The sequence below is a fragment of the Streptomyces albicerus genome (genome assembly GCF_008905045.1).
In the GTDB taxonomy this organism is placed as follows: Bacteria; Actinomycetota; Actinomycetes; order Streptomycetales; family Streptomycetaceae; genus Streptomyces; species Streptomyces albicerus.
Window position 1 is genome coordinate 1 of sequence record NZ_VWMY01000081.1, and the last position, 42,572, is coordinate 42,572.

Consider the following 42,572-nt stretch of genomic DNA (forward strand, 5'->3'; position numbering starts at 1 on the left):
AGCTGCCTCGCGGGTTGACCGCGGCCGAGCTGGCCGGCGGCTTCGGGCGTCCGGACGCATGGCCGTTGTCGAGCCAGCTCGAGCAGGGATTCCTCCGTCGTGTCCAGGCGCTTCCGGCCGAGACGCAACGCCTGCTGTTCATTGCGGCCGCCGAGCCGGTGGGCGACGTGACGTTGTTGAGGCGTGCGGCCGAGCTGCTGGGGATCGACGTCTACGCCGCCGCGTCACGCTCCGACGCGGCGGAGCTGATCACACTCGGTACCCGGGTGCGGTTCCGGCACCCGCTGGTGCGCTCGGCGGCCTATCGCGCGGCAGGCCCGAAAGACCGTCGCGAGGTGCACCAGGCGCTGGCGGACGCGACCGATGCTCAGCTCGATCCCGATCGCCGGGCCTGGCATCTGGCGCACGCGACCTCGGACCATGACGAAACGGTGGCTGCCGAGCTGGAGCGTTCGGCGGGCCGGGCGCAGGCGCGCGGCGGGATTGCGGCGGCGGCGGCGTTCCTCGATCAAGCTGCCGAGCTGACGCCCGATCCCGCCCGCCGTGCGCAGCGCGCAGTGGATGCCGCACAGGCGAAGCTCCGCGCCGGTGCGTTCGAGCCGGCGGCTGCTCTCCTCGCCGCGGCGGAGGCCGGACCCCTCGACGAGCTCGGGCTCGCGCGGATCGATGTGCTGCAGGCCCAGATCGCGTTCGCGCAGGGCCACGGCAGTGAGGCTCCTCCGCTGCTGCTCGCCGCCGCTCACCGGCTCGAGCAGTTCGACGTGGCGCTCGCTCGTGATACCTACTTGGAAGCGGTCTCGGCGGTGATATTCGCCGGCCGCCTGGCGCGCGGCCCAGGGTGGCGGGAAGTGGGCGGGGCGGCGCGCGGGGCGCCGCCGCAGCAGCAGCTGCTGCGCGCGCCCGACATGCTGCTGGATGCCCTTGCCGTGCGTCTCACCGACGGCTACGCGGTCTCGACGCCGATGATCGAGCGAGTCCTCGGGGTGTTCTGTGATGAGGACGTCTCCGTCCAGGACTCGCTGCGCTGGCTCCTGCTTGCGGGGATCATCGCGGCGGATCTATGGGACCACGAGCGCTGGCACATAGTCGCCGCCCGTCACGTGGCGATCGCCCGTGAGGCCGGCGCGCTCAGCGAGCTCCCCCTTGCGCTCGACTCCTCCGCCGTCGTGCACGCCTTCGCCGGCGAGCTGGCGGCGGCGTCGTCGCTGATCGAGGAGGTAAGAACGGTGAGTGCGGCGATCGGGAGCAACCAGCCGCCCTTCGGTGCGCTCGCATTGGCTGCCGTTCGGGGTCACGAGCGCGAGGCACGCACGCTGATCGACGCCACGATCAGCGAGTCCGTGCCGCGTGGCCAGGGACTCGGAGTTACCGTCGCGCACTACCACCACGCGGTGCTCTGCAACGGCCTCGCCCAATACGACGACGCTCTGGCCGCGGCCCGAGCGGCAGCCGCCCACCAGTGGGAGTTCGGAGCGCCGCGCTGGGGCCTGGCCGAGCTGATCGAGGCGGCCGTACGCAGCGGCTCACCCGAGCTGGCGCCCGACGCGCTCCAGCAGCTCTCGGAGACGACACAAGCCAGCGGCACCGACTGGGCACTGGGCATGGAAGCGCGCTCGCGGGCGCTCCTGAGCGAGGGCGACGCCGCGGAGCGGCTCTACCGGGAGGCGATCGAGCGGCTCGCCCGGACCCGGGTCCGCGTGGAGCTGGCCCGCGCACAGCTCTTGTACGGCGAGTGGCTGCGCCGCGAGAACCGCCGCGTCGACGCCCGTGCCCAACTGGGCATCGCACACGAGATGTTCAGCCAGATCGGGGCCGAGGCGTTCGCCGAACGCGCGCGAAGCGAGCTGCACGCCACGGGAGCGACAGTCCGGAAACGGACCGTCGCGACGCGTACGGCTCTCACTGCTCAGGAGGCGCAGATCGCTCGTCTCGCCGGTGAAGGGCTCACCAATCCCGAGATCGGCGCCCGGTTGTTCATCAGCCGGCACACGGTCGAGTGGCACCTTCGCAAGGTGTTCTCGAAGCTCGGCGTTGCCTCCCGCAAGGAGATCCGCACCATGCTGCTCCAAGGCGAGGCGACGTCAGCCTAGGCCGGGGCCGTGGGGGATGGTCGGAGAGTGCGCTGCGCAGTTGTCTGCGGGAGGTGTTGCCGAGTTCGGCAACACCTCCCGCAGGACAAGGAGGGCGCACAGAAGGTGGTGGCGTGCTTCGTGTTCAGGCGGAGCCTGGTGAGTGCGCGTCCGCCAGCTCGGCGGCGGTCTCCAGGCCGGTCGGGCCGGCCCCGACCACGGTCACCGGAGCCGTCGCGGGCGCCGCATCCAGCGCCGACCGCAGTCGTTCCGCCCCCTCGAGGTCCGACACCCAGTAGGCGAACTCTGCCGCTCCGGGCACGCCGGGATCGGCGGCGCCGCTGCCCACCGCGTAGACGAGGTAGTCGTAGGAGACCGTGCCACCGCCCGCCAGCGACACCTGGCGCTCGGCAGCGTCGATCCGGGTCGCGGTGTCGACCACCAGCGGGACGTTCCCGCCCATGACCTTCCCGAAGTCCTCGGTCGCGTCATCGGAGCCGGTCACGCGCTGGTGCAGGCGGATCCGCTCGACGAACTCGGGACGCGGATTGACCACGGTCACCGACACGCCATCACGCCGCGCCAGGCTGTTGGCCGCCGTCACGCCCCCGTACCCCCCGCCGATCACGACTACCTCGACGTTCCCGTTCATCATGTCTCCCTGGTGTCTCTGGACTCAGCCAAGGGACACCGGCCGCGCATCCGGTGTAACAGCCCGCGGATGAGACGTAGCGCACATCGGACGCGGCGAAAACGCCGCCCCTTCCACCTGCGACGGCTGCGAGCCCGCGACGGGCGGGCGCAGGTCAGCGTGATCGGGGCCATGAGCGCACCGCTCGGCGGGGACCGCCGCATGAGTACCTCACGCCCGGGGCGGACACCGGCGGCGTATCTGGCCTGTCCTGCTGCTGACCGGCGGGCTGTCGCTCCCTCGCGTGTAGGCGTGAGGGAGCAGCCGAGACTCCTTCCTTATCGGCTCCGGGGTCTGGTCACTGGTGGCCGGGCACCGTCAGGTTGTCTACCAGCTGCGCCAGGGCCGACTTCGGGACGGGTCCGCTCAATCCGCCGTTCGTCCGCCCCTGGGGCGGGCTCGAGTCTGTGAAACCTGAGCCTGTGGTGTCGTTGACACCCTGGAAGATGCCAAAGTCAACGGGCCCGTCGTCTGCTGAGGCGGGGATGGCGGCCGCGAGGAGAGCCGCACCGGCAAGCGCGGCGGAAGCGATCATCTTCATGCCTGAACCAACGATGAGACTGGCGTCAGGATGCTCCGTTATGCGCCTTTGATGGAGCGTTGGGGCTGGTCCGACGCCTCACTAGCCGTTCGTGGCACCAGCCCTGCCTGCGGGGCCGCCTCTCGGGAGGAGCACCGTGAACTACCGCCCCTCCCGAGCACGAAGCGCGGCCCGCCGACAGATCGCGCGAGCGACCGCCCTTCCATGAAAACCGGAGAGCCAGGGTTCCCCAGGGGTGGGCGGTTTCGTCCAGCGCAAGTGGCGTTGGCTCGGCGTCGGGGCGGCCACGGCACACCCGACTCGGTGGAAGTGCACACCGTGACACGCGAGTTCACGATTGTGCTTCAGCTCGACCCTGCGCGGAGCCCGGCCTCGGCTGCCGCCTGGTCGCCAACGACGGTGTGGGCGGAGGCGGCCTTGTCATGAGGCGCTGACGGCCGGTGCCGCGCAACCGCTCGTCCCGGACTTGGCGGGCGTCAGTCGGACCTGGGAGGCCCGGAGCTTGAGTGGCTCGCGGGTCGTCCGGTCCCACAAGACCGCGGTTCCACCAGCCACGCCGAAGGACAGGTAGGGACGTTCGGGCGACAGGCGCGGCCCTTCGCCGGACAAGCGAGCGAGCGGCACTGCGGGCTCGACGCACGTCCACTCCGATTCGACGCCGAAGTAGGACGGCGGGTCGTCTCCGCGCTCGGCAGCCTCAGTAGTCCTGTTCACCGCCGTCCGCGCCGAATCGAGGGCCTGCAGGGTGACCACGCCGAGCATCAGCAGAAAGAAGCAGGCGTTCAGGGCTACGTTCAACCGCTCGCCGGGTGCCGCGTAGGAGTGGTGCCGGTGCCGTGCAATCCCCCACCAGGCAGGGACGACCAGCACGGGACTGAGAAGTGCGAGCAGTTTCACGGCTGCCAGCACCTGCCAGACCGTGGGCACCTCGATGTCGTCCGGTGAAAGGGACAAACCGTCTGCGTAGAGGGCGTGGAGCACGGATCCGGCGGCCAGAAACGAGGACAAGGCCAGGGTCACCACCAGAGGGACCGCCCAGGCGACCCACTCGCCCCAACTCCACTGCCGTACGAGGAGCCACAGACCCGACAGCACCCCGATCACAAGTGCCGTCATGAGTATCTGACGTCGCGTCCAGCCGCGTCCCTCGTCGTCGAGGAGGCCGAGACCGGAAGCGGCGAAGAACGCCATGAGCAGGAGAACGGCCACGACGCCGACCCGTCTGCCCTCCTGTGCCAGCCGCGTTCCCGCACGTACGCCGCCCGCTGCCCCGAGAGCGGCCACCGCTGCCCAGAACCACCAGGCGAAACCGGATCGACCGGCGGCGAAGACCAGCGCCACGGCTGTCAGCAGGGACCACGAAACCGCGTGGAACAAACGACGTTCGGTCTCCTCCTCAGGCCAGTACTTCACCGTGCCGCGCCAGCGACCGTCGAGGGGCCGGACTCCCGCTCCGGCGACATGAGGGGTGTGTGTCCTTGCCAGCCGAAGAGCCTGGCGCGGCTGTCCCGACACGACGCCGCCCGCGTCGTACCATCCGCAGCGCAGGGCCAGGCGCGAGACAGTACGACGCCAGGAGTGCTGTGGACGGGCGCGACGCCGCGCGCTGTCGACGACCCGCCACTGCGAGAACATCTCGCGATCGCGCAGGATGGGCTCCGCGAAGCGAACGTACGCTTCGAGCCTGGCGCCGCGCATGGCCTTGCGCACCCTGGTCGCCGCCCCCCGGTCGCATGCCTTGGCGGCACCGAACAAGCGAACCTCGATCTCGTACACGCGCGCTTCGGGGTCAGAATCCAACGCCGCCCCTCGGGGCTGCTCCCCGCCTGAGGAGAAGCCGCGCACCGGCCAGCCGTGCTCATCGAAACACCGCTGCGCCTCCTCCCAGTCGTCGGGCCCGCCGTGGACCTCGACGAGAGCCCGGACCCTTTGGTCGTAACGCGCTTGCGGCATGCGGGGCTGACTCCTCCTGTGCGGCTTGGTTCTGCACGTCGGCTTGCGCCGGTCGTACCGGGGCAGGGCGGCCATGCACTCGGTCTGCGTGCGTCGGGTCGTGGGCAGCCACGTCTGCCCGCCCCCTGGAGCCGCAAGTTGTCACGGGCGGCTCGGTTTCCGTCCGGCGGGAGCGTACGTCAGGGCCCCGACCGCTGGGCCTATTCTCGCCACGGAATCAACTAGCCTATTGCGGCGTGCAGTTGACTAACGGTCGGCGGCTGGATTCACGCCCTGGACGACATACGTCATGTGCTGCGCATGGGCCTTCTCGTCCCAGGTGCCGTGGTTGCCCGCGGTCTCCTCCCCTTCGGCTCGGCGGCACAACCAGCGCTCGCCCGCGCTCGCCTCTCGTCCCCGGAAGTCCGAGAGGCCGGTGAGGAGCCGGGCCGCGGCGCGGTTGGCCATGTCGTGCCTCTTACCGAAGGGGATCTTCACCAAGTGGTACGAGCGCTCCGTCGTGTATCGCAACAGCCCCCACGGGCTGGCGCCTTCGGTTGCCGGACGGGTCACGTAGGAGGCCGGTTGGGTGCTGTAGTCGCCGTATCGCAGCCACGGCAGGTAGGAGCGTCCGCTGTGATGGATTTCGTGCCAGGCGTCCCAGTCCGACCGTGGTTCCTCGTGCACGGTCCCCTGCCAGAGGTCAGTGGGCGGCTCGGGAAAACCGCCGGCCAGGACCGTGATCGTGCGCCACGGAGTGAGCGGAACCAGTGCGTCCAGGGCTCGTAGCGCCTCCTTAGCGGCGTCCGATCGGTCGGGCAGAACAGTCCCGAGGTCCACGAACAGGTCGGCTGACGCGTGGTCGGGGAGACGGTCCAGCAGTGCAGCGACGTCCGTGGTCGTCCGGTCGTACCACTCGCCGGGGAGCGGCACCCGCACTCCCATGCCTTCCTCGAGCCGACGGGCCACGGTGAGGGCAAGCGACTGCTGAGCCTCGGGCCGCTCGGGACCGGTGACCGGGAGCAGGTTGCGGTGGTCCCACCACTCGGGAGCCAGTGCCTCGGTCAGGGCCGCGGCTTCGTCGCTGTCGGCGTAGGGAGCGTCCAGCCAGGCGGAGCCGTGTCCCTGGGCTGCAGTGACATACCTGGTGTCACGGTCGATCCGGTCAGCCAGCGGTTTGGACAGCATGCCGGGATGGGGGTGCAGCGTCCACAGCGGTGCTACCCGGCTGCGTTGCTTCGGTTCCAGTGCGCGATAGGCCGCTGCCGCATGCTGCCTGGCCGGCAGCACGGGAACGTACAGCGGTACGGACATGGCGGCCCCCCTCGGCACTGCCCCGCGCTCGTTGCCCTCCTTTCAGGGTGAAAGCCGCAAGGAAGCCCGCAAAGGGCGCCAATCAGCCAATGATTGTACGTAGCAACTGAGTTCACGATGCACTGAGGCGGTGGAGTGGAGTGATGGTCGCGTTGTGGTCCTCTCGAAGAGGCATCCGGACCGGCGGAGGACCCGTCCCGTCACGGGCTGTCAGACCTGCGCTATGCGGTTGATCCGCACCACACGACAGCGACCGCTGTGACGGGAGCGCTTCGGAACGGACCTCGGTTGACGAGGAAATCCGTACCTTGCCCCGCGCCCCTTGCCGGCATCGGACGCGCAGATCTGGGCCAGGACGGGATGCCGTGTCTTCCTCTGGCACACTTCCCGCAGCCGTACGAGGGGGGAACATATGAGTGAGCAGGATGTCGACGCACGGGTCGAAGAGCTGACCCGGGGGTTGCGACGGATGGCCGCGGGGCTGCTGGAGACGGCGGCCGAGCATCCGGATGCCGTACGGGCGCGGGAGTTGTCGGCGGCGGCCCGGGTGCTGACGAACGACGTGCTGGCACGCCTGGACGCGGAAGCCGTCGGGGATTCCCCGGCGCACCGCAGCGAGCCCGGGGTGCAGGACGCCGTACCGCTGGCGAAGAGCGCGGTCTCCGAGTCCGGGACGGCGCTCGACGAGTTGGTGGAGCTGTATCTGCCGGACTACGCGCGGCGCCTGGACAGGGACCCGGTGATGTACGACCCGGACCTGCCCTACGAGCGGTGGAACTCCCTGCACCGGGTCCGGTACGGGCGCGGCAATCCTTTCGAGAACGCGCCGCTGTGGAACGACGCCGTGCCCAGCCGGGGGAAGGCGGTGGTGCGCGCCCTGACCTCCAAGGCGGAGGTGCTGCGCCGCCTGCATCACAGCTACGTGATCCGGCGGGACCTGGACAGCCCAGAGGGAGAGCTGGCGGTTCAGGTGCTGGAGGGATGCAAAGCGATCCGTCGCTGCCGCGCGATCGACGACGGCGGCTTCGTCGACGCGTCGGATCTGGCGCTGAAGCTGGACGCCCTACAGTGGCGCGCCCTGGTGATCGCCGCCGGGCGCGGCGAGTACGCCCGTGCCCAACTCCTCACCCAGCTGCGACAGCTGGAGGTGCTGGCCGCCGCCGTCCTGGAGCTGGACACGGCATTCCGGCAGCGCAACAGCAGCCCCTCCCTGGGTGCCCGGATCGCCGGGGCCGCGCATGGTGTGAAGGCGGTGCTCCAGCACTGGCCGCCGAAGGTCGAGGCAGCCGCTGCAGAATCAGGTCGTACGGCGCTGTAACGCCCGGAACAGCAGCACCTTCCGCCCCGCAGCGACGTCAGGTGAAAGCGGCCGCCGGAAGCTCTGCCTCCGTTTCCTCCCAGGGGAGGTGGATGTCGATCTCGCCCTCCAGGAACCGCAGGAACGCGACATCGCCCGGCTCGTCACCGTTGTGCACGAAGCCGAGCGCCACCTCGGCCGCGGTGCCGGTCGTCAGGTGCGGCAGGCCTGGCTCGAAGGACGTCACCGCATCGCCGCGGCAGGCATAGTCGACGCGGCTGAACCCCTTTGCGTTGCGATGCACGCAAAACGCCCGTCCCCGCTCGGACAGCGCCGCGAGGTACGTGCCTGTCCGGCAGTGGAATTCCTCCAGCGCATACGCCCAGCCCGCCACCGAGCCCGCTCGGACGATGGTGTCCGGCGGGGCGGGCAGAAAGCCGGCGCTTGTCAGCTGGGCAACCGCCGTTTCGTCTTCCCAGTCCAGGAAGTCGAGGTCATTGATGTGGTCCTCCTCATCCCTCGGCAGCAGCTCGTACGCTGCGGAGCGGTTGAGCGGGACGATGTGGCGCTCCTCGGCGCCGACGCGGCGTAGCAGCTCGTACGGCGAGAGGCCCTTGCTGAGGGTTAGCGTGAAACTGGTGGTGTTGGCAGCGGCTATCCAGCGCAGCCCGTTCTCCGCAGGTCCCCGGTTCATCAAGTCGCCCTCCCCGCACGGTGGCCGCCGCGATGACGGCCCCTGCGAGCAGAATCTGACGCTCAGTACTGACACCCACGTGCGGTAGGACAGCCGGAGTCCAGAGGCGGTTGGGCAACTGCGGAACCTGCGAAGGCTGTGCCGGCCGTACGGACGCACTCACCTCCTACTCAACGGCGCAAGCAACAAGTCACTCGATACAGAAAGCCCGCCTTTCCGGAGATGGTGACCGGGGCCGCGCAGCTGCCGGACGCGACCGCGCTGGACGGCGTTATGTGACCTGTCGGGTTGTCTCAACCATCTGGACTCGCATGTTGATAAGTCGTGTACGCGCAGGGAGTCCGCACTGTCGGTCGCATCAGTAGATGATTCACAGCCGACCGAGAACTGGTAGTGCCCCTAAATTCTCGCCGGCCGTGACGTCGTTCCTGGCGGACGCAGCGATGGCACCGGGCAGCGCACAGTCGACCTGGTCACTAGTGCGGGAAGCGGCGGGGTGGGCGAGTGACTATGGATTCACGGAACTCGGCAATCCGCGAATGGACTTGGCGCATCAGGTGGGTGTCCTCGATCCGATCCAGGCAGAGGCAGCGGGCTGCCAGGCCCGGGAGGTCGAAGGCGAAGTACAGGGACATCAGCGGGTTCACGAACAACTCGCTGCCCCGGGTGCGGTCGGTGAACCGGACATCGCCGAACGAGCCGCGCACGGCTGCCGCGATTGAACCGTTCACGATGCTGGGGTACTCCGGGGTGTGGTCCTGAGCGTGCGTCACCGCGTCAAGGTAGAGAGCGCCCTCACGGGTGGCGCGCGGTATCGAGAACGCACCGAGGTACGCGCCGTCGCGCTCCAGCGCGGCGATATTCTCCAATACCTGCATGTGGTTCACGCCGTGATACGCGTCTACATCGAAGCCGACTGACACGACGAGCCGCGTAGGTATGCCGTCCAGTGCGGCCAGCGCCGCCACGCTCGTCAGGTCCTCCTCTGGAGTGCCGAGCCCGGCTTCATCGCCGCGCATCAGAATGTCCGTACCGCCGTCGACCAGCCCCACAGCGTCGACGCAGTGCAGCTCGATCAGTGCTTGGTAGGCGGCTCGCAGCGGGCGCACCCCGGTCTGGGGGAAGGCGTACACGGTGAACGGGTAGCCGTGCCGGCGCAGCCACTGAGCGAGGGTCCGCTCCGGGAAGTACCTCTGGTGCAAAGCGGAGTCGGGAGTGACGGCGGCCAGGTCGGGGGCGACCCAGTCATCGATCGGGAGACCGGCGAGTGCGCTGAAGGAGAGGTTCGCGAGATATACCTGCTTGCCCTGATGCAGGAGGGAGAGAGCCAACGGCAGGCCGGAGCCCCGGCCCCGGGCGCTCCCGAGTTCTCGACGCGACGACGAAGCCACGGAGTGACCGGAATCAAGACCTTCGGCCTTCGCCGCCCGGAGTCAACCTGCTGCAGTCATGCCCCTGACTGGCGCCCGCTCATGAGACGTCTGTAGCAGTTCGCATAAACGGCGAGTTGATCGTGTGGGAGGAGGATCGGCTCGCCTTCGAGCGGCTGCAGAACCGGCTGCAGCCGCGCGACGCTGGGCGGCCCGGGCTGCTGCCGAGCGGCCGGTCCGCTTCGTCGCCCCGGGACCTGCGGAGGCCGGCCACGCTCAGCACCGCGCTGATCGCGAGGGCCACCACGGCCGACAACAGGGCGGCGCGCAGTCCGGACAGGAAGTGGTCCGATGTGGCCTCGCCGACGAGCAGGCCCATCACCGCGACCCCGACAAGTCCGCCCAGCTGGCGCGAGGCGTTGAGGACCCCGGAGGCGATGCCGGCATTGGCCGGGTCCACCGAGCCGAGCATGGCGTTCGTCATGGCCGGGACGACCAGGCCGATGCCGAAACCGGCGACGACGAACTGGGCGGTCATCTGCGCGTACGCCCCGGAGTCGACCACCGGCACGGTAGCGAGGTAGCCAACCGCGGCCAGGGTGTTGCCGGTGATCAGCACGGTCCGGGCGCCGTAGCGCTTGACGAGCGGGCCGCACGCCAGGTTCGCGATCATGATGGCGGCCGTCATCGGCAGGAACGCGAGTCCGGCGACGATGGGCGAGTACTCCCAGACCTGCTGGAAGAAGAGGCTGAAGACGAAGATCAGGCCGTAGAAGGAGAAGTTGAGAAGCACGCCGATGAGGGACGTGGAGCTGAACGCCTTCCGGGCGAACAGGTGCAGCGGCAGCATCGGGTCACCGCTACGGCGCTCCACCGCGACGAAGGCGACGAGCGCGACCAGGAAGACGGCCAGGCAGGTGAGGACGACAGCTGAGGTCCAGCCCTGCGCGTTGGCCTCCACGACCGCTCCGGTGAGCGCGCCCAGACCGACCACGGCGAGCACCTGACCCGGCAGGTCCAGCGAGCGGCGGACCGAGGCGTCGCGGGCGGGGGCGGGCCGGGCGTAGGCCCGGACGAGCAGGATGCCGACGGCGGCGATCGGGACGTTGATGTAAAAGATCGAGCGCCAGCCGAGCGAGTCCACCAGGATGCCGCCCACGACCGGGCCGAGTGCGAGCGCGAGTCCGCCGGCCGCGGCCCAGAGGCTTACGGCGCGGGTGCGCTCCGCCGGGTCGGGGAAGTTGGTGTTCACGATCGACAGGGACGACGGCACGATCATCGCCGCGCCGACGCCCTGGACGACGCGGGCCGCGATCAGAGTGACCAGCGAGGGGGCGGCGCCGCAGGCCAGCGACGTCACGGCGAAGAGCGCGAACCCCAGGACGAAGATCTGCTTGGGGTCGTACCGGTCGCCCATGGCACCGGCGGTCAGAAGGAAGGCGGCGAAGGTGAGCGTGTAGCCGTTGATCACCCACTCCAGGCCGGACAGATTGCCGCCGAAGTCCGCGGCGAGGGCCTTGGTGGCGACGTTCACGACGCTGACGTCCAGGATGACGACCACGAAGCCGAGGCAGGCCGCGAAGAGCGTCAGTCCAGGCCGGGCCTTGTGGGCTTGGGTTTGTGGCACGGGTCTTCCTTCCTTCGTGCCGGAGGATGGTGGGGGGATGGGAGCGGGGCCATGCGCCGCCGACTCCGGTAGAGTGTCCGTCTGTGAGCGAACAGTCTGAGTGTACGCAGATCATCGAACACCCTGCAATCCGTGTACGCCACACTCGTCACGGACCAAGCGAGTCGGGACGGAGCAACCAGCCATGACGGCACCGAGTCGGCAGCCGACGGCAGTCACGAGCCACCGCACGCCTCCGGTCCACACGCATCCTGGTGAGGTACCGCTGGAGACGGCACTGCTCGCCCTCGCCGACCCGGTCCGGCAGACCCTCGTGCGCGAGCTCGCCGGGGCCGGCGACTGGGAGCGGTCGTGCGGAAGCTTCGACGTGCCGGTCACCAAGGCGACTCTCAGCCGCCATTTCGCGGTGCTGCGCGAGGCCGGGCTCTTGGAGCAGCGCGATGCCGGGCCCAAGCGGCTCAACCGGCTGCGGCGCGCCGAGTTCGACGAGCGCTTTCCCGGTCTGCTCGACCTGGTCCTGCGACACGGCGGCTGAGAGGTCCATGGCTATACCTCCTGGACCTCGCCCTGGCGCACCGCGTCCGGGCGTACCGCCCGGTCGTGCAGCGCCTTCGCCACGCCCCGCACCGTGTCCCGGTCGGTGCTCGGGGTGCCGAAGGCGAGCGCCGTCGCGAATACCCCGCCAAGGGTGCCGAGATGGAGGACGACGCCGTAGTTGGCGCCGGTCCGGTTGACCACGGTCCGGTAGCCGGTGACCCGGTCCGCGTGCGGGCCGAGGGCCGGATCGACAACCCCGACGTTGGTGATGCAGATCCCGGGGGCCGACCCGGCGGCCGCAGTCTCCTCGACCGCCCGGCGGATCGCCGCGTGTTCCCGGACCGGCGGGCGCCACGCTGCGTCCGCCCGCTCCAGCGCCGCCGCGTAGTCGCGCGCGTGGCCGGACAGGTCGCCCCGGTCGAGCCGCAAGGGCAGGTTCAGTACGTTGATGAAGCAGCCCACGTCCGGCAGCGCGGCGCCCTGCGCGTACCGCCGCCGCAGTGACACGGCCGTGTACAAGGTGACCTCCGAACGGCCCGTGGCCTCGGCGAACGACTCGGCCAGCGCCACCGCGAAGAACTGGTTGACCGTCAGTCCATGGCTCTTGCACCAGGACTTGAGGGCCAGGCTCTCCTGCTGGGTGAGCGCCAGCGGGACGAAGTCCGCACGTCGCTCGCGCCACGGCCGATGAGCGGCGAACAGCAGCGGCTCGGGCCGCGCCACAGGCCGGCGGAGCGGGATGCCCGGCCGCTCGGGCGGCCGATAGGTCAACTCGTCGCCGTTGGGCGCCACGCTCCGCACGTTGTACGGACTCACTCCGTCTGCCGGGGCGAACAGCGCGTCCAGCAGGGCGCGGACGACGGCTCCGGTGGAATGGCCGTCCGAGATCGCGTGGTTGCGGGTGAAGTAGAGGTGCGCCGCCTCGGCGCCCGGGTCGCGGACGAGGTGCAGTCGCCAAAGCGGTCCGCCGGTCGCCAGGACGTCGTTGAGTTCCCGGCACAGTACGGCGTCGGGCGAGTCCGGTGCGGTGAGCAGGCTTTGCCGTATCTGCCCGGCCCGGGGCCCGGGCCCTGGGGTTCGTGGGGACAGCAGGGGTGACGAAACCGGATCTGGACACCGGGCGCGCGGCGATCACCGCCGCAGCCCCCGCCATAGCCGATGCAATTGGCGGTGACGTTGCCGTCTTCGCCTCAGACCAACCCCGCTCGAACCGGGCCTCGACAACTTCGTCTCCCGATTCCCCGGCAGGAGTTGAAAGAGGACAACTGATCTGGCTCAGCGCCCGACTTGTCGCGTACGTCGCCTCGACGGCCTCGGGATACGCCTGGGTCTTCTCAAGACAGCTCGGTGTTGCGGGACATGAGATTGTTGACGCCTGCGCAAGTCTTCACTTCGTCCTAGCGATGAGTGCTGGAAGACCACGGTGCGCCAGGACGTTGCCTCCAGGTATGAAGATCAGCGAAGCTTCCAGAACCAGCGGCGTAAGTGCGCGATCGTTACGGCACTACGAGGATGAGGGGTTGATCGTCCCCGGTCGTTGCAGCAATGGGTTCCGCGACTACTGCCCGTCCACTATCGACCGGGTGCTCGTCATCCGCTCGCTGCTGGAGTCCGGGCTGCCCGTGCGGTTGATCAGGGAAGTTCTGCCCAACCTCACTGACGGACCTGATGTCGGCACGGATGTGGTGGGCGCGGAGTTCCTGCATGAGGTGCAGAGCTATCGCGATCGGCTCGCGGCACGTATTGCCGTTCTCAGCGATCAGCAGGCGGCGCTCGATACCTACCTACGAGAGGCCCGTCGCACTGGCTGTTGACCGCCACTTGACCTTGACGTAAGTGTGAAACTTTTACGTTTCGTGCATGGAGATCAACGAGCAGCAGCACAGCGCTGAGCAGACGGTACGAGCACTGGTCCAGCGGTCACATCAGGGACCGGAGGACCTGACCCTCACGACCGATCGGCGCTGCCCCACTCCGGGGCCCGGCGAGTACCTGATCCGCGTGGGCGCCGCCGGAGTCAACTTCGCTGACGTCATGCAGACCCGTGGAACTTACGGAGCAGGCCCCCAGGCGCCCTATGTGGCGGGCTTCGAAGCCGCCGGCGAGATCGTGGGCATCGGCTCGGACATCGAGAGCCCGCTTGAGCTCGGCACCCACGTCATCGGAGCTGGCCCGGGCGCCTTCGCGCAGTACATGACGATGCTGGCCCCGGATGTACTCCCTGTGCCTTCTGGTTGGAGCGACGCCGCAGCCCTCGGTCTGGTGCTGAACTGGGCCACCGCCTTGGCGGCACTGAGGCCGTTGGGCGAGATCAAGACGGGTGAGGTGGTGCTCGTTCATGCTGCGGCCGGAGGCGTGGGGCAAGCCGCCGTCCGCCTCGCTCGCCACTACGGTGCACGCGTGATCGCCACGGCGTCACCGGCCAAGCATGACACCGTCAAAGGGCTCGGCGCCGACGACGTTCTGGACAGCGCACGCCCCGATCTGGCTGACGAGATCACCCGCCTGACCGGCGGGGTCGACCTGGTCCTGGAATCGGTGGGACAGGCCACGTTCGAGGTCAGCCTGTCGGTCACCAAACCCTTCACCGGACGCGTCGTCGTGTTCGGTGCCGCTTCCGGCGACGCCACTGTGACCACGCACGACCTGGTCTTCACCCACCAGGTCCAAGTCAAGGGCCTGCACATCGGTGCGCTGGCGGCCGCAGCCCCGTCCCTTTTCCAGTCGTTGCTCATCGAGATCGAGGCGCTCATCGCCCACGGCGTGTACCCGCCCGGCACCCCTCAGGTGCACCCCCTGGCCGAAGGGCCGGCAGTGCTGCAGCAACTCGAAGCCGGCCAGACCTGCGGCAAGCACGCCCTCGATCCCTGGCGCTAGGAACGCCTGTGACTCACCGCCATGCCCCACTGTCCCCCGAGGGTCGGCTGCGCCTCGTCCCAAGAGCGCGCGGCTGATCACGAACGAAGCAGATGCGATACAGCCAAGGTCGGTGTCCCTATCTGGGGCACCCCTCATACTGCTGGCACGGGAGGTCGTACGACGATCAGAGTCGTCGTCGGCGCCAGGTTCCGTAGCGGGTGGGGACGCGCAATGGGGGAAGTTCGTTCACGTTGGCTGCACGCCAGGGGCTGGGGGCTCGTGGTCGCCGTGGCGGCGATCACCGCTGTATTTTCGGCGGTGGCGAAAATCTGGTCAGGGGTCGTCGCCTCTGGGCTGGTTGCCGGCGTTGGCATGGTTGTCAGCGTGCTGGTCAGCCGAGCCACCAGCAGACTCGACTTCGATGCCGCGCAGTCACGCCAGCTTGCCGATGAACTGTTCTTCCAGGATCAGGGCGGGCGGCGCGTCCGGGAGATCGCCGATCCTGTCCGCGTCGGCGTTTATGCCGCGGCACCCATCGAATCCGACGACCCGGCCCAGGACCGCACGCCCCCGTTCGTCCGCAGGGACCGTAGCCCGGACCTGGAAAGGGCGGTGCAACGTGGTGGCTTCGTCGTGGTGGTCGGCGAGTCCACAGCGGGCAAGTCCCGTGCTGCGTTCGAAGCCATGCGCGCGTGCCTGCCCGACCACGCCTTCATCCGCCCCCAGAGCCGAACGGGACTCCGCGCGGCGGTAGAAGTGGTCCAGCAAGAACGGCGCTGCGTCGTCTGGCTGGACGATCTCCAAAGGTATCTGGGCAGCGACGGGCTGACGGCCCAGCTGCTGGAAAGGCTCCTGGGCGACGGCACCCGGCACGTCGTGGTCCTGGCCACCATGCGGGCGCAGGAGCGAGTCCGCTACACCACCGACGGCATATCCGGCGATGTCGGGAGCGCCGATATGGCCGGGGAACAGCGGGAAGTTCTCGACCGTGCGACTGAGATCCGGATCGACCGGACCTGGACGCCTGCTGAAGTGGAGCGGGCACACCAGTGCGCCCGTGATCCGCGTATTGCGTCCGCTCTGGAGCATTGCGACCAGTTCGGCCTGGCCGAGTACATAGCGGCCGGCCCCAAGCTCTTTGCGCTCTGGCAGGACAGCTGGGCGCCCGGCACGCACCCGCGCGGAGCCGCCATCGTTGCCGCAGCTGTCGACGCCCGGCGGGCGGGAGTCTACGGAGGCTTGTCACCCGAAATCCTTCGGACCCTGCACGAGCACTACCTGCTCCAACGAGGCGGTGCGCGGCTGCGACCGGAGCCCTGGGAGGAGGCCATGACATGGGCCACGAGGGCCGCATACGCCACCAGTGGCCTGCTCGTGCCCGACGCCCCCGACCGCTACGTGGTCTTCGACTACCTTCCCGACGTCGTCGAAGCGGACCCCGACGCAGCACCCATACCCGATACGACTTGGCATGAGCTGATCGACCGAGCCGAGCCGGCAGAGGCCGCACACCTCGGATGGACCGCCTACGACTGGTACCAGCAATGGGATCCCGCACAGGCCGCATTCGCCGCAGCGGTCGACGGCGGATACGTCATGGCAGCGGCAGGCCTGGCCGCTTGCCTCGGTGGCGTGAGGGGCGACACGGCCGCTGCAATCCAAACACTTCGATCAGCCATCGCCGTCGCCCGAGCCAATCGAGAAGGCATCGAGCCGGCGCAACTGATCCGGTTGACAGAGCAGTTGGCATTCTGGACCGGCCTCGCCGGCCGACACGCCAAGGCCCTTCAGATCGCCCGACAAGCGGCCGACGACAGCATTCCGCTGAGCCCCGTCGAGACACTGTCCCCGCGCATCGTCGTAGCCCGGTCGACAGGGCAGTCCGGGGACACGACACAGGCATTTCAGCTGGCACACGAGGCATTGGCCGACAGCGTCCGACTCCTCGGAGAGGACCATCCGACGACACTGTCCTGCCGATTCGAGGTGGCTCTCTGGACCGGGTACGACGGCGACGCCGTCGGTGCGGTACGGCTGTGGCAGGCCTTGGACGACCACCTCATCGGAAGGAACCTCGGCACACTGGAGCTGATCCTGGATGTGCGACGCAACCTCGCATACTGGACATTGATCGCGGGAGACCTTGAGCACGGCCTGCCCCTCATCGAGAACATCTCAGCCGACCATGCCCGTCTCCTCGGCGCCCACCATCTGCTCACACTGGCGGCGCGGACCGGTCTGGCACACGCGACCGGACAGGCCGGGCAACTGCGCCAAGCCCTCCAGATCGCCGAAGGCGTGATCACTGACAGACTCGACGGAACTCCCGATCTGCACCCGGTCACGCTCAACGCCCGCTTCGAGGTGGCCCTGTGGACCAGCGCATGCGGAGACCTTGACGGAGCGATAACCCAGTTCAACTCAGTGCTTACCCATGCCGCCGAGGCATTGGGCCCCGACCACGCCCTCGTTCTCGACTGCCGCAGCTGCCTCGCCGGATTGACCGATCAAGCCAACCACCCGGAACGGCCTTATCACGACTCGTGGATGAGGCTCTCCGAGTGGTGATTTCGAATACCCGGCCAGCTCACCAATAAGAGGTGTCACGGTCGATTACGCCAGCAGGGTCATCTTCCGAAGAACTCGTAAGGAGATCACGGTCGTTCAGGGATAGATGGCGAGGTCACGGTCTGTTGAAGTCGCCCGGAAGAACGGAAGCCGCACTCACCAAGGGAATGCGCCCTACCTCTGGAAGGAGACCATGAAATAGATCACCAGAGGCATGAGGACGAGGAGAACGATCGCAGCGAGGGCCTTCGCCCAGACCGCTGTCTTGCCGTGACCTTCAGTCGACATCATCGCTCCGGATGAAACGCCTAGGCGTAGACGGTTGCCGACGCCGCTGAGATGCTAGCTCTCGCTGCTGAGGCGCCGGGGGTTCCGAGCTCGCATTGGAACTTACTGCCTCCCGTGGAGCCTTGCGATCATGATTGAGACTTTCTTCAGCCGCCTCCAGCAGGCAAGGGAGCGGCAGCTGTTACCAGCTGATGTCGTTGTAGAGCACGTACAGGATGCCTTGGAGGCACAACCGGTCATCCACCGGCTGCGGGCCGGGAGCCCTCTGCGGCCACGATGGCAGCAAAGATTCGATCAATGCCCAGAGGTCATCATCCACGGTCCATGGCCGAACACTTACATTGAGAACCCGGGAATCACTGAGTTCTTTTCCGAGGACACGGGGCTGTCGCCCGATCTCGTGTGCTTCTATCCGCACGGCGACACGGTCGTCCTGGGCGACACCGCGATCGACGGCGACGGTGATCTGTCCGACAATGCGACCGCACCAAAGGGCCTCGTCGAGCGGTGCACTGCTGTCGAGCCGAGGTTGGCGGATGCCCGGCTCATCGAGCATCGGGTGGGCGCCCGGCCGACGCGTCCCGAGGTACGGGTCGAGGCCGACCACCGCGGGGGCGGCATCCCTGTGATTCACAACTACGGGCACGGTGGCGCCGGGGTGACCTTGTCGTGAGGCTGTGCACGGGAGACGGCGCGGTTGATCACCGACAGGCTTCGGTGATCAACACGCGTTGAGCCCCAGCGGCAGACGAGTCGGGCTGTACGCCGGGGACAGGTGCGCGGTGTGCGAAGACGGCCCCTAGCCTGCGCAGTCATTTTGCGTGACCAGGGACAGTGCACATCCTGTGCACACCAGCCAGAGCAAGGCTCGTCCCAGCGTGACCGCAACCCGTCCGCGCGGTGTTCATGAGCCGCTGCCGACGGAATGTGGCCGCCCGGGGCTGTATCCCTACCATGCGGCCCTCCGTATGGGTTCCAGTACCGGCTGAGGGTCTTGTTGCCAAGGGGGTGGAGTGCGGCCTACCCGGAGGAGGACGAGCCGCTGCTGTGTCGGATCGACGCGTACGCGCAGCCCGTGCTCAACCCGATCGAGCAGGTGCGGGGCTACCGCGAGTATCTGCTGTCGTTCAACCGGGCGTTGGACCGGATACCCAACTCGCTGGCCGGCGTGGCCTTCCTGCACAACGCGACCAAGTTCCAGATCGCGGGGCTGAGGAACGTCCAGGAGAACCAGTACGGCCGGATGTACACCGGGGAACAGCGCGGCGCCTCCCTGGGCTTCCTGCGCTCGCGGCTCGCCGCGAAGCCCGGCGCACAGGTGGCCGACGTACTGCTCGACGCCGAAGTACGTCCGGCGGGGCAGCGACCTCTGTGGATGGGGAAAGCGATAGGCCCGCGCGACGGACCCCAGCCGCCGCCATGAGTAACTCAGAGCGTGCAGCACTACAAACATTGTCAGGCTCGCGGGAAGGCCGGTCGACAGAGAGGCTCTGCCGGATGTCCTTCACCAAGGCTCGGCGGCCTGGCAGTGTCAGGTGCTGAGTGCGGTGCGCAGGGTGGTGGCCATCAGCTCTATGGCTTCCTTCCCTGCCGGTACCGGGCCGGTGTGCGTGAAGTAGTGGTCGACGCCCTCGAAGACGCGGTGGGTGACCGAGACGCCTGCGGCGTCCAGGGCCTTGGCGTAGGCGTCGCCCTCGTCGCGCAGGCGGTCGTTCTCTGCGGTGATGACCAGGGCGGGCGGCAGTCCGGCGAGGTCGTCGGCCAGCCCGGGCGAGACGAGGGGATGGGCGCGGTCGGCGGAGTTCGGGACATACGCGGCGGTGAAGACCCGCATGAGGTGCGGGGTGAGCAGCGGCTTGGCGATCGGGGAATGCTTGGTGGCGGGGTCGCCGACCTGGTCGAGCGGAGCGGAGTCGATGATCTGGAGCCGGGGCGTGAAGGTGCCGCGGTCGCGGGCGGTGCGGCAGACCGCGGCGGTCAGGCTGGCGCCGGCGCTGTGTCCGCCCACGGCGAGTCGCGAGCCGTCCCAGCCGTTGGCGGGGCCGTTCTCGGCGACCCACGCGGTGACGTCGTATGCCTGGGTGACGGGGGCGGGGAACGGCCGCTGCGGGGCGACGGCGTAGTCCACGTTGATCACGACGCAGCCGGCTGTGGCGGCTATGTAGCGGCAGATGTGGTCGTCCTGCTCGGGACGGGCGACGACGAAGCCGCCGCCGTGGAAGTTGACGTAGACGGGAGCGGGGGCGGGGGTGTCGGTGGTGGATGGCGGGCGATAGACGGTGCACGCCACCGGTCCGGCGCCGGTTTCCACCTGGAGGGATTCGGTGCGCTTCGGGATGTCGGTGAAGCGCAGGTCCTTGTGCACGCGGGACATCATGCCGCCGAGCAGCAACTGGATACCTCTGGCCTGGATTCCGGGACTGAATGGCATGGTCTGGTCCGCCCATCGCTGCAACGCTGCAACATTAAACAAACAGGATTCCTGATAATGAACGGTCATCCCGTGTCGCGCAACGGTGGGCGGCGCACTACTTCCGAACGGGAGTGCTGGGTGACGGCCAAGTCCGCAACGGCCGAGGCGTTCGGCGGCCGCGGATCTTGCCGCTACGCCGCCAGGGGGTCCTGCGCCGCACCACCGGCGCTGACGGGACAGTTCGCGACGGCATCCGTCCAGGCGCCGCCCGCTGGATCCAGCGGGCGGCGACGGTGGCCGCGTCATCGAGGAGCCTGCGGGGGCAGCGGACCGAGATGCGAACCGAACCTTGGCACGGTCGCAGCTGCAGTGGCACTCTCGGGTGGAGTTCCTCGAAGCCTCCGCACACCGGCCGGAGTGTCGCCCATCGGCGCCCACCGGCAGCCTCCTCGTCGGCCTGGGACGGGACCGCAGGTCAGCCTCCCGCCGCCGCGCTGTCCGCTGCCCCCGTCGGCTCAGACGGCCGGCAGCGCGTACAGCCGCTCGGCATGCATCACGGCCAGCCGCTTGCCCGCCGGGACCACGTACCACTTCTGGTTCTCACCGGTGTTGTCGTTGTACGTCCAGCGCAGCTTCCCGGCCGCCGTGTCGAAGGCGTGCACGCCGCCGTTCTTGTCGTGCTCGGTCGCGCCGTACAGCGTGCCGCCCACCTTGGCGAACTGCCACGCCTCCGCAGCCGAGCCCACCAGGTCCTTGTTGTGCCAGATCTCCTTGCCCGTTCCGGGGTTCACCGCCCACATGCCGTACGCGCTGTCGGAGGCGTAGAGCACCCCGTCCAGGACCTGCGGATCGTTGAACCAAGTGAACTTCTCATTCGCCAGCGACCAGCGTTCCGTGCCCGTGGCCAGCGCGAACGCCCGCAGCCGCTGCCCGTCCGGCACGATCAACAGGTCCTCGTGCACGGCGAAGCGGTAGTAGTTGGACCTGCCGATCTTCTTCGTCCAGAGCTGCCGACCCGTCGTCGTGTCGCGTACGGTCACGTTCTTCCGGAAATCGGTGTACGCGAGGCGCCCGCCGACGACCGCGGCGGTGATGCCGAACTCCTCGGTCCCCTTGTCACGCTGCTCACGCCAGGCGATCTTGCCGGAGGTGGTGTCGATCGCGGCGATCACGTTGGTCGGCGACGAGAGGTCCTCCTCCAGGATCCCGGCGAGGACGTAGACGTGGCGGTCGTCGGCCGCGATGGGGCGCGGCTGCTCGTACTCCTTGCCCAGGCGGCTGCGCCAGGTCTCCTTGCCCGTGGCCGGATCGAGGCCCACCACGTCGCCGTCGTACTCGGCGCTGGCGAGATAGAGCGTCCCGCCGCCGGTGATCAGTTTGGCGCCGGGAATGGTGACGCTCGGCCGTGACCACTTCTCCTTGCCGCTGACGACGTCACGCCCCACCAGCGGGTCACCCGACACCACGACTGTGTCGCCGAACACCGCGAGCGCGTGGATCCCGGCCAGGTTCTCGTTGGTTGTCTTCTTCTGCCACAGCGGCTTGGGCGCGGTGCCCGGCGGCGGGGTGGTGAAGGTGTCACCGCCCTTGTCGGTGCCACCGCCCTTACCTCCAGGGGGAGTTGTGCCGCCGCCCGACGCGCCCGTTTCCTCCTCGGGGGTGCACCCCCATGCGCCTGCCCCCAGCACGGCCAGGCCCAGGCCCGTCCCGGCCAGCCTGAACGCCTGCCTGCGTGACACCGCGTGCTCATCACGTCTACCCATGCCTGTTCCCCGTCTCCCCGTTTTCGCCCGGATGTCACCGACGCCCCTCGGACGTCTCGAGCCCGGTCAGGCTAGCCGTCGAATTTCGGCCAGTCGTCGGGCGGTACCCAACCGGGACACGTCCGTGAAACTCCTGTCACACAAGATCACCAACTCCTGGCACTGAGAAGGCGTCACATGGAGCCTGTCTCACCCTGGGCGGCAACTGCGTGGAGATGGCGGACGCGTTCCCCGGCTTCGTGCCCGTCCGTGACAGGAAGGTCCCGCACGGTCCTGCCGTGACCTTCAAGGCCGGCTCCTGGGCATCTTTCACAGGCAAGTTGAGGTCGGAATGGCGACCGTCCCCCATCCCGCAGACCACGCCCAACTCCCCGCGCCACCGCTCCACCACTCCACCACTCCACCCGCCGAACCCTCCTGTAGCCGCGCGCCCAGGACGAGGAGGACTCTGTGCCGGCCGGCCACCCGCCGCTGGGGCGCAGTGCGGTCACGTACCCACCGCGGGTTGATGGCCGTTCAGTGATTCCACGAACGGCGAGGCAGGATTGCCTATACGAATGAAGCTGTGTACTCATTGCGCCCACGCGGCAACCGACGGTCACTGACCGTGCGACTGTTGATCCATCTGCTGCCGGGCCTGGCGGTCGCGATCGGGGCCTTGCTGGGGTTGCTCACCTCTGACCGAGTAACACCGGCCATGGTCGTTCTCACAGCCCTGGTGATCGCGTGCGGATTCGCGGTACCTCCAGCCGTTGACTGGCTTCGTGACCGAGCAGCAAGGCAAGCCGCGCATGAGCAGACGCTGGCTCGAAGAGCTGATGCCGTGGCCGCACAGCGGGCCGAGCAGTTGCGCGGTCACTTCCACCCCAGAGGGCGTGGCGTTCTGCCTTCGGCCGTGCGAGGCGGCTCCTACTTCATCGGCCGCGTTCAGGTCCTGCGTGAGCTGGTCGACTGGATCAAGGACGATGGTCCCGACGCTACGCGGTCTCGTGTCGTGACCGGTGCCCCGGGATCCGGTAAGTCGGCCGTTCTCGGAAGGCTCGTGACTCTGGCCGACACCGACCTGCGCCATGAGGCGCTTGCCTCCGCGCCGGCGGGGACGCTGCCGCCGGTCGGTGCCATCACCATCGCCCTGCATGTGCGTGGCCGCACCGCGGACGAAGTGGCCGCCGAGATTTCGCAGGCCTTGAGCATCGACGAGGCGACGTGTGGTGGTCTGCTCGCGCATCTCCGCGAAGGCTTCCGGCCTCGGTCGACCGTGGTGGCTGTCGATGGGGTCGACGAGGCCGCCGACGCTCATCGGCTCATCGTCGACCTGCTCGAACCGCTCGCGACGGCGTCGGACAGGACGGGAATTCGGCTGCTCGTCGGCACTCGCCGAGGGGGCCAGGACGACCTGCTGCGTCTCTTCGGAGCTTCGGTCCTCGTACTCGACTTGGACGAGGCACGCCTGCTGGATCGGCGCGACCTTGCCGAGTACGTACGCCGCACATTGCTCGCCGGGCCGGACCCACAGGTCCGCACGCCCTACCGGGCTCGCCCCGAGCTGGCGGCGACAGTCGCCGGCGCCGTCGCCGCCCGTGCCGGCTCCAGTTTTCTGGTGGCCCAGCTCACGGCGCTGTCCTTGATGGCATCGAGCGAGACCGTCGACACCGGCGGCTCCGGGTGGGCACAGACGCTTCCCACCACGGTCGGTGCCGCCATGGAACGCTACCTCCGCGACGTTCGGCCGGGCGGACCATGGTTGCGTGACCTGCTGATGGCGCTGGCCTGGTCCCAGGGCGACGGCTTCGACGACCCGCGGACCTGGGCGGCCGCAGCCACCATGCTGGGCACCGACGCCTACTCGGAGCGCGACGTGACCCGGTTGCTCCTCGACACCACCGCACTTGATCTGCTCCACCGCACCGAACGGGGAGATCGCGTCGCCTTCCGGCTCTTCCACGAGGCGCTCGGCGAACACCTGCGTCAGCTCAGCACTCGACAGCGTCCACCGGCCGAGATCCATCGCCGGCTCACAGACGTCCTCCTCGAAAGGCTGTCATCGTCTCTCGTGAACGGGCCGGACTGGGCGCGCGCCGACGGATACACGCGTACGTATCTGCCCTTCCACGCGGGCGAGGGCCAAGTACTTGACCGGCTTCTGGGCGATACCGGCTTCCTGGCCGCAGTTGATCCGCCTCGCCTGCTGGCAGCCCTCCCAGCAGCACTCACCGAGTCGGGCCGACGAGTGGCCCGTGTCATTCAACGGGTTGGCCAGCAGCTGCTCGTGGCACCGTCGGACGAACGCGTCTGCTACCTCGAGATGGCGGCGCGCATGGCCGGCGACGAGCGCCTGGCTGGCGAACTGGCGGCTGCCGCTCCCGACCGCCCATGGTCGGTGCTCTGGGCCCACTGGGATGCCCTTGACGAGAGCCGGACGTTCGGTCACCACGAGGACTACGTCCTTGCCGTCACCGCTGTTGAAACCCAAAGGGGAGCCGTCGTGCTTTCGGCGAGCGCATGGGGCGTTCAGTCATGGCTCCTCGCCGATGGAGAACCCTTGGCGTCCGGCATACGCGAGCCGGACTCACCCGTCAGCGATATGACTGCCTTTGCACAGGATGACGGCGTCGTCATCGTGACTCTTCACGAAGACGGCCGACTGCTGCGCACGACGCCGGACGCGGCCGACCCCCACCGAACTCTCGCGCACGATCGTGCGACACACGGCGTTTGGGCTGTCTCAGTGGGAGATCAGGTCGCGGTGGCCGCCGTCAGCCGAGATCACGTGATCGAGGTTTTGTCCGCGCAGGACGGTCGCCTGCTGGATCTGCCGCGCGTCGTGATCGGTGACGAGGACCGTGTTCTCGCTGTGGGCAACGCGGGCTGTCGTGGCCTTGCCGTGGTGAGAAGTGCGGAGGGTGACATCACGACGTGGGACCTGCACGACGCGACCCCGCTCGAGGAACCGCTGCGTCCCGGCACGCAGTTGCCGAATTGGCGGGCGGACGTGCGTTTTTGGTCCGCGTCGATCGCGGAGCGCGAGGGCGCACCCGTGCTGCTTCTCGGGGCTTCGGATGGCCGGGTGGTGGCTTGGGATCCGATCCGTCGAGACTTCGTGGGTCATCCGCATCGCGGTCAGGCCGGGGTGTTCACTACGCTCATTGCAGGTCACAGCGGCGATCTGTGGTGTTGGGGCGACTGGAACGGCAATCTCTTCACGCGTGGACCCGACCGCGGCGAAGTGCTGCAACTGGCGGCTCACGACGGCGGGATACAGTCGCTTGCCCAGTGTGAACTGGACGGTGCTCCCCTTCTCATCACGGGGGGACGCGATGGCGCTGTACGTGTCTGGGACGCCCGGACGGCCAAGCAGGTGGCTTCCGCCAACGACTACCACAGCGTGGTCACGGGATCTGACGCCACGGGACGCGGCTTCGTCGCATCGATCAGGGCGGACGGCACCGCTCTGATCTTCGACGTAGACAACGGCCATGTGGTCACCGAGCTGAGGCCGTCGGCGGAGGAGCGCTACCGCAGCGCAGCCATGCTGCCGGGCGATCCAGGTTCCTTCGTCATCCTTGATACTCAAGGGCATGTCACGCTGCGGCAGTTCCCGGACAGCGAACCGTCGCACGATTTCCGGCTCACCACGGACGAGGAGTGGGGCCGCATGGTGGTGGTACACCACGGGCGGCCTCTCCTTCTCGTCACCGCGGCAAGTGGCCGGCTGAGCTTCGTCGACCTGGCCTCTGGTGAGCCGATTCGTCCACCGCTTACCTGCCACACCGGCAGGTTCGGCATAGCGCCACTCCCCGAGCAACGTGCCGGGGCAATCCGATTCATCACGTGGGACTGGGAATCCGTCGAAGCCCGGTTGTGGACAGTGACCAGCGATGAGGCGGGACACCAGCGCCTACCACTCGCAGCACATCCGGACACAAGCGAGCCGCTTCCCATCTCGGCTGTGTCCTTCGGACATTCGGGCGACGCGTCGGTCGCGGTCGCAGCCGCGGCTTTCTCTCGTTTGCTCGTCTGGAACACCGACGACGGTTCGCTGCTGGCCGATGCCCAACTCGAGAAAGCTCATCACATGGCATTGGCGGATGTGGACATGGCCCTGATCGGCGGGCAGCCACTCATTCTCACCGGCGGACACACCTGCTCCGTCGCACTGTGGTCCATGGAAACTCTGCGGGAACACCATCTGTGGGTCGGGTCGCCGCTGTGGCGCATCAGGTTCCTGCCCGGCAATCGAGCCCTCGTGGCCGGGTCGCGGGGCATCATGGCTCTCGAGCTCGGTTCCCGTCTGCTCAGCAGAGTGGAGAACCGCTGAGCGGCTCTCGTGGGTGGCCTCAAGCGGCTGCTGACGTGCTCAGGCCCCTCCGCCTTGTGATCGATCCGACCGGATCATCCGAAATCCTCCGCATCGAACAGGCTGGTCAAGGGTCTTCACGATCCAGCCGATGGTCTCGGAAGCCATCACCGCCGACCGTCACTGCAGCCACTCCTCGTACGGATGCGGCTCGTACCCGTCGCTGAAGATCCCCATCACGTGTCCGGTGTCGCTGCGGAGGAAGGCCTGCCGCTCCGGTACGTGGATCAGCCCACCGGTGACCGGGCTCTCCACATACACCGGGCTGGCCACGGCCTGCCACCCGAACAGGCTCCGTTTCACGTCCTCCACTGGGACGGGACCGGCGTAGTGGTTGGGCTCGGCACCCTGCAGATCGGCCCGGTAAAGCCAGGCCGTGCCGCGCTTGTCGGTGAAGCCGATCAGTGTGCCGGCGTTCAGCCACTTCAGAGATTCCTTTGACACGTCCTGTTCACCTTTCGGGATCGGCGGTGGTTCAGGTGCATGGAGTGACTGGGCGGTGGGGCATTCCAACGCCCCTGGTTGATCCGCTTGACCGCGCGACGGCGGAGCGCCGCCGCGTTTCCCGGACCAGGGAGACTGTGTCCGATGCCCGCCTGACAAGTGCGGAGCGTTGGTGTGACGCTGATGCGCATGGACTGGAGCTCAGCGTTGTCGACCTCCATCGGCGCGGCGATCGGCATCGTGGCCACGCTCATCGCGGACCGCAACCGCTGGCGTCGGGACTTGTCCAACCGGGCACTTGAGGTCCGCCGGGAGGCGTACACGGCGTTCATGACGGCCATGAATGAAGCCGGAGAAGCCATCCGAGCCGTCAGTCTCGGCGATCATCTGGGGGACGCGTCGCGGGATTCCGTGGTTCGAGAGGCGTTCCGATCTTCAGGGGTTCACGCCGCTCTCGAGCGTCTGCGACTCGTAGCTCCGCCAACCGTGGAAGCGGCCGCGTATGCAGCGTTCCGGTCCATGCGCCATCTGCGCGATCACTACGCCGCAGGCAGGGAGCCCGCCGAAGCTGAGGCACACTCCGTGCGCATGGAGCTTGAGGACAATTTTCGGACCGTGCGTGACCTGATGCGCAAGGACCTGGCCGCAGCGACTGATTAGGTCATGGCGGTGGGCTCTCACGTCCGGTGCTTCCCTCCGCGAGCGATCAAGTTCGAGGGGCCATCGGACCAGCGACGTCAAAACGGCGAGCTCACCGCTGCGGCCGACGCTGCGGGCTGTGTCCGGGACCCGTCCCCGCAGCCGCGGGAGATGATCTGGAACCCGTAGCCGCCGTCCTGGAGGGGAAGCACCATGGACCGCCCACTGCTGTGCTGGTACTGCCAGTCCAGAGACGCGGACCAAAGAGTGATTCACATGCTGAATCTCAGGCGCGACGAGCGGAACGTCTGGTTCGTCGTCGGTACCTACGAGCGATGGCAGACCGCCACCATCGGAATTCCCCGGTGCATCCCCTGCAAGCGGGCACACTGGATCCACCAGCTCCACAAGTGGACGTTATTCGGGGCCGGTTGTCTCGTAATCCCGCTCGCTGTCCTCACCCTCCTCGCGGCGCTGGATCACGACTCGTATGGGTTCCGCCTGCTCGTGCCGTACGTGATCCTGCCGATCGTGGCCGTGACGATCCTGGTGCGCATCCCCACCAGGCTGTATGTCCGCCGCCACCCACGCAACGAACCAGAGGAATACCCGCCGCTTGCAGAACTGATCAGACAGGGGTGGAGGATCACGTCCTAGTATCCTGAGTCGAAAGCCCCATCGGCGACGGCAGGCCCGCAACATGCGGTCGGCCGAGCGCACGCAGCGAGAGCCCACACACGGCGGGACCCTGCGTGAAGGTCAGGCCACGATTGCCACAGCGGGGTGTCCGTCGGAGAGAATGCCTGAACGATGACGTCGACGCCTTCCGGACCGGCACGGGCCGGGTATGCGCCCTTCGCCCACCTCACCGTGCCCAACGCCGCCCTGTACCGCCGGGTGATGGGCGCGTTCCTGGCCGCCAAGGAGCGCTTCGCGGTCCATCTGCGGCCCGAGGACGTGTTCGCGGTGCTGCCGCCGGAGCACCGGCCCGCCGACTTGGACGCGGTGGTCAAGGCGCTGGACAGTCTCGTCGAGTGGGGCAATCTGCGGGCGGATCCGGACACCTCCCGGGTCACCGCGGTCGAGGACTTCTACCGCAAACGCTTCATCTACCAGCTCACACAGGCGGGTGAGGCCGCCGAGCTGGCGCTGTCGACGTATGACGAGGCGCTGGGGCGGCGCGGTGCGCTGCAGGCGGTGGCCCTGCACGACATCGTCACCCAGCTGCGGGCCCTGTTGGTGATCGCCGCCGAGCAGGAGGGCGAGCCGGACGCGGCCAAAGCGCATCTGGCACTGTCCGCTCTCACGAGCCGGTTCGAGGCGCTGGCGGAGAACGCGCGGGCATTCATGGGCTCCCTGCAGCGCACCATTGACCTGCACGACGTGGAGGTCGAGGTGTTCCTCGCCTACAAAGATCGCCTGATCCAGTACCTGGAGCGGTTCATCCAGGACCTGATCACCCTGGGCGGGCGAATCGCCTTGCTCATCGGCGAGTTGGAGGAGCGGGGCCGGGTCGGTGTGCTGCTGCGGCTGGCGGCGGCCCGGGAGGCGGCCGATGCCGCCCCGGATGAGGTCCAGAGCGCCGAGGCGGGGGCGTATGAGCGGTGGGTGGGCAGGTGGTCGGGGCTGGCCGCCTGGTTCGTGTCGGCGGACGGCCGCGAGTCGCAGGCCCGCCTGCTGCGTGGGCGCGCTCTTGGGGCGATCCCGCAACTGCTGGCGGTTGTACGCCAGTTGAACGAGCGGCGGGCCGGGCGCTCGGACCGCTCGGCGGACTTTCGGACCCTGGCCCGTTGGTTCGCCGAGGCCCCCGACGACGCGGCGCGGCACCGGCTGTGGCGCGCCGCGTTCGGGCTGTATCCGGCACGTCACCTCACCGTCGACGCCGACACCGTCGACCGGCGCGCCGCCCACCCGGTGGCCGCCTCCACGCCGTGGGCCGAGGCCGAGCCGCTGCGCATCAGCCCGCAACTGCGCCGCACCGGCAGCTATGAACGGCGCGGCAAGACCCGTCGAGTACAGGACCGGTCCGAGCAGCGCAGGCGCCTGGCCGAGATCGCCGCCAAGCAGGCGGAGGAGATCGCGGCCGCCCGTGCCCGCCTCGCGACGGACGGCACCACGCGGCTGTCCGCGCTCGGCGAGCTCGACCCGCTCGCCTTCGGCCTCTTCCTTCAGCTGCTCGGCGACGCCCTGGCCACCTGGCGGCCCGGCATGACGGCCACCGTCGCGACCAGCAACGACGGCACGATGGAGATCCGGCTCACCGCCCTGGCGGACGGGACGACGGCCGAGATCCGCACCCCCGGCGGCACCTTCCGCGGACCCGATCACCTGGTCGAGATCACCGATCTCACCCGGACCGGTCAGATACGCACCGACGACACACCGACGGGAGGGGATCGATGACCACGCCCCTGGGCGAGGTGCTGGACAGCCGGCGCGCCGCCGAGTTCCACAAGGCCGCCCGCGCGCTGCTGAAGGAGCCGCTGCTGCTCGCGCACGGCCCATACGCCGAGGAGTTCCGGCTGGCGCGCCAGCACGCCGACGACCTGCGCGACTGGTTCGACCGCAACACCGGCTGGCCTCTGCGGGTGGACGCGGAGGCTGCGCGGCTGGGCAGGGCACCCGGCACCCTGGCCGACCCCACCCATCCGGCCCGTGAGGCCTCCCGCGCTCGCGCGCCGTTCACCCGCCGCCGCTATGTGCTGCTGTGCCTGGCGCTGGCCGCGCTGGAGCGGGGCGAGGCGCAGATCGCGCTCGGCCGGCTCGCCGAGCAGGTGGTCCTGGATGCCGCCGACCCCCATCTGGCCGCCGCTGGGATCGAGTTCACGCTGGAGCGGCGCGAGGAGCGGCTGGATCTAGCGGCAGTGGTACGGCTGCTCATGCGCTACGGAGTGCTGCGGCGGGTGGCCGGGGACGAGGACGCCTACGTCAGCGGGGCGGGCGATGTGCTCTACGACGTCCAGCGCCGCGTCCTGGCCGGACTGCTCGCCGCCCGCCGCGGCCCGTCGATGATCACCGCTGACGGCTTCGAGGACCGACTGGCCGAGCTGGCCGCCGAGAGCGCCCTGGACAGCGACGAACTACGCTTCCGCGCCATCCGCCAGCGGCTGACCCGGCGCCTGCTGGACGACCCGGTGCTGTACTACGCCGAGCTGACCGACGCAGAGCTCGCCTACCTCACCCGCCAGCGGGCCTTCATCACCGCACGGATCACCGAACTGACCGGCCTGGTCACGGAGGTGCGGGCCGAGGGCATCGCCATGGTCGACCCCCTGGACGACCTGACCGACGTACGGATGCCCGAGCAGGGCACCCACGGGCACGTCACCTTGCTGCTCGCCGAGCACCTCGCGGCCGCGAACGGCGCGGTCAGCCGCGGTGAACTGGAGCGCAGGGTGCGGGAACTGGCCGCCGAACACGGCGGCTTCTGGTCCAAGAGCGCCAAACAGCCGGGCGCGGAAGCGGAGTTGGTCGACCAGGCCCTGGCCAAGCTGACCGCGCTCGGCCTGGTCACCGCCGCACCCGGCGGCGTCGCCCCGCTGCCGGCGTTGGCCCGGTACGCGGTCGGCGAGACCGTCGTAAGGGAACCGGGAGTCCCTGCCCCCCGTACCTCTCAGCGAAAGGCGTGAGAGCTGTGACCGCCCTGCCCACTCCCGCACCTGGCCGGTGGCGGCCGCTGCGTATCGGCCTGGTCGACCTCTTCTACTACGACACCGAGGAGTTCTGGTTCCGGGACGGACGGCTGCTGCTGCGCGGCAACAACGGCACCGGCAAGTCCAAGGTCCTCGCCCTCACCCTGCCCTTCCTCCTGGACGGCGACCTGTCCGCGCGGCGCGTGGAGCCCGACGCCGACCCGGGCAAGCGCATGGAGTGGAACCTGCTGCTGGGCGGGCAGCACCCGCACCCCGAGCGGCTCGGCTACACCTGGATCGAGTTCGGCCGCCACGACGACGCCGCCGGACAGGACCGCTTCCTCACCCTGGCCTGCGGGCTGAAGGCGGTGGCGGGGCGGGGTATCGCCCGCCACTGGTACGCCGTCACCGACCAGCGGATCGGGCAGGAGCTCAGTCTGCTCGACACCACCGGCACCGCGCTGTCGCGGGACCGGCTCGCGGAAGCTCTCGCCGGGCGCGGCATGGTGTACGACACCGCCACCGCGTATCGCAGGGGCGTCGACGAGGCGCTGTTCGGGCTCGGTGAGCGGCGGTACGCGGCCTTGGTGGACCTGCTCATCCAGCTGCGCCAGCCGCAGCTGTCGAAGCGGCCCAACGAGGCAGCGCTGTCGCGTGCGCTGACCGAGGCGCTGCCGCCCATGGACCAGGCAGTGATCGCCGACGTGGCCGAGGCGTTCCGGTCTCTGGATGAGGAGAAGGAGGAGCTGCGGGCGGCCACCGAGGCCGAGCGGGCCGCCTCCGCCTTCCTGGACCACTACCGCCGCTACGCCCGCGTCGCCACCCGCCGCCGCGCCCGGCTCCCCCGCCACGAACACGCCCGCTACGAACAGCTCAACCGCGACCTCGTGCAGGCCGAGAGCGAGCGGTCGCAGGCCGAGGAGGACCGGGAGCGGATCGCCGGACGGCTCGCGGAGCTGGAGGAGAGCGCCGCACGGCTGAAGGCGCAGGAGGCTGCGCTGCGCGAGGGCCCGGAGATGCGCAGCGCCCGGGAGCTGGAGCAGGCGGCGGCCGATGCCCGTCGTACAGCATCTGATGTGGCTCGCACCGAGGCGGACCGGGAGCAGGCTGCCCAGGCACACACCCGCGCCCTGGGCCGCCTCGAGAGTGCCGGCAGGCGGCTTAGGGCAGCCGAGGAGCAGGTCGCGGACACGCTCGCCCGCGAGCGGGAGGCGGCTGCGGCCGCCCGCCTCGACGGCGAGCCGCGCACCGAGGGCGCACCGGAGGCTGAACTGCGCCGCGCGGCCGAGGAGTCGGTGGCGCGCAGGCGGCGCACCCTCGACCACGTGGAGGAGCTGGCGTCGCGCGCCGAGGAGGCCGCCGCCGAGCGGCGCGCCGCCGCTCGCCGCCTGGACGAAGCGCAGACCGAGGCCGGGCACACCGCCGAACGGAACGCGCAGGCGGAGGCCGCTGCGGCAGAGGCGGGCCTGGAACTGGTCGCCGCCGTACGCGAACACCTCGACACCTGTGAGGAGTTGACACACCAGGATCCGGCGGGCCTGCTGGACGGTCTGCAGGAGTGGGTCACGCACCTCCGAGGCCCCTCACCCGCGCGCGTGGACGCCGCAGATGCCCATCGCGCCAGGTCCGCGCACCTGGCCGACCAGACGGCCGCCCTCGGCCAACGGCTGACCGAACTGCACGCCCGGTGCGCCGAGGCCGAGCGAGAGCTGGCCGACCTGGAGGCGGGCGGCCAGCGCGGTCCCACGGCACCCCACACGCGTACTCCCGGCGTCCGCGACCAGGCCCCCGGGGCGCCGCTGTGGCGTCTGGTCGACTTCCACGACCACGTCACCGTCACTGAACGCGCGGGCCTGGAGGCGGCGTTGGAGGCCTCCGGTCTCCTGGATGCCTGGGTGTGTCCGGACGGTACCGCCGTGTCCGCCGACGGGCACGACGTTCTGCTGTCGCCAGGCGGCGCGCTCGCCGGGCCGGTGCTTGCCGATGTGCTGCGCCCGGCTGTGGACCACGGGGACGCGCGTGCCTTGGCGGTGGGCGAGCAGACGGTGGCCCGCCTTCTGGCCGCCGTGGGTCTCGGCTCCGGCGGCGACACCTGGGTGGCGGCGGACGGCCGCTTCCGCGTCGGAGCGCTGACCGGCAGCTGGTCGAAGCAGGCCGCCATGTACGTGGGCGAGGGCGCCCGTGAGGAGGCGCGCCGGGCCCGGATCGCGGTCCTGCACGGCGAACTCGAGGCCCTGGCACACCAGTCGGACCAGCTGCAGGCCGAGCGGGCCACGGTGGCCCGGCGCCGGCGCACCCTGGACGCCGAACTGGCCGCCGTGCCCGACGACGCCGCCCTGCGCCACGCGCACGCGCTGGCCGCGGCCGCCGCGGACGCCGCCCACCGCGCCCGCGCCCGCCAGGACGACCGCTCCGCCGAACTGGCCGCGGCGGTCGGGCAGGAAGCCGAGGCCGCCACCGAACTCACCGACACGGCAGCCGCTGTGAACCTGCCCGCCGACCGGCCGCAACTGGCCGCTGTCCGCCAGGCACTGGCCGACTACACCGCCGTCCTGGCCGCCCTGTGGCCCGCCCTGCGCGAGCGCGCCGATGCCCGGCGCACGGTCGCCGACGAGCGCGCGGAAGCCGAGCGAGCCGGCACCCGGGTGGCCGAACTGGCCCTGCGGGCCGAGGACGCGGCCCGCCTCGCGGCCGCCGCGGACGAACGCCACACCACCTTGCGCTCCACCGTCGGCGCCGCCGTCGCGGAGCTGGAGCGGCGCCTGGCCGCCACCGCCGAGGCCTTGGCCGCGTGCGACCGCGACCAGCGCATCTGCCGCGAGGAGCACACCGCCGCCGGTCGGCGCGTCGGCCATGCGGAGGGCCGCATCGAGCAGTTGGAGAAAGACGTGCGCGAGGCCGCCGCCTCCCGCGCCGAGGCGATCGCCGCGCTCCAGCGGTTCGCGGCCACCGGCCTGCTGACCGTCGCCCTGCCCGAGACGGTCGTGCCCCCGCTGGACGACGGACCGTGGGCGGCCACCCCGGCCGTCGCGCTCGCCCGCACCATCGAGGCGCAGCTGTCGGGCCCGTCCGGCACCGACGACTCCGACGGCGCATGGGAACGCGTACAAAAGCGGCTCAGCGAGGAGTACAAGAAACTCCAGGACGCCCTCTCCCGCGGCGGCCACAGCGCCACCGCCCGCATGGTCGAGGACGGCATGGTCGTCGACATCGTCTACCAGGGCCGCCGGCGGACCGTGCCCGAACTGGCCGCGGCCCTCGCCACCGAGGTGACCGAACTGGCGCGCATCCTGTCCGCGCACGAACGCGAGATCCTCGAAACCCACCTGCTCACCGAAGTCGCCGGCACCCTTCAGGAACTGATCGCAGCCGCCGAGCGGCAGGTGCGGGCCATGAACGCCGAACTTCAGGAGCGGCCCACATCCACCGGCATGAAACTGCGTCTGATCTGGCGCCCCTCACGCAAGGCACCCGCCGGACTGGCCCAGGCGCGCGAACGCCTGCGCCAGTCCGCGGACGCCTGGGCGCCCGAGGACCGGGCGGAGGTCGGCGAGTTCCTGCAAGCCGAGATCGCCCGCCGGCAGTCCGACGACGCGGCGGGCAGCTGGCTGGAGGTGCTCACCGCGGCGCTCGACTACCGCTCCTGGCACGAGTTCGGCATCGAACGCCACCAGCACGGCACCTGGGTTCCGGCCACCGGCCCCGCCTCCGGCGGCGAACGGGTCCTGGCCGTGTCCGTGCCCCTGTTCGCCGCCGCCTCCTCGCACTACGCCACGGCCGCCCCCGACGCCCCGCGTCTGGTCACCCTGGACGAGGCGTTCGCGGGCGTGGACGACGACTCGCGGGCCAAATGCCTGGGCCTGCTGCACGCCTTCGACCTGGACGTGGTGATGACCAGCGAACGCGAATGGGCCTGCTACCCCCAGGTCCCCGGCATCGCCATCGCCCAACTCTCCCGCGTCGACGAGATCGCCGCGGTCCTGGTGACCCGCTGGGAATGGGACGGGACCGAGCGCGTACGGGGCACCGAACCGGACCACCGCTTGGCGGTACTCCCCGCCCAGGCGGCATCGTCGGCCACTGCGGTCGGCGATGGGGGTCCCCCCGCGCATGGGGGTCCCCCCGCTCGAGCGAAGCCGAGAGTGGGGGAGAGTTCGAGCGTCGGGGAGGCACCCGGGCCCGCGCCGGCCGACGGCAGCGACTCCGGCCAGGACGTGCTGTGGACATGAGCACGCCCGGGCAGCCCTCGCCCCTCGGGGAACCCGGCCCGCGCGTCGATCGCGACCGTCTCGGCCGCCTGCTCGGCGATCCCGACCTCGCCTGGCTGGTCGAGCGCGTCCGACGCCGCATGGAGCGGGACGAACCCCTCACCGGCCCGGTCACGCTGGCCGCCCCCACCACCGCCGAGCGCGCCGCCGCCGAACGCCTGCTGGGCCGCAGCCCGGGGACCGGACGCTCGCTGACCGTGCGCCTCGACGCGGCGGACGCCGTGCTGCGCCGCTCCGGCATCAGCCCCGAGGGCCTCGCCACGGCCGTGACCGCCCTCACCGGCCCGGTCACCCGACTCGCCGACGTACGCGAACGGGAAGCGAACGCCTGGCAGGACGCCTACGCCCCACTGGCCACGCTGCGACCTGAACTGTCCGAGTGGTCCGAGAAGTTGCGCAAGGAAGGCCTCGTACGCCGCCTCGCCCGCACCCCGTACGCGGCGAAGACCCTGCTGACCGACGCCGCGACGGCCCTGCGAGCGCTGCCCGCAACCCCTGCCGTGTCCCTGCCCGCCTTCGCCGCCACCGCGCTCGGCGACGCCCACGCGCTCGACGACACGACCCCGCTCGCCACCATCGTCCTCTCCGGCGTCCGCGCTCTGACCGGCTTCCCGGACGGCAGCGGAGCCGAATGGCGCCGCGAGGCCTGGGCCTCGGCCGGCGTGCTCAGGGACGCCCTGTCCTCCACCGTGCTCACCCTGGGTCTGCAGGGCACCGCCGCTCTGGACTGGATGACCGACACGGGCGAACCGGCCGTCCTGACACTGCGCCAGCTCACCCACAACCCGCCGAGCACGGCACCTGCGGTCGTGTACGTGTGCGAGAACCCAACCGTCCTGGCCACCGCGGCCGACATCCACGGCCCCACCTGCCCGCCCCTGGTCTGCCTCCAGGGCCAGCCCTCGGCCGCCGCCCTCACCCTGCTGCGCCACCTGCACACCCACGGCTCCACGCTTCGCTACCACGGCGACTTCGACTGGGGCGGCCTGCGCATCGCCGACGCCCTGCTGCGCCGCGTCCCCTGGCAGCCCTGGCGCTACACCGCCGCCGACTACCGCACCGCGGCCGCCGCCACGCCCCTGGCCCCACCCCTGACCGGCACACTGGCCAACGCCGCATGGGATCCCGACCTGCCCCCGGCCCTGACCGAACTCGGGGTGCGCATCGAGGAAGAGGCCCTCCTCGACACGCTCCTCGCCGACCTTGCGCCCTGAGGCCGTCAGGCAGGTGGAACGTGGACGCGCGCGGCAACGGCCCGGCCGTTCCGGTAGGTAACGCGCCCCTGAGCCATGCGTCCATGCAACGCGCTCGATCAGGTGACGGGTCTGGGGATTCCCTTTCACCCCCGCTCCACTCGCCGGGCCCTGGTGGTGCTGCTGGTGTGCGCCGGGTTGTTGCGGCGCACGAGCGCGGAGGCAGCCGCCGACGCGCAACCTGACCAACGGCCGCCCCGATCCCCCGGCGGCACGCACCCGCCCGTTCGCCCGCCGTCCCCTGTTTTTCTTCTGCTTTGGGGGCGAGCGCGGGGGTGTGCAGAGGGGGATGTCGGGCTACCGACCACGCCGACGAGGGCGTGGTGACCTGCGGATACGCCGCCCCAGTGCGGAGAGGAGCGGGAAGGTGTCGGCGGGGATATCGACGCAGGTGTCGGCCCGGTCGAAGGCGGTGTTGTCGCATCGTGACCGTGGTCGGGCCCTCATGGTCGCAGGTGTGGTCGGGGTTGGCTGCTGCCGTGGCCGGTACACGCGGCGCCGTACCGGATGGTGCCGCCCTGTACAGAGAGGCGGGCCGGCGATGACGGACGTGGATGCGGGCAGTGGGGATCGGTTGGCGTTGGCGGTGCTGGTGCAGTACCGGATGGTCACCACCGAGCAGATGCACCGGGTGATCGCCCCGGGAGTGCGCAGCGAGCAGACCCGGCGCAGGCTGGCAAAGTTGCGCGAGGAGGGGCTGATCGACCGCATCACCCTGCCTAGGGCCGGGCGGCTGCGGGTGTGGTTCCCCACCTCCTACGGCGTGCAGGTCGCCTGCGAGTGGCCGGAGTTGCGCGGCCAGCGGCCACCGAAGACAGTGTCCGATCCGACCGCCGCACGGCTGCGGGTCGGGCACACGCTGACGGTGACCGAGACCGCGCTGGTCTTCCTCGAGGACGCCCGCCGCCGTGGCGAACTGTGCCGGCCGTTGGACTGGATCCCCGAGGTCTACCACCCCATTGGGGGCGGTGAGGCCGTCATCCCCGACGCGCTCATGTACTACCGGCGCGGCCGTGAGGGCGGCGACGGGTCGATGCTGCGGGCGTTCGTCGAGGTCGACCGGGCCACTATGGGTCCGGAACGCCTGGCCGCGAAACTCACCGCCTACGCCCGCCTCCACGACTACGTGCCCGCCTCCCCGGGGCAGCGGCGGCAGATCCCGGGGCAGGAGCCGGAGCAGGAAGCCTGGCGGCGGCACTATCCGCTCTTCCCTCGCCTGTTGTTCGTCCTGGACTGCACCGGCCCCGCCGGCATCACCACCCGCATCCGAGCCCTGCATGCGGCCGCCAAAGGCCTGGCGTTGCCACTCTTCTTGCACACCGTCCCCGTCCTGGCCGCGGCGCTGGCAGACTTGCGCACCCAAGGCCCCTCCCAGCCCGTGTGGTACCCCGTCCAGGACCCCGACCGCAGGGTCGCCTGGGGCTGGTCGCCGCATGCGTAGACGGCTTGCGCAGCCGCTGCGCACCAACCACCACCGCCGCGCGGCGGCTGCGCAGATCCAGATCACGGACCGACCACGGCCCCGAAACCCCGACCATGGCCCTGACCACAGCGATGCGCAACCGACTGCACACTGCATGCGCAGCACGCATGGACGGCTGCCCAGTCAGCGCACGCAGGCGAAGAGGAGTCTGCGCAGCCGCCCACCTACCTGCCGTGGTCGTGCGCATGGTCGCCCCAGCCGACGGGCCCACCACACGTCTGCCACACCCTGCGTGTCACCAAGTGCGTGGTGATTGCGCATCGTTGGACGGGCGATGCGCACCCGACTACACGACCGGCCGGGGATCTGCGCAGTCGGGAGTGCGGACGGTGCCTGCGTGCCATCGCGCGGGTTGCGTAATTGGATTGCGCAGCCCCGCGCGCCGCACTGCGCAGGTACCCAAGCCCGGATGCGCTGGCTACAGATCCCGGCGGGCGGGCGTCAGCAGATTCTGGTACGGCGGGAAACGGGCTCACCGGTCGACTCGGTTTCGTGATGGCTTCAAGTAACACGAGCCGGTCGACAGACCCGAGACTCCGCCACCCACGACGACCGTCCCGCCATTCAACGATCGTCCCTTCGCCCTCAGATCAATCCGTCCGCGATCCCCCCGACCAGCGCCCGCACCGCCGACCGCGAGAACACCAGCGGCCGAAGGCCGACATCCTTGGAGTCGCGCACAGCCATCTGGGACCCAAGGTCTGCGATCTCCACACAGTCGTTCGCACCCCCGCTGTATGAGCTCTTCCGCCACCGCGCGAGCGCGAAGTCGACGTACAGCGGAACGGTGGTGCGGGGCGTGCTCACTGATCCAGCTCCTTGCTGATTCGCGCGATTCGGGTGCGGGTCTCCGACGGATCGAGGGCGCAGGCTCTCAACTGGTCGAAGATCTCTGTGTAGTTGTCGACGTCGTCCGCGGCTTCGAGGTACACGGAGTTCTTGGGGTTCTCCAGCCACACCAGGTTCGGCGTGGGGTCGGAGAAGGTCAGGATGACGAACGGGCCGTACAAGCCCGGATGCGCGCCGAGCTCGAACGGCAGCAGCTGCACGGTGGTGTTCGGCTGCTCGCTCGTCTCCATCAGCTTGCGCAGCTGGTCGCGCATGACCTCGGCCGAGCCGATCGTGCGGCGCAGTACCGCCTCGTCGAGGATGGCCCAGAGCTTGGCCGGCTGTTCGCCGCCGAGGCGGCTGTTCTGCCGCTCCATACGGACCTTGACCAGGGACTCCACCTGGGGCGCGGTGAGCTCCATGCGCATCTGGGAGATGACGGCGCGCGCGTAGTCCTCGGTCTGGAGCAGGCCGGGGACGAGCATCGGCTGGTAGTTGGCCATCGAGACCGCGCCGGCCTCCAGCGCCAGATAGCCGTCATACCGGGTCGCGGTCAGGACCGTGGAGTACTTCCGCCACCACGGCTTCTGCTGCTCCTTGTCGGCCCGTACCAGGTCGAGTACGTCGGCACGCTGGGCCGGGTCCTCGACGCCGTAGCAGTCGAGTAGCGCCCGGACGAGGACCGGTGTCGTGCCGCGCTCGCCGGTCTCGATGCGGCTCAACGATCCCTGGTTGATCTCGATCTGCTCGGCCACCTCGGTGAGCGTCAGCCCGGCAGCGTCGCGCAACTCACGCAAGCGCGCGGCGAGTTGGCGACGGTACACGGACTGCGGGACCAGGCTCCTCTTCAAGGCCATGGCGGAAGTCTCTCCGGCGAGCACGAGCGCGACAACCCATACGAGTCAACTTCACCAGACATATTGCCTAGTTCACTGTGCCCGCGGCATTCTGCCTAGGGTCACGACGCGTGTCCGCCGAACCAGACATGCGCCTCCATCGACCGCAGGACGGTGCGCCCCGCCCGGCCCGCCGCACCAGGAGGGTGTGCCATGCCCCGGACGACGTTGTTCCGGCAGTTAGCTCAGCAACGACACCTGACGACGTACGAGGCGTTCGCGGCGCAGTTCGAGCGGTCGGCCATCAGGCTCGCGGAGCGCGACGGCGACCGGCGACTCGCTTCGCTGCGGGTGTCCTCCCGGCAGTTCGACCGTTGGCTCGGCGGGGAGTTGCAGACGCTGCCGCGGCCGGACGCCTGCCGGGTGCTGGAGCACATGTTGGGCAGACCTGTCGCCGAGCTGTTCGCCGTGCCGGGTGGCCAACGCGAGCTGCGTACGAAGCCGTCCGCCACCCGTGCGACGCCTGGTCCCCACCTCGCTCAAGACTCTGGGGACAACCCCTTCGAGATCGTCGCCCGCGCCCGCCAGCTCACTGCCAGCAACGCAGACGACGCCACGCTCGCCTTCCTCGGCTCCTCTCTGGAGAGCATCACCGACCGCTATGAGCAGGACGGCCCGTACGCACTGCGCGCCGAGGCGCGAGGTCTGCGGCAACTCGCGCACGCTCTCCTCGACGGCCGCCAGCCCCCGCGCGCCCGCCAGGAACTCTTCCGCCTTGCCGCCCGGGCCTCTGGCTTGCTCGGCTACATGGCCGTCAACACCGGTGACTTCACTCTCGCGGAGGCGTACTGCACTGAAGCCGTGGACCTCAGCCGAGCAATCAACGACCTGGATACCGAGTTGTGGGCCAGCGGCACCCTGTCCTTCGAGCTCTATTACGCCGGCCGGTACGCCGAAGCCGACGCGTGCGCCGCGGCGGCAGTGGAGCGCGCCCCGCGCAGCCCTCAGTCCATCCGCCTCCTCGTCAACGGCCAGGCGCGCGCCCTCGCGAAGACCGGCGACCGCCGCACCGCCGGGCAGGCCGTCGGCCAGGCCCTCGACCTCTCCGACCGGCACGACGTCCCGCCCGGACTCACCTCGTGTATCTCCTTCGAGCCGTACGGACAGGCCCGGACCCTGGCCAACGCCGTTACCGCGCACGTCTCGCTCCACGACACCGCCCGCGCGCTGCGCGACGCCGACCGCATCGACGACCTCGTCGAGCACTCCGACTCCGCGTGGAGCCGCGCGCTCGTACGCCTCGACGTCTCTGCTGCCCTGCTCAGCGAGCGCGCCCCCGACCTCGACCACGCCTTGGAGCTCGGCCGGGAGGCGCTGCGGCTGTGCGGCGATTCGCCGATCAGATCGGTCTGGCAGCGCTCCCAAGAGCTGTACGAGCAGGCCAGGTCATGGCGGAAGCACCCGGCGGTGGGCGACTATGGCGACGAGTTCCGCGCCTGGAGCTCACAGCCAGCCGTCCTGGCCTTGTCGTCGTGACCTCGGGCTCCAAGGATTCGAGGGACTCAAGGGCGGTGTGATTCCGAAGGAGTACGCGGGTGCCCCTGCTCACCGCCGATCCCGCCGCGTTCCCCGCCGAGCCCCCGGCCGACCCGCGCGACCCGGACGTCATCGCGGCGCACGACTGGGCGGCTTTCAGCGCGCTGGACGAGATGGTGGACCATTGGGCCCGCCCCGGCTGGAGCGACGGCAGCCGGGCGTACTACTGGATGCTGACCTTCCCCGGCCACCAGCAGCTCACCGCGCTCGCCCTGCGCTGCCAGCAGGCCCTCGCGCCGCTCGGCCTCGACCCGGTGCCGGCGGACGGGCTGCACCTCACGCTCGCCCGGGTCGGGGCCCCCGACGCGGTCACCGCGGGGCAGCTGGAGAACCTCGTCCGGTCGGTGGAGCCGACACCGACCGCCCCCTTCTCCATATGGGCCATCCCGCTGGCCGGATCCCGCGGGGCGGTACGTCTCTCCGTCGGCCCGTGGCAGCCGCTGCTCCACCTGCACGCCGCTCTGACCGAGGCCGCCCGCACCGCAGGGCTGACGCCGAAGAAGCCGACCGCGATCTTCCGGCCGCACCTGAGCCTGGCGTACAACAACCGTCGGCGGGCCGCCGCCCCGGTGGTCGAAACCGTCGCCCTACTACGGACTCTGCCGCCCGCCGAGCTTTCCGTCGCCACCGTCGAACTGGTCGAACTCCGCCGCGATGGCCGACAGTACAAGTGGGACGTACTGAACAGCCTGCCCCTCACATAGCCTCGCGGCCATCCAGCTCGACGACCGCGACGACCACTTTCCCAATGGCCGTCGGCTGTGCGAACCACTCGGCCGTCAGCTCATCAACGATCCGGAGCCCCCGGCCGCCCAGATCGTCGTGCGAGACGTCCTTCCGCGGACGCACGCTGTCGGCGTCCGCATCCGCGTCGTGCACCGACACGACCGCGACGTCCCGGTAGACCTCGACGCTGATGCAGTCCGGGCCGGTGACGGTGTGCCGCACCGCGTTGCCCACCAACTCGGAGGCGATAAGCACCGCGTCGTCGACAACCGAGGCCGGCGCATGGCCGTCGAGGGTCTGGCGGACCTGATCGCGTGCGTGGGGCAGCGGTTCTGCCTCCTCGGCGAGGTTCATCCAACAGCGCCGTACCAGTTCCCGCGCTACGGCGTGATCGTGATCTGTGCCTGCTCCATACACCGTCTCGTCACGCTCCCGGTCGATGACTCTGGGATCGACCAGTCTCTTGGGGCGCATGAGGCGGCGGTACGCCGCGCCTCCGCCCCTTCGCCACCACGAAACGGCGGACAAACGGCGGAGGCGCGGCGTA

At 69.6% G+C, this 42,572-nt stretch carries 33 protein-coding genes and 1 pseudogene; 19 read left to right on the forward strand and 15 right to left on the reverse strand.

The genetic code is table 11. The features are described from left to right. A partial coding sequence (locus GAS53_RS45920; protein ID WP_151483742.1) for a helix-turn-helix transcriptional regulator occupies nt 1–2,090 on the forward strand: 2,090 nt, incomplete at its 5' end. A gap of 148 nt (nt 2,091–2,238) precedes the next feature. On the opposite strand, the pseudogene GAS53_RS45925 reads toward GAS53_RS45920, so the two are convergent. From GAS53_RS45925 to GAS53_RS45940, 4 genes and pseudogenes are all read right to left on the reverse strand, one after another. Next, nucleotides 2,239–2,721 (reverse strand): annotated as a pseudogene (locus GAS53_RS45925) (FAD-dependent oxidoreductase); the annotation flags it as partial. Nucleotides 2,722–3,058: 337 nt separating this feature from the next. Then, nucleotides 3,059–3,301, reverse strand: coding sequence for a hypothetical protein (locus GAS53_RS55695; protein WP_192583577.1), 243 nt, complete (start codon nt 3,299–3,301; stop codon nt 3,059–3,061). A gap of 420 nt (nt 3,302–3,721) precedes the next feature. After that, entirely contained in the window at nt 3,722–5,254 is a 1,533-nt protein-coding gene (locus GAS53_RS45935) for an NnrS family protein (RefSeq protein WP_151483743.1), read from the reverse strand. Nucleotides 5,255–5,500: 246 nt separating this feature from the next. Further along, nucleotides 5,501–6,547: a beta family protein gene (locus GAS53_RS45940; protein WP_151483744.1), complete on the reverse strand. Its 1,047-nt coding sequence runs from the start codon at nt 6,545–6,547 to the stop codon at nt 5,501–5,503. Between the two features lie 412 nt (nt 6,548–6,959). Here GAS53_RS45940 and GAS53_RS45945 point away from each other — a divergent pair, with 412 nt between their 5' ends. Beyond that, the gene (locus GAS53_RS45945) at nt 6,960–7,865 is read left to right on the forward strand and encodes a hypothetical protein (protein ID WP_151483745.1); all 906 of its coding nucleotides are present in this window, start codon (nt 6,960–6,962) and stop codon (nt 7,863–7,865) included. 37 nt (nt 7,866–7,902) lie between these two features. Here GAS53_RS45945 and GAS53_RS45950 read toward each other — a convergent pair whose 3' ends face one another. From GAS53_RS45950 to GAS53_RS45960, 3 genes are all read right to left on the reverse strand, one after another. Beyond that, complete coding sequence (locus GAS53_RS45950) at nt 7,903–8,538, reverse strand: DUF6461 domain-containing protein (RefSeq protein ID WP_225859526.1); 636 nt, start codon at nt 8,536–8,538, stop codon at nt 7,903–7,905. 476 nt (nt 8,539–9,014) lie between these two features. Next, entirely contained in the window at nt 9,015–9,929 is a 915-nt protein-coding gene (locus tag GAS53_RS45955; RefSeq protein WP_151483747.1) for a DUF1152 domain-containing protein, read from the reverse strand. A gap of 79 nt (nt 9,930–10,008) precedes the next feature. Further along, nucleotides 10,009–11,535 (reverse strand): MFS transporter, encoded by a 1,527-nt coding sequence (locus GAS53_RS45960; protein WP_151483748.1) that lies wholly within the window; start codon nt 11,533–11,535, stop codon nt 10,009–10,011. 184 nt (nt 11,536–11,719) lie between these two features. Here GAS53_RS45960 and GAS53_RS45965 point away from each other — a divergent pair, with 184 nt between their 5' ends. Then, nucleotides 11,720–12,070, forward strand: a complete 351-nt coding sequence (locus GAS53_RS45965; protein WP_151483749.1) for an ArsR/SmtB family transcription factor — start codon at nt 11,720–11,722, stop codon at nt 12,068–12,070. 11 nt (nt 12,071–12,081) lie between these two features. On the opposite strand, the gene GAS53_RS45970 is transcribed toward GAS53_RS45965, so the two are convergent. Beyond that, nucleotides 12,082–12,864: a phthiocerol/phthiodiolone dimycocerosyl transferase family protein gene (locus tag GAS53_RS45970; RefSeq protein WP_151483750.1), complete on the reverse strand. Its 783-nt coding sequence runs from the start codon at nt 12,862–12,864 to the stop codon at nt 12,082–12,084. A 656-nt stretch (nt 12,865–13,520) separates the two neighbouring features. Between GAS53_RS45970 and GAS53_RS45975 the strand changes: the two genes are divergently transcribed. The 3 genes from GAS53_RS45975 to GAS53_RS45985 all read left to right on the forward strand — a co-directional run bounded on the left by GAS53_RS45975 (nt 13,521) and on the right by GAS53_RS45985 (nt 17,499). Beyond that, the gene (locus GAS53_RS45975; protein WP_151483751.1) at nt 13,521–13,886 is read left to right on the forward strand and encodes a MerR family transcriptional regulator; all 366 of its coding nucleotides are present in this window, start codon (nt 13,521–13,523) and stop codon (nt 13,884–13,886) included. A gap of 46 nt (nt 13,887–13,932) precedes the next feature. Continuing rightward, complete coding sequence (locus GAS53_RS45980) at nt 13,933–14,949, forward strand: NADPH:quinone oxidoreductase family protein (RefSeq protein WP_151483752.1); 1,017 nt, start codon at nt 13,933–13,935, stop codon at nt 14,947–14,949. A gap of 270 nt (nt 14,950–15,219) precedes the next feature. Continuing rightward, nucleotides 15,220–17,499: a tetratricopeptide repeat protein gene (locus GAS53_RS45985; protein WP_151483753.1), complete on the forward strand. Its 2,280-nt coding sequence runs from the start codon at nt 15,220–15,222 to the stop codon at nt 17,497–17,499. Between the two features lie 469 nt (nt 17,500–17,968). Here the strand turns inward: GAS53_RS45985 and GAS53_RS58620 are convergent, their stop codons facing one another. Then, complete coding sequence (locus GAS53_RS58620) at nt 17,969–18,205, reverse strand: transposase (protein ID WP_225859527.1); 237 nt, start codon at nt 18,203–18,205, stop codon at nt 17,969–17,971. Between GAS53_RS58620 and GAS53_RS58625 the strand changes: the two genes are divergently transcribed. Together GAS53_RS58625 and GAS53_RS45995 are read left to right on the forward strand one after the other, a co-directional pair. After that, nucleotides 18,173–18,460 (forward strand): FAD-dependent oxidoreductase, encoded by a 288-nt coding sequence (locus GAS53_RS58625; RefSeq protein WP_404829414.1) that lies wholly within the window; start codon nt 18,173–18,175, stop codon nt 18,458–18,460. The two genes, GAS53_RS58620 and GAS53_RS58625, sit on opposite strands and share 33 nt — an antisense overlap. A gap of 321 nt (nt 18,461–18,781) precedes the next feature. Beyond that, nucleotides 18,782–19,210 carry a hypothetical protein gene (locus tag GAS53_RS45995; protein ID WP_225859521.1) on the forward strand — a complete coding sequence of 143 codons (429 nt, stop codon included), beginning with the start codon at nt 18,782–18,784 and terminating at the stop codon, nt 19,208–19,210. A 108-nt stretch (nt 19,211–19,318) separates the two neighbouring features. Here the strand turns inward: GAS53_RS45995 and GAS53_RS46000 are convergent, their stop codons facing one another. Beyond that, nucleotides 19,319–20,218, reverse strand: a complete 900-nt coding sequence (locus GAS53_RS46000) for an alpha/beta hydrolase (protein WP_151483754.1) — start codon at nt 20,216–20,218, stop codon at nt 19,319–19,321. A gap of 497 nt (nt 20,219–20,715) precedes the next feature. After that, nucleotides 20,716–21,963 (reverse strand): PQQ-binding-like beta-propeller repeat protein, encoded by a 1,248-nt coding sequence (locus GAS53_RS46005; protein WP_151483755.1) that lies wholly within the window; start codon nt 21,961–21,963, stop codon nt 20,716–20,718. A 209-nt stretch (nt 21,964–22,172) separates the two neighbouring features. Here GAS53_RS46005 and GAS53_RS46010 point away from each other — a divergent pair, with 209 nt between their 5' ends. Next, the gene (locus tag GAS53_RS46010; protein WP_225859522.1) at nt 22,173–22,472 is read left to right on the forward strand and encodes a DUF397 domain-containing protein; all 300 of its coding nucleotides are present in this window, start codon (nt 22,173–22,175) and stop codon (nt 22,470–22,472) included. A 107-nt stretch (nt 22,473–22,579) separates the two neighbouring features. Then, nucleotides 22,580–26,281: a WD40 repeat domain-containing protein gene (locus GAS53_RS46015; protein ID WP_151483757.1), complete on the forward strand. Its 3,702-nt coding sequence runs from the start codon at nt 22,580–22,582 to the stop codon at nt 26,279–26,281. Nucleotides 26,282–26,440: 159 nt separating this feature from the next. On the opposite strand, the gene GAS53_RS46020 is transcribed toward GAS53_RS46015, so the two are convergent. After that, a complete protein-coding gene (locus tag GAS53_RS46020) occupies nt 26,441–26,764 on the reverse strand; it encodes a DUF932 domain-containing protein (RefSeq protein ID WP_225859523.1) in 324 nt (107 codons plus the stop codon). Between the two features lie 183 nt (nt 26,765–26,947). Between GAS53_RS46020 and GAS53_RS46025 the strand changes: the two genes are divergently transcribed. From GAS53_RS46025 to GAS53_RS46055, 7 genes are all read left to right on the forward strand, one after another. Beyond that, the gene (locus GAS53_RS46025; protein ID WP_225859528.1) at nt 26,948–27,424 is read left to right on the forward strand and encodes a hypothetical protein; all 477 of its coding nucleotides are present in this window, start codon (nt 26,948–26,950) and stop codon (nt 27,422–27,424) included. 255 nt (nt 27,425–27,679) lie between these two features. Continuing rightward, a complete protein-coding gene (locus GAS53_RS46030) occupies nt 27,680–28,060 on the forward strand; it encodes a hypothetical protein (protein WP_151483759.1) in 381 nt (126 codons plus the stop codon). A 153-nt stretch (nt 28,061–28,213) separates the two neighbouring features. Further along, the gene (locus GAS53_RS46035) at nt 28,214–29,806 is read left to right on the forward strand and encodes a TIGR02677 family protein (RefSeq protein ID WP_151483760.1); all 1,593 of its coding nucleotides are present in this window, start codon (nt 28,214–28,216) and stop codon (nt 29,804–29,806) included. Next, nucleotides 29,803–31,032 (forward strand): TIGR02678 family protein, encoded by a 1,230-nt coding sequence (locus tag GAS53_RS46040; RefSeq protein WP_151483761.1) that lies wholly within the window; start codon nt 29,803–29,805, stop codon nt 31,030–31,032. Before GAS53_RS46035 ends, GAS53_RS46040 begins: the two co-directional genes overlap by 4 nt. Before the next feature lie 5 nt (nt 31,033–31,037). After that, nucleotides 31,038–35,264 carry a TIGR02680 family protein gene (locus tag GAS53_RS46045; RefSeq protein ID WP_225859524.1) on the forward strand — a complete coding sequence of 1,409 codons (4,227 nt, stop codon included), beginning with the start codon at nt 31,038–31,040 and terminating at the stop codon, nt 35,262–35,264. Next, entirely contained in the window at nt 35,261–36,517 is a 1,257-nt protein-coding gene (locus GAS53_RS46050; protein ID WP_151483762.1) for a TIGR02679 family protein, read from the forward strand. Before GAS53_RS46045 ends, GAS53_RS46050 begins: the two co-directional genes overlap by 4 nt. A 580-nt stretch (nt 36,518–37,097) precedes the next feature. After that, the gene (locus GAS53_RS46055; RefSeq protein ID WP_151483763.1) at nt 37,098–37,997 is read left to right on the forward strand and encodes a replication-relaxation family protein; all 900 of its coding nucleotides are present in this window, start codon (nt 37,098–37,100) and stop codon (nt 37,995–37,997) included. Nucleotides 37,998–38,624: 627 nt separating this feature from the next. Here GAS53_RS46055 and GAS53_RS46060 read toward each other — a convergent pair. Beyond that, on the reverse strand, nt 38,625–38,846 hold the full coding sequence (locus GAS53_RS46060) for a DUF397 domain-containing protein (RefSeq protein WP_225859525.1): 222 nt from the start codon (nt 38,844–38,846) through the stop codon (nt 38,625–38,627). Further along, nucleotides 38,843–39,724 (reverse strand): helix-turn-helix domain-containing protein, encoded by an 882-nt coding sequence (locus GAS53_RS46065; protein ID WP_151483764.1) that lies wholly within the window; start codon nt 39,722–39,724, stop codon nt 38,843–38,845. Before GAS53_RS46065 ends, GAS53_RS46060 begins: the two co-directional genes overlap by 4 nt. Nucleotides 39,725–39,916: 192 nt before the next feature. Between GAS53_RS46065 and GAS53_RS46070 the strand changes: the two genes are divergently transcribed. Further along, on the forward strand, nt 39,917–41,239 hold the full coding sequence (locus GAS53_RS46070) for a hypothetical protein (RefSeq protein ID WP_151483765.1): 1,323 nt from the start codon (nt 39,917–39,919) through the stop codon (nt 41,237–41,239). A 59-nt stretch (nt 41,240–41,298) separates the two neighbouring features. After that, on the forward strand, nt 41,299–42,003 hold the full coding sequence (locus GAS53_RS46075) for a 2'-5' RNA ligase family protein (RefSeq protein ID WP_151483766.1): 705 nt from the start codon (nt 41,299–41,301) through the stop codon (nt 42,001–42,003). On the opposite strand, the gene GAS53_RS46080 is transcribed toward GAS53_RS46075, so the two are convergent. Beyond that, nucleotides 41,996–42,379: an ATP-binding protein gene (locus tag GAS53_RS46080; RefSeq protein WP_151483767.1), complete on the reverse strand. Its 384-nt coding sequence runs from the start codon at nt 42,377–42,379 to the stop codon at nt 41,996–41,998. The genes GAS53_RS46075 and GAS53_RS46080 overlap by 8 nt on opposite strands. Nucleotides 42,380–42,572: the final 193 nt, after the last annotated feature.

Coding starts and splice junctions, on each gene's coding strand:
- GAS53_RS46005 (WP_151483755.1), bottom strand. CDS start 21,963: ATGGGTAGACGTGATGAGCACGCGGTGTCACGCAGGCAGGCGTTCAGG.
- GAS53_RS45980 (WP_151483752.1), top strand. CDS start 13,933: ATGGAGATCAACGAGCAGCAGCACAGCGCTGAGCAGACGGTACGAGCA.
- GAS53_RS45945 (WP_151483745.1), top strand. CDS start 6,960: ATGAGTGAGCAGGATGTCGACGCACGGGTCGAAGAGCTGACCCGGGGG.
- GAS53_RS45975 (WP_151483751.1), top strand. CDS start 13,521: ATGAAGATCAGCGAAGCTTCCAGAACCAGCGGCGTAAGTGCGCGATCG.
- GAS53_RS46035 (WP_151483760.1), top strand. CDS start 28,214: ATGACGTCGACGCCTTCCGGACCGGCACGGGCCGGGTATGCGCCCTTC.
- GAS53_RS55695 (WP_192583577.1), bottom strand. CDS start 3,301: ATGAAGATGATCGCTTCCGCCGCGCTTGCCGGTGCGGCTCTCCTCGCG.
- GAS53_RS46050 (WP_151483762.1), top strand. CDS start 35,261: ATGAGCACGCCCGGGCAGCCCTCGCCCCTCGGGGAACCCGGCCCGCGC.
- GAS53_RS45965 (WP_151483749.1), top strand. CDS start 11,720: ATGACGGCACCGAGTCGGCAGCCGACGGCAGTCACGAGCCACCGCACG.
- GAS53_RS46000 (WP_151483754.1), bottom strand. CDS start 20,218: ATGCCATTCAGTCCCGGAATCCAGGCCAGAGGTATCCAGTTGCTGCTC.
- GAS53_RS45940 (WP_151483744.1), bottom strand. CDS start 6,547: ATGTCCGTACCGCTGTACGTTCCCGTGCTGCCGGCCAGGCAGCATGCG.
- GAS53_RS46030 (WP_151483759.1), top strand. CDS start 27,680: ATGCTGAATCTCAGGCGCGACGAGCGGAACGTCTGGTTCGTCGTCGGT.
- GAS53_RS46065 (WP_151483764.1), bottom strand. CDS start 39,724: ATGGCCTTGAAGAGGAGCCTGGTCCCGCAGTCCGTGTACCGTCGCCAA.
- GAS53_RS46040 (WP_151483761.1), top strand. CDS start 29,803: ATGACCACGCCCCTGGGCGAGGTGCTGGACAGCCGGCGCGCCGCCGAG.
- GAS53_RS46055 (WP_151483763.1), top strand. CDS start 37,098: ATGACGGACGTGGATGCGGGCAGTGGGGATCGGTTGGCGTTGGCGGTG.
- GAS53_RS46070 (WP_151483765.1), top strand. CDS start 39,917: ATGCCCCGGACGACGTTGTTCCGGCAGTTAGCTCAGCAACGACACCTG.
- GAS53_RS46025 (WP_225859528.1), top strand. CDS start 26,948: ATGCGCATGGACTGGAGCTCAGCGTTGTCGACCTCCATCGGCGCGGCG.
- GAS53_RS45935 (WP_151483743.1), bottom strand. CDS start 5,254: ATGCCGCAAGCGCGTTACGACCAAAGGGTCCGGGCTCTCGTCGAGGTC.
- GAS53_RS45950 (WP_225859526.1), bottom strand. CDS start 8,538: ATGAACCGGGGACCTGCGGAGAACGGGCTGCGCTGGATAGCCGCTGCC.
- GAS53_RS46080 (WP_151483767.1), bottom strand. CDS start 42,379: ATGAACCTCGCCGAGGAGGCAGAACCGCTGCCCCACGCACGCGATCAG.